This is a genomic window from Streptomyces sp. NPDC094143 (assembly GCF_040303825.1).
Classification (GTDB): Bacteria; Actinomycetota; Actinomycetes; order Streptomycetales; family Streptomycetaceae; genus Streptomyces.
The window spans coordinates 3607-48348 of record NZ_JBEOTZ010000017.1; the positions used below are offsets into that span (position 1 = coordinate 3607).

General features: G+C 72.6%; 37 protein-coding genes and 1 pseudogene. 17 read left to right on the forward strand and 21 right to left on the reverse strand.

The window, feature by feature from the left end; genetic code table 11:
- The 8 genes and pseudogenes from ahcY to ABTZ58_RS21840 form a co-directional block, all read right to left on the reverse strand.
- The coding region (gene ahcY, locus ABTZ58_RS21805; protein WP_351359054.1) for an adenosylhomocysteinase at positions 1-1407 on the reverse strand (1407 nt) is incomplete at its 3' end.
- 324 nt (positions 1408-1731) lie between these two features.
- Positions 1732-2706, reverse strand: a complete 975-nt coding sequence (locus ABTZ58_RS21810; RefSeq protein WP_351359057.1) for a cation diffusion facilitator family transporter — start codon at positions 2704-2706, stop codon at positions 1732-1734.
- 153 nt (positions 2707-2859) lie between these two features.
- Complete coding sequence (manA, locus tag ABTZ58_RS21815; protein WP_351359060.1) at positions 2860-4011, reverse strand: mannose-6-phosphate isomerase, class I; 1152 nt, start codon at positions 4009-4011, stop codon at positions 2860-2862.
- 55 nt (positions 4012-4066) lie between these two features.
- Positions 4067-5194 carry an SIS domain-containing protein gene (locus ABTZ58_RS21820; RefSeq protein WP_351359063.1) on the reverse strand — a complete coding sequence of 376 codons (1128 nt, stop codon included), beginning with the start codon at positions 5192-5194 and terminating at the stop codon, positions 4067-4069.
- Between the two features lie 104 nt (positions 5195-5298).
- The gene (locus ABTZ58_RS21825) at positions 5299-5469 is read right to left on the reverse strand and encodes a Trm112 family protein (RefSeq protein ID WP_309095601.1); all 171 of its coding nucleotides are present in this window, start codon (positions 5467-5469) and stop codon (positions 5299-5301) included.
- A gap of 69 nt (positions 5470-5538) precedes the next feature.
- Positions 5539-6903, reverse strand: coding sequence for a phosphomannomutase/phosphoglucomutase (locus ABTZ58_RS21830; RefSeq protein WP_351359067.1), 1365 nt, complete (start codon positions 6901-6903; stop codon positions 5539-5541).
- Positions 6904-7008: 105 nt separating this feature from the next.
- A pseudogene (locus tag ABTZ58_RS21835) lies at positions 7009-7290 on the reverse strand (L-lactate permease); the annotation flags it as partial.
- 186 nt (positions 7291-7476) lie between these two features.
- Positions 7477-7899 carry a DUF3499 domain-containing protein gene (locus tag ABTZ58_RS21840; RefSeq protein ID WP_351359070.1) on the reverse strand — a complete coding sequence of 141 codons (423 nt, stop codon included), beginning with the start codon at positions 7897-7899 and terminating at the stop codon, positions 7477-7479.
- A gap of 294 nt (positions 7900-8193) precedes the next feature.
- On the opposite strand from ABTZ58_RS21840, the gene ABTZ58_RS21845 reads away from it, so the two are divergent.
- Positions 8194-8649, forward strand: a complete 456-nt coding sequence (locus tag ABTZ58_RS21845) for a metallopeptidase family protein (RefSeq protein ID WP_094057962.1) — start codon at positions 8194-8196, stop codon at positions 8647-8649.
- Positions 8650-8699: 50 nt separating this feature from the next.
- On the opposite strand, the gene ABTZ58_RS21850 is transcribed toward ABTZ58_RS21845, so the two are convergent.
- The 3 genes from ABTZ58_RS21850 to ABTZ58_RS21860 form a co-directional block, all read right to left on the reverse strand.
- Positions 8700-10250 carry a DUF5719 family protein gene (locus tag ABTZ58_RS21850; protein WP_351359073.1) on the reverse strand — a complete coding sequence of 517 codons (1551 nt, stop codon included), beginning with the start codon at positions 10248-10250 and terminating at the stop codon, positions 8700-8702.
- Positions 10247-13945 carry a glycosyltransferase gene (locus ABTZ58_RS21855; RefSeq protein ID WP_351359076.1) on the reverse strand — a complete coding sequence of 1233 codons (3699 nt, stop codon included), beginning with the start codon at positions 13943-13945 and terminating at the stop codon, positions 10247-10249. The genes ABTZ58_RS21850 and ABTZ58_RS21855 overlap by 4 nt, the downstream gene beginning before the upstream one ends.
- Positions 13946-14106: 161 nt before the next feature.
- Positions 14107-14370 carry a WhiB family transcriptional regulator gene (locus ABTZ58_RS21860; RefSeq protein ID WP_010034659.1) on the reverse strand — a complete coding sequence of 88 codons (264 nt, stop codon included), beginning with the start codon at positions 14368-14370 and terminating at the stop codon, positions 14107-14109.
- A gap of 659 nt (positions 14371-15029) precedes the next feature.
- On the opposite strand from ABTZ58_RS21860, the gene ABTZ58_RS21865 reads away from it, so the two are divergent.
- From ABTZ58_RS21865 to ABTZ58_RS21880, 4 genes are all read left to right on the forward strand, one after another.
- The gene (locus tag ABTZ58_RS21865; RefSeq protein WP_351359079.1) at positions 15030-15536 is read left to right on the forward strand and encodes a cysteine dioxygenase; all 507 of its coding nucleotides are present in this window, start codon (positions 15030-15032) and stop codon (positions 15534-15536) included.
- 126 nt (positions 15537-15662) lie between these two features.
- Complete coding sequence (cofD, locus tag ABTZ58_RS21870) at positions 15663-16622, forward strand: 2-phospho-L-lactate transferase (protein WP_351359082.1); 960 nt, start codon at positions 15663-15665, stop codon at positions 16620-16622.
- The gene (locus ABTZ58_RS21875; RefSeq protein WP_351359085.1) at positions 16619-17935 is read left to right on the forward strand and encodes a coenzyme F420-0:L-glutamate ligase; all 1317 of its coding nucleotides are present in this window, start codon (positions 16619-16621) and stop codon (positions 17933-17935) included. The genes cofD and ABTZ58_RS21875 overlap by 4 nt, the downstream gene beginning before the upstream one ends.
- 83 nt (positions 17936-18018) lie before the next feature.
- The gene (locus ABTZ58_RS21880; RefSeq protein ID WP_351359088.1) at positions 18019-19020 is read left to right on the forward strand and encodes a DNA-3-methyladenine glycosylase family protein; all 1002 of its coding nucleotides are present in this window, start codon (positions 18019-18021) and stop codon (positions 19018-19020) included.
- Between the two features lie 82 nt (positions 19021-19102).
- Here the strand turns inward: ABTZ58_RS21880 and manB are convergent, their stop codons facing one another.
- Complete coding sequence (manB, locus tag ABTZ58_RS21885) at positions 19103-20185, reverse strand: mannose-1-phosphate guanylyltransferase (protein ID WP_351359091.1); 1083 nt, start codon at positions 20183-20185, stop codon at positions 19103-19105.
- A 145-nt stretch (positions 20186-20330) separates the two neighbouring features.
- Entirely contained in the window at positions 20331-21797 is a 1467-nt protein-coding gene (locus ABTZ58_RS21890; RefSeq protein WP_351359094.1) for a peptidoglycan recognition protein family protein, read from the reverse strand.
- Positions 21798-21946: 149 nt separating this feature from the next.
- On the opposite strand from ABTZ58_RS21890, the gene ABTZ58_RS21895 reads away from it, so the two are divergent.
- The 5 genes from ABTZ58_RS21895 (at position 21947) to ABTZ58_RS21915 (ending at position 29983) form a co-directional block, all read left to right on the forward strand.
- On the forward strand, positions 21947-22702 hold the full coding sequence (locus ABTZ58_RS21895; protein WP_351359097.1) for a TIGR03089 family protein: 756 nt from the start codon (positions 21947-21949) through the stop codon (positions 22700-22702).
- Between the two features lie 169 nt (positions 22703-22871).
- Positions 22872-24086 (forward strand): LCP family protein, encoded by a 1215-nt coding sequence (locus ABTZ58_RS21900; RefSeq protein WP_351359100.1) that lies wholly within the window; start codon positions 22872-22874, stop codon positions 24084-24086.
- Between the two features lie 240 nt (positions 24087-24326).
- The gene (locus ABTZ58_RS21905) at positions 24327-26114 is read left to right on the forward strand and encodes an LCP family protein (RefSeq protein WP_351359103.1); all 1788 of its coding nucleotides are present in this window, start codon (positions 24327-24329) and stop codon (positions 26112-26114) included.
- 233 nt (positions 26115-26347) lie between these two features.
- Positions 26348-28105, forward strand: a complete 1758-nt coding sequence (locus tag ABTZ58_RS21910; protein WP_351359106.1) for an LCP family protein — start codon at positions 26348-26350, stop codon at positions 28103-28105.
- Between the two features lie 222 nt (positions 28106-28327).
- A complete protein-coding gene (locus ABTZ58_RS21915; RefSeq protein WP_351359109.1) occupies positions 28328-29983 on the forward strand; it encodes an LCP family protein in 1656 nt (551 codons plus the stop codon).
- A 491-nt stretch (positions 29984-30474) separates the two neighbouring features.
- Here the strand turns inward: ABTZ58_RS21915 and ABTZ58_RS21920 are convergent, their stop codons facing one another.
- On the reverse strand, positions 30475-31524 hold the full coding sequence (locus ABTZ58_RS21920) for a glycosyltransferase family 2 protein (RefSeq protein WP_309098030.1): 1050 nt from the start codon (positions 31522-31524) through the stop codon (positions 30475-30477).
- Between the two features lie 127 nt (positions 31525-31651).
- Between ABTZ58_RS21920 and ABTZ58_RS21925 the strand changes: the two genes are divergently transcribed.
- Positions 31652-33136 (forward strand): LCP family protein, encoded by a 1485-nt coding sequence (locus ABTZ58_RS21925; RefSeq protein ID WP_351359113.1) that lies wholly within the window; start codon positions 31652-31654, stop codon positions 33134-33136.
- Between the two features lie 132 nt (positions 33137-33268).
- On the opposite strand, the gene ABTZ58_RS21930 is transcribed toward ABTZ58_RS21925, so the two are convergent.
- A complete protein-coding gene (locus ABTZ58_RS21930; RefSeq protein ID WP_351359116.1) occupies positions 33269-33826 on the reverse strand; it encodes an acyl-CoA thioesterase in 558 nt (185 codons plus the stop codon).
- Between the two features lie 118 nt (positions 33827-33944).
- Between ABTZ58_RS21930 and ABTZ58_RS21935 the strand changes: the two genes are divergently transcribed.
- Positions 33945-35225: an LCP family protein gene (locus ABTZ58_RS21935; protein ID WP_351359119.1), complete on the forward strand. Its 1281-nt coding sequence runs from the start codon at positions 33945-33947 to the stop codon at positions 35223-35225.
- Positions 35226-35289: 64 nt separating this feature from the next.
- Here the strand turns inward: ABTZ58_RS21935 and ABTZ58_RS21940 are convergent, their stop codons facing one another.
- Entirely contained in the window at positions 35290-35655 is a 366-nt protein-coding gene (locus ABTZ58_RS21940) for a four-helix bundle copper-binding protein (protein ID WP_351359122.1), read from the reverse strand.
- A 222-nt stretch (positions 35656-35877) separates the two neighbouring features.
- Between ABTZ58_RS21940 and ABTZ58_RS21945 the strand changes: the two genes are divergently transcribed.
- Positions 35878-37083, forward strand: a complete 1206-nt coding sequence (locus ABTZ58_RS21945; RefSeq protein ID WP_351359125.1) for a phospholipase D-like domain-containing protein — start codon at positions 35878-35880, stop codon at positions 37081-37083.
- A 73-nt stretch (positions 37084-37156) separates the two neighbouring features.
- Here ABTZ58_RS21945 and ABTZ58_RS21950 read toward each other — a convergent pair whose 3' ends face one another.
- Positions 37157-38314, reverse strand: a complete 1158-nt coding sequence (locus ABTZ58_RS21950; RefSeq protein WP_351359128.1) for an acyl-CoA dehydrogenase — start codon at positions 38312-38314, stop codon at positions 37157-37159.
- 189 nt (positions 38315-38503) lie between these two features.
- Here ABTZ58_RS21950 and ABTZ58_RS21955 point away from each other — a divergent pair, with 189 nt between their 5' ends.
- A complete protein-coding gene (locus ABTZ58_RS21955) occupies positions 38504-39847 on the forward strand; it encodes a UDP-glucose dehydrogenase family protein (RefSeq protein WP_351359131.1) in 1344 nt (447 codons plus the stop codon).
- A 251-nt stretch (positions 39848-40098) separates the two neighbouring features.
- Here ABTZ58_RS21955 and ABTZ58_RS21960 read toward each other — a convergent pair whose 3' ends face one another.
- On the reverse strand, positions 40099-40605 hold the full coding sequence (locus tag ABTZ58_RS21960) for a CGNR zinc finger domain-containing protein (RefSeq protein WP_351359133.1): 507 nt from the start codon (positions 40603-40605) through the stop codon (positions 40099-40101).
- Between the two features lie 117 nt (positions 40606-40722).
- Between ABTZ58_RS21960 and ABTZ58_RS21965 the strand changes: the two genes are divergently transcribed.
- Both ABTZ58_RS21965 and ABTZ58_RS21970 read left to right on the forward strand, forming a co-directional pair.
- Entirely contained in the window at positions 40723-41094 is a 372-nt protein-coding gene (locus tag ABTZ58_RS21965; RefSeq protein WP_351359135.1) for a VOC family protein, read from the forward strand.
- A gap of 14 nt (positions 41095-41108) precedes the next feature.
- Entirely contained in the window at positions 41109-41501 is a 393-nt protein-coding gene (locus tag ABTZ58_RS21970; protein ID WP_351359138.1) for a VOC family protein, read from the forward strand.
- A gap of 50 nt (positions 41502-41551) precedes the next feature.
- Here ABTZ58_RS21970 and ABTZ58_RS21975 read toward each other — a convergent pair whose 3' ends face one another.
- Positions 41552-42685 carry a dipeptidase gene (locus ABTZ58_RS21975; protein ID WP_351359140.1) on the reverse strand — a complete coding sequence of 378 codons (1134 nt, stop codon included), beginning with the start codon at positions 42683-42685 and terminating at the stop codon, positions 41552-41554.
- Positions 42686-42792: 107 nt separating this feature from the next.
- Complete coding sequence (locus ABTZ58_RS21980; protein ID WP_351359473.1) at positions 42793-43152, reverse strand: MerR family transcriptional regulator; 360 nt, start codon at positions 43150-43152, stop codon at positions 42793-42795.
- Positions 43153-43204: 52 nt separating this feature from the next.
- Here ABTZ58_RS21980 and ABTZ58_RS21985 point away from each other — a divergent pair, with 52 nt between their 5' ends.
- Positions 43205-44347 (forward strand): alkene reductase, encoded by a 1143-nt coding sequence (locus ABTZ58_RS21985; protein WP_351359143.1) that lies wholly within the window; start codon positions 43205-43207, stop codon positions 44345-44347.
- Here ABTZ58_RS21985 and ABTZ58_RS21990 read toward each other — a convergent pair.
- Positions 44287-44742: membrane dipeptidase (locus ABTZ58_RS21990; RefSeq protein ID WP_351359146.1), on the reverse strand; the 456-nt coding region annotated here is incomplete at its 5' end. The two genes, ABTZ58_RS21985 and ABTZ58_RS21990, sit on opposite strands and share 61 nt — an antisense overlap.

Sequence of the window (44742 nt, forward strand, 5' to 3'; positions counted from 1 at the left end):
GTACTCGGCCTGCTCGGGGCGGAGCTTCGTCAGCTTCACTCCGAGCGCGTCGAGGTGGAGGCGGGCGACCTTCTCGTCGAGGTGCTTGGGCAGCACGTAGACGCCGGTCGGGTACTCGTCGGGCTTGGTGAACAGCTCGATCTGGGCCAGGGTCTGGTCCGCGAAGGAGTTGGACATCACGAACGACGGGTGGCCGGTGGCGTTGCCCAGGTTCAGCAGGCGGCCCTCGGACAGGACGATGATCACCTTGCCGTCGGGGAAGGTCCAGGTGTGGACCTGCGGCTTGACCTCGTCCTTGACGATGCCGGGGATCTTGGCGAGGCCGGCCATGTCGATCTCGTTGTCGAAGTGGCCGATGTTGCCGACGATGGCCTGGTGCTTCATCTTGGCCATGTCCGAGGCCATGATGATGTCCTTGTTGCCGGTCGTGGTGATGAAGATGTCGGCCTTGTCGACGACCTCGTCGAGGGTCGTGACCTGGTAGCCGTCCATCGCGGCCTGGAGGGCGCAGATCGGGTCGATCTCGGTGACGATCACGCGGGCGCCCTGTCCGCGCAGGGACTCCGCGCAGCCCTTGCCCACGTCGCCGTAGCCGCAGACGACCGCGGTCTTGCCGCCGATGAGGACGTCGGTGGCGCGGTTGATGCCATCGATGAGCGAGTGGCGGCAGCCGTACTTGTTGTCGAACTTCGACTTGGTGACGGCGTCGTTCACGTTGATCGCCGGGAAGAGGAGGACGCCGTCGCGCTGCATCTCGTACAGGCGGTGGACGCCGGTCGTGGTCTCCTCGGTGACACCGCGGATCTCGGAGGCGAGCTGGGTCCACTTCTGGGGGTTCTCGCCCAGGGTGCGGGTCAGCAGCTCCAGGATGACGCGGTGCTCGTCGGACTCGGCGGTGTCGGGCGAGGGGACCTTGCCGTCCTTCTCGTACTCGACGCCCTTGTGGACGAGGAGGGTGGCGTCACCGCCGTCGTCCAGGATCATGTTGGGGCCGCCGGTGGGGCTGTCCGGCCAGGTCAGCGCCTGCTCGGTGCACCACCAGTACTCCTCCAGCGTCTCGCCCTTCCAGGCGAAGACGGGGACGCCCTGCGGGTTGTCCGGGGTGCCGTTCGGGCCGACGGCGATGGCGGCGGCCGCGTGGTCCTGGGTGGAGAAGATGTTGCAGGAGGCCCAGCGGACCTGTGCGCCGAGGGCGACCAGGGTCTCGATGAGGACGGCGGTCTGCACGGTCATGTGCAGGGAGCCGGTGACGCGGGCGCCGGCGAGGGGCTGCGCCTCGGCGTACTCCTTGCGGATCGCCATCAGGCCGGGCATCTCGTGCTCGGCGAGGGTGATCTCCTTGCGGCCGAACTCGGCCAGGGAGAGGTCGGCGACCTTGAAGTCCTGTCGGTTCTCGACAGTCGTCATTGCGAGCTGCTCCTCGGGGGTTGGGTCGAGGTGGGTACGGCTGGTCTGCGCGGCGGCGGACACAGGGGTGCCCGGAAGAGGACACAGGCATGCCCGCGTACGCGCAGCGCAGTCCGTCGGAGGCCCTCTCTCCCTCGGCCGGTCCCCGGTGGGACCGCCCGACCGCCATCAGCAGCGACGTCTGGCTCCGTCCCAAGCTACACCGGGGGCGGGGGCGAACCCCAGTCCGTCCGCGAACACATCGAGCCGATCATGTGGCGGAGCCGGGACGGCGACGGGGCCCGCCGGGTGGTCCGGCGGGCCCCGTGGGCGCGAGGTGAGGGGTCAGTGGGCCGCGGGGGCCGGGCCTCCGGGGGAGGCCTCGGGGTCGGGGCCCTTGGCGGCTTCGGTCTCGCTGTAGATGTCCGGTTCGAGGTAGATCACGCGGGCGATGGGGACGGCCGCTCGGATGCGGGCCTCGGCGGCGTCGATGGCGGAGGCGATCTCGGTGGCCGTGTCGTCGTGCCGGACGGCGATCTTCGCGGCGACGAGGAGCTCCTCGGGGCCGAGGTGGAGCGTGCGCATGTGGATGACGCGGGTGACGGTGTCGCCGTCGACGAGGGAGGCCTCGATCTTCTGGGCCTCCTCGACGCCGGCGGACTCGCCGAGCAGGAGCGACTTGGTCTCGGCCGCGAGGACCAGGGCGATCAGGATGAGCAGGATGCCGATGCAGAGGGTGCCGATGCCGTCCCAGACGGCGTCGCCGGTGAGCAGGGCGAGGCCGACGCCGCCGAGGGCGAGGATCAGGCCGACGAGGGCGCCGAGGTCCTCCAGCAGGACGACCGGGAGCTCGGGGGCCTTGGCGTGGCGGACGAACTCCTTCCAGGAGCGCTTGCCGCGCAGGAGGTTGGACTCCTTGATGGCCGTGCGGAAGGAGAAGGTCTCGGCGATGATCGCGAAGACCAGGACGCCGACCGGCCAGTACCAGTGCGTCAGCTCGTGCGGGTGCTTGATCTTCTCGTAGCCCTCGTAGAGGGCGAACATGCCGCCGACCGAGAAGAGGACGATGGAGACGAGGAAGGCGTAGATGTAGCGCTCGCGGCCGTAGCCGAAGGGGTGTTGCGGGGTGGCCTCGCGCTTGGCCTTCTTGCCGCCGACCAGGAGCAGTGCCTGGTTGCCGGAGTCGGCGAGCGAGTGGACGGACTCCGCGAGCATCGACGACGAGCTGCTGAAGAGGAACGCCACGAACTTCGCTACCGCGATCGCGAGGTTGGCGACCAGTGCCGCCACGATCGCCTTGGTGCCGCCTGACGCGCTCATGTGTTCGCGTTGTCCCTTCGTACGCCGTTTTCGGGGCCCGGACGCCGCCGTGTGCGGCGTCCGTGGCTTTGCCCGTGCTTGACGGTGGGCCATTGTTGCAGCCCGTTGCGGCCGCGGTGTCTCAGGTCACCAGCCCGGGGGGTGTCGAAACGGTCAGGCGATGACCGTGGCCCGGAAAAGCGTTCCCGTTCCGGACACTTCGGCCTTTTCGCCGGCCGGGACGAAGACGGACGCGCCGGGGGTCAGGGCGTGCTCGCCGACTCGGACCGTGCCGGCCGTGCAGAGCAGGATCTGCGGGGTCGGGCGGGTGAGGTCGTGGGTGGTGCCGGCCTCGGGCAGGACGTAGCGGGAGAGGCGGAACTCGTCGATGGGTGTCTCGTAGACCTCCTCGCCGTCGGGAGCGGCCTCGGGGCGCAGGACGCCCGGGTCGGCGGCGTGGAAGCGGACGATGCGCAGGAGTTCGGGGACGTCGACGTGCTTGGGGGTCAGGCCGCAGCGCAGGACGTTGTCGGAGTTGGCCATGATCTCCACGCCGAGGCCGTTCAGGTAGGCGTGTGGGACGCCGGCGCCGAGGTAGAGGGCCTCGCCGGGCTGCAACCGGACGTGGTTGAGCAGCATCGCGGCGATGACGCCGGGGTCGCCCGGGTAGTGGTGGGCGATGTCGGCGTAGGGGGCGTAGACCCCGCCGATGCGGGTGCAGGCGGCGGCCGCCTCCTCGACCGTGCGGGACATCTCCTCGCGGTCGGCGGTGAGGATCGCCGTGAGGACCTCGCGCAGGGCGGCGTCCTCGGGGTGGGCGTGGAGCAGGTCGACGTAGGGCTTGAGGGAGTCGACGCCGAGGTTGTCGAGCAGGCCCGCGGCCTCCAGCGGGGCGCGGAAGCCGCACAGGCCGTCGAACGCGGTGAGGGCACAGATGAGTTCGGGCTTGTGGTTGGCGTCCTTGTAGTTGCGGTGCGGGGCGTCCACGGGGATGCCGCGGCGCTCCTCGTCCGCGTAGCCCTGCTGGGCCTGGGCGAGGTCGGGGTGGACCTGGAGGGAGAGCGGGGCCCCGGCGGCGAGGATCTTGAGGAGGAAGGGCAGGCGGGGGCCGAAGCGGGCGACCGCGGCCGGTCCGAGTTCCTTCTCCGGGTCGGCGTCGATGACCTCGACGAGCGTGCCCCGCTCGGTGCGCGAGGGTGCGCCGGGGTGGGCGCCCATCCACATCTCCGCCTGCGGCTCGCCGGTCGGTTCGACCCCGAGCAGCTGCGGGATGGCGGTCGGGGAACCCCAGGCGTAGGGGCGGATGGTGTTGTCGAGGCGGTCCATGGGGTTCTCTCTGCGTGTGCGGGTGGGCGGGCGCGTCAGGGTGTCCCGGGCAAGATCAGGCCCTCGAGGCGAGCGCCAGGTAAACCGCGGCGAAATCCGTCATGGCGATCAGTTCCGCGAGGGTCTCGAGCTCGCCGCCCTCCTCCGGTTCCAGTTCGCTGATCGGTGTGTCGTGGCTGAGGGCGAGGTCGCGGGCGCCGGGGGCGGCGGTGAGGCCGCCGATGGGGCGGTCGCGCAGGAGCACCACGCGCGCGTGCAGGGCGGGCGGTTCGTCGACCCGGTCGCGGAAGAAGTCCTCGGGGTCGGCGCTGGCGGCCAGGGGTCCGGCGAGCAGGGCGCTGTGCGCGGCGAGGGCCTCGGGCAGCTCGGCGACGACCGCGGGGGTGCCGGACAGTTCGGCGAGCGCGGCCGCGAACCGGCGGCCCGCCGGGCCGGCCGACACGCCCTCGGTCCACACGAGCGGGAGCGCGTCGGCGAGTTCGGCGGCCAGGGTCTTGGCGGGGTTGCTGTAGGTGGCGATGGCGGGGCCGCAGCGTTCGGCGACGCGGTCGAGGCGGTCGGCGACCTTGCCGAGGGCGTCCGGCGGGGCGGCGAGCACGCCGGTGCGGTCCAGCAGCGCGAGGAGCGGGGTGAGCAGGGCCCACAGCACGCCGGGCGCGGACGCGGCGAAGGGCTCCTCCTGGTCGTACGGGGCGGTCGCCATGGGGACGAACAGGCCGTGGGAGCCGTTGACGGCGTCGGCGAGCGGCGAGCGGCTGGGAGCCACGGCGACGACGCTGCAGCCGCGGCGGTAGGCCTGTTCGGCGAGGAGGGACAGGCCCGGTTCGGTGCCGTCGGGGGTGGTGATCAGAAGGAGGTCGACCGAGCCGACCCAGCCGGGCAGTTCCCAGCGCAGGGCCCCCGCGGCGGGGGCGACGCCGGTGGGGGCGAGGCGGGTGACGGGGCTGCCCGCGCCGGCCAGCGTGCCGATGAGGTCGGCCGCGTGGGTGGCGGCGGCGCCGGGGCCGGCGATGAGGACGGCGCGGGGGCGGCCGTCGGGCTTGAGGTCGTTGATGCCGGCCTCGGCCGAGTGGCGGGCGGCCGTGCGGACGCGGGCACCGGCTTCCGCGGCGCCGCGGAGCAGACCGCGCTGGTCGGCCTCGGCGAGGCCCTCCGGGGAGTCGAGCAGCGATTCGTCGAGCATGAGCGGCAGCCTCCGGTGGCCGGGGTCCGTTGTGCGGATGTCGTGCTACGCCGGTGCCCGTAGGGCCCGGGAGGTATGTCCGCCCGGGCGGTGCGACGTGCCGGCTACGCGGGGCGGCGGGCCTCGTCGACGAGAAGCACGGGGATGCCGTCGCGCACCGGGTAGGCCAGGCCGCACTGGGTGTCGGTGCAGATCAGCTCGGCTTCCTGCTCCTTGAGGGGGGCGTGGCAGGCCGGGCAGGCGAGGATCTCCAGGAGGCCGGATTCCAGGGGCATGAGGGGTTCCTTCGAGGTGCGGGCGCTTGGGTCGTGCCTGGTCAGGTTACCGCCGGTGGGGCCGGGGCCTCAGCCCCTGATGATCGCCAGCACCTCGTCCCGCACGCGGGCCATGGTCACCGCGTCCCTCGCCTCCGCGTTCAGGCGCAGCAAGGGTTCGGTGTTCGACGGGCGGACGTTGAACCACCAGTCGGCGGCGGAGACGGTGAGGCCGTCGAGACCGTCGAGGGTGATGCCGTCGCGGCCCTCGTACGCCGTGCGGATCGCGGCGAGGCTGGCCTGCTGGTCGGCGACCGTGGAGTTGATCTCGCCGGAGCCGGTGTAGCGGTCGTAGGAGGCGACGAGGGCGGACAGGGTGCCCTGCTGGCCGCCGAGGGCCGCGAGGACGTGCAGGGCGGCCAGCATGCCCGTGTCGGCGTTCCAGAAGTCGCGGAAGTAGTAGTGGGCGGAGTGCTCGCCGCCGAAGATCGCGCCGCTGCGGGCCATCTCGGCCTTGATGAAGGAGTGACCGACTCGGGTGCGGACCGGGGTGCCCCCCTGTTCCTTCACGACCTCGGGCACCGACCAGGACGTGATCAGGTTGTGGATGATCGTGCCCTTGCCGCCGTGCCGGGCCAGTTCGCGGGAGGCGACCAGGGCGGTGATCGCCGACGGGGAGATGGGCTCGCCGCGCTCGTCCACGACGAAGCAGCGGTCGGCGTCGCCGTCGAAGGCCAGGCCCAGGTCGGCGCCCTCCTCGCGGACCCGCTTCTGCAGGTCGACGAGGTTGGCCGGGTCGAGGGGGTTGGCCTCGTGGTTGGGGAAGGTGCCGTCCAGCTCGAAGTACATCGGCACCAGGGTCAGGGGCAGGCCGGCGAAGACCTCGGGGACGGTGTGGCCGCCCATGCCGTTGCCCGCGTCGACGACGACCTTCAGGGGGCGGATGGAGGTCAGGTCGACCAGCGAGCGCAGGTGGGCCGCGTAGTCCGGCAACGTGTCGCGGGCGCTGATCGTGCCCGTCGTCGCGGCGGGCTCCGGGGCGCCCGACTCGCTCCAGCGCTCGACCAGTTCACGGATCTCCGCGAGGCCGGTGTCCTGACCGACGGGGGCGGCGCCCGCGCGGCACATCTTGATGCCGTTGTACTGCGCCGGGTTGTGGGAGGCGGTGAACATGGCGCCCGGCAGGTCCAGCGCGCCGGAGGCGTAGTACAGCTGGTCCGTCGAGCACAGGCCGATCTCCGTCACGTCGGCGCCCTGTGCGGCGGCGCCGCGCGCGAAGGCCCGGGACAGGCCGGGTGAGGAGGGGCGCATGTCGTGCCCGGTGGTGATCGCGCTCGCGCCGGTGATCCGCACGAAGGCCGCCCCGAAGAGCTCGGCCAGGGACTCGTCCCACTGGTCGGGGACGACCCCGCGTACGTCGTACGCCTTGACGACCTGCGACAGATCAGCAGCCACGCCCCGCCTCTTCCTGGAAAGTCCTATCGGTCGGTCCAAACTACCCGCACCCCGCCGGTGGCCCGCCGGGCGGTCGCCGAGTGGACCCACAGCCGTAACCTCAGGTCAGGGCAGCATCCAGCCCAGGGCCGGGGTGCTCTGGCCGACCACGATCAGGCACATCACCAGCAGCAGGCCCAGGCTCCAGGGCAGCACCTTGCGCAGCAGGTCGCCCTCGCGGCCCGCCAGGCCGACGGCCGCGCGGGCGATGGTGAGGTTCTGCGGGGAGACCATCTTGCCGAGGACGCCGCCGGAGCTGTTGGCGGCGGCCAGCAGCTCGGGGGAGAGTCCGGACTCGCGGGCGGCGGTGACCTGGAGGGCGCCGAAGAGGGCGTTGGCGGAGGTGTCCACAGGGCGAGCGAGCCGGCGACGGGTTCCAGTTCCTGGACGTGCACGGGCGCCTCCCCGGTTTCCGCCATGCGAAAGCGTTTTCTCGCGACCTCAGAACGGGATGGTCATGTCCGCGCCAACGTGGCGTCAATGGGCGCGCGTGGGGAGAACGGGGGAGCCGGGTCGGGAGGGACGGGAGCCCGGTCAGCTGTCGGGCGACCGCAGGACCCGCAGGTGCCCGCGCCGCGCGACCTCCATCGGGTCGGCCGCACGGCCGCCGCCACCGGCTCCGGCCGCCCGCTCCTGGGGGCGGGCCGCCTCCCGCACGGCGTTCGCAAGCGCCTCCAGGTCGTCCCCGCTCGGGCGGGCCGGGGCCGAGCCGTCGAGCAGCCGGACGACCTCCCAGCCGCGCGGGGCGGTGAGGCGCTCGGAGTGCTCGGCGCACAGGTCGTAGCAGTGGGGTTCGGCGTAGGTGGCGAGCGGGCCGAGGACCGCGGTCGAGTCGGCGTAGACGTACGTCAGCGTCGCGACGGCGGGACGGCCGCAGGCGGTGCGCGAACAGCGACGTACAGGGCTCACGACGTTGGACGGTACCGCACTCTTGAGCGGGCCGCGACGACTCTCCATCAGGTCACTCCACCGTGTCGTGCTGTGAGACGTCCCACACCCCCTTTCGGGGGTACCTTCCTGACCTGCCCGGACATGGTCGCGAGTGATGCCGAACCGTCCCGTAAGCGGTCAAGAGTCGTCACAAAACCCTCAATTGCCATGAGGTCGCCGGTCTCGGCGGGATACGGAATCGAGCCCAACCTTGGCTTGAATGGTCATGTAACGACATGCCGAAGGGGTCGGCCGGAAGCCGTCCGTGCCGCCGTGCGGTGCCGGGCGCGGGGGCGCGGCGGGGACTACCCTTCACCAGTGATGGACAAGCCCGTAACGCCCCGTGCCGCCGCCCCCGGGCCCCGCCGCCGTGATCGCCACGGCCGGGGCATGCGCGGCCCGATCGCACCCCCGCAGGTGCCGCTCGCCGCGAGCCGCGCGGAGGCGTTCGCGGACCTGGTGCAGGACTCCGTGGAACGCCTGGAGCGGCGGTGGCCGCAGCTCGCCGACATCGATTTCCTGGTACTGGAGGTGCCGCGGCTCGACGGGCCCGGCCAGGCCTGGAACGACGAGGCGGTCCCGCTGGGCGGCACGATCAGCGCGCGCGAGGGCCGGCCCGCGCGCGTGGTGATCTACCGGCGGCCGGTCGAGATCCGCACCAAGGGCCGCGACGAGCGCGCCGCGCTGGTGCACGAGGTCGTCGTCGAGCAGGTCGCCGAGCTGCTGGGGCTCACCCCGGAGACCGTCGACCCGCGGTACGGCGAGGACCAGGGCTGAACCGGCCCCTGGTCGCTTCTGAGGACCAGGGCTGAGCCGGTCCCCCGGCGTTACTTCTGCAGCACCGACAGGTCCTCGTCCGCCTCCGGTACGGCAACCGTCCCCCGGTCGTCGGGGAGCGTCTGCACGGTGAACGCCGGGACGCCGCCCTCCGTCGCCGCGAGCGTGCGGGCGCCGTAGACCGGGCCGCCGGAGACCGGCTCGACCGTCAGCGCGAACGTGCCCTTCAGGCCGGCGGGGACCGGGGGCTCGATGTCCTGGGTCGTGCCGGCCCTGATCGTGTACGTCTTCGACACCGGCGTGCCGCCCTCGCTGCCCGCCGAGGCGGTGACCTTGACGGTGGCCGCGCGGCCGGGGGCGGTCAGGGACAGGGTGCTGTCCTCGGCGCTGTTGTCCGCGGACGTCGCGCGCGTGCCGACGGGGCGGGTGGCCGCGATGAACGCCGACTCCTGCTTGCCGTCCTTGCCGCGCACCACCTGTACGGCCGCCACCACCGGCACCGACCGGTCCGTCGGCGTCAGCACCAGGGAGCCGGCCTCGCCGCGGGTCACGTCACCGAGGTCGACGGCGGTCGTCATGCCCCCCTTGACGTGCACCGTCTCGTGACCGGCCGGGGTGATCAGGCCGGAGGGAGAGGCCAGGCGCACCTTGAGGTCCGCGTCGGCGTCGCCGGGGGCGAAGGCGACCAGGCGCACGGAGGTGGCGTCCTTGGGGATGCCGGGCAGCACCAGACTGCCCGCGGGGTCGGCGGACGCGGCCAGCCAGTCGCCGCCGATCCTGTCGTCCAGGGCCTGCACGGCGGCGCCGACCCGCCCGCTGCGCACGTTGACGTGCACGGTGAGGCCGGACTGCTCCTCGTCGGTCAGGGTGGACAGCAGGACCGGGTCGGTGGAGTGCGGCTGGACCGTCAGGCCCTCCCCCACCACCGACTTCAGGGCGCCGTCCTTGCCGTACAGCTCGATGTCGACCACGGCCGCCGAGTCGTCGGGGTTGGTCAGGTGGACGTAGTCGGTGCGGTCGGCCGCGGTGCTGACGCCCGGGAACCAGAAGTCCGTGTCGGGAGCGGTGCAGTTGACGCCCTGCAGACCGCGGCCGGTCCCGGCGGCGACCTCGGTGGTCTCCTGGACCGTCCAGCCCGGCGCGAAGCGGCCGTCGGCGGTGCCGACCAGGGCGGGTGCCTCGGCGCCGGAGCTGTCGGCGGTGACGGGCTTGCCGGGCTCCTTGGGGGTCAGCACGGGCTTCCCGGGCTGCTTCCCGGTCTGTTCCCCGGTCGGTGTCCCGGTCGGTTTTCCGCCTGACTCGCCGTCGTCCTCGCCCGCGGCCGGTCCGTCCGCCGACTGCTGGGCCGCCGCGCGGAGTTCGGCCTTGCCGCCGCTGCCCGTGCCCTTCGTGACGGGTGTGAAGGAGGTGTAGGACGTCTCCGCGATGTCGGACGTGCTGGGCGCGGGGCACAGCAGGCTCGTGCGCTCCACGGGCAGTTGGGCGGCCGCCTTGGCGGTGGTCTCCGCGCCGGGCGCGTCCGGCTGGGACAGCGCGGCGAAGCCGGTGACGGCGGCGAGCGCGGTCGTGCCGGCGATCAGGGACAGGGTCGTGCGGTTCACTGCTGGCTCCCGTCGGGACGCTCACTGCCCGTGCCGTGGGGGTGATGCTGCTGCGCCGGGTCGTACGGCGTGCCGTAGCCCTGGGTGTAGGCCTGGTCGTAGCCCTGCTGGTCGTAGCCCTGCTGGTCGTAGCCCTGTGGGTCGTGGGACGGGGTCTGGGGACCACCGCCGTACGCGTACGGGTCGTACTGGCCGCCCTGGTACGGATCCGCCTGGTACTGCTGCTGCCCGTAGGCGTCGGCGGGGTACGGGGCGTTCTGGTACGGATCGGCGTAGCCGGGGTGATCGCCGCCCGGGTAGCCGGTGGTGTCCCACTGGCCGTGGTTCTGCTGGGGGACGCTCACCGGGGGCTGCTCGGCCGCCGGGGGCGGGAACTGCGGGAACTCCTCGGGCTCCGGTGCGCCTTCCGTCTCGGCCTCCGCCTGGGCGCGCAGGCGGCGGGCACGGCGGCCCTCGCCGGCGACGGCCTGAGCGGGGACGGCGGGCTCCTCGGGCAGGTCGTCGTCCATGTCGCGGCGCCGACCGGGCAGGGCGAGCACCACCAGGACCAGGGCGAGCGCGCCCTGGGTCCACAGCCAGGCGGTGTGGCCGATCGGCTCGTCGTAGGTGACGTCCAGCCGGCCGCCGCCGGCGGGGAGTTCGAAGCCCTGGGCCCAGCCGTCGACCGTGGTGGGGGTGAGCGGCTTGCCGTCGAGGGTGGCGGTCCAGGCGTCGGAGGCGGTGTCGGCCAGGCGCAGCACGCGCCCGTCGGCGCCGGCCGGGAGCGTGGTGTGGACCTCGACGGGGCCCGCCGCGACCGGCTGGGGCGTGCCGGAACCGGAGGCGGGGACGATCGTGGCGCGGGCGACCTCGCGGTCGATCCGCCACAGCGCGCCGCCGCTCTGCTGGCTGAGCCGGGTCAGACCGGGTGTGGCGTCCAGGACGCGGGTGATCTCGCGGGGCGTGCCCTGCTGGACGAGGACGTAGCGCACGGCGAAGCCGCCGAGCTGGTCGGCCTGGTCGGCGCCGGAGCCCGCCACCAGGTTGGCGACGACCTTGTCGAGCCGGCTGTTCTCGCCATCGGCCGCGGCGATCTCGCCGTCCCCGAGGCGGGCGCCGGAGCCGCGCACCAGCATGTAGCCGACGTGGGTGCCCGCGTCGCTGTCGAGGACGAGGGTGCGGGCCTGGTCGCGGGTGCCGCTCTCCTCGGCCACGAACGCGGGGACCTGCGTGGGGTCGCGCCGCTCCAGCGGTCCGTCGGCGCCGCGGATCATCCAGCCGGCGGCGATCAGCAGCGGGCCCGCGGCCGAGGCGAAGGCGATCAGGGCGGCGACCGGCTGGCGCCAGCCGAAGCTCTGCTCGGCCACGCGCGCGCGTGCCCCGTCGGCGCCGAGCACGGCGGCCGCGAGGAGGGCGATGCCGTAGACGAGGGTGGCGGGGCCGGCCCAGGTGGAGCCGTTGGACAGCACCGCGAAGACGTAGCCGATCAGGGCGGCCGTCCAGGCCGTGCGGATGCCCGCCTGGCGTTCCGAGCGCAGCAGGGCGGCGAGCGCGGCCAGCACGATGCCGATGAGCATCAGGCCGCTGACGGTGCCGGGGCCGCCCGGGCTGGCGCCGAGCAGGTCGAGGGCGGAGGCCGCCGAGGGGCCGTACTCCAGGCCGGCCTCCCGGAAGAAGCCGAACGGGAGCAGCGTCAGCGACCAGGGCGCGAGGAGCAGCAGGGGTGTGCCGAGCTGGGCGAGGAAGCGCAGGCCGTAGGCCGGGAGGTCGGACCGGCGCAGGGCCAGCAGACCGAGGCCGAGCAGCAGCGCGACCGGCCACACCACGGGCGTGAACGCCGTGGTGATGGTCAGCAGCAGCGCGTACGCCCAGGTGGCACGCCAGCTGCCGCGCGTACCGGCGGGGTTGGCCAGGCCGCTCGCGGCGATGCCCGCGCGGGCGACGAGCGGCAGCAGCACCGCCAGCACGGCCGTGCCGATCCGGCCACCGGCGAGGGCGCCGGTGGCGGCGGGCAGGAAGGCGTAGACCACGGCCGCCCAGGCGCGCAGCAGCCGGGACTCGACCAGGGGGCGGGAGGCGAAGTACGCGGTGAGGCCGGCCAGGGGCACCGAGCCGACGAGCAGGAGCGTGACGGCGAGGCCGGCCGAGCCGAACAGCAGGGACGCCAGCATCGCCACGATCGCCACGTACGGGGGCGCGGCGGAGGTCCCGCCGGCGCCGACCGGATGCCAGGCGTCCAGGTAACGCGCCCACAGCTCGGCGGAGTCGGCCGGGGCGGGCAGCAGCGCGCCGCCCGCGAGGGCACCGCCGCCCAGCAGCGCGCGGCAGGCGGCCAGGGAGACGAGCAGGAGCACCAGGAAGAGCACCGGGCCGGGCTTGCGCGCGATGCGCTTGAGCCGGGCGAACTGCTCGATCTCCAGGAAGTCGGCGTCGTCGCCGCCCGGGCCCGACTCGACGGCTCCGCCGTGCCGTCCGGCGCCGGAGGTGATCTCCGGGTCGGAGCGGCCCACGAGGTCGCCTGCGACCTGCTCGACGGTGGCCCGGATGGTCGCGCCGGGCGGCGGGAACAGCTGCCGCAGCTCGCCCTTGTCGATCTGAGGAGCGCCTCTGCCGCGCCGCCCGGCGAGGATCCGCTCGGGCCGCAGCAGCGTGCCCATCAGTCCGCGGATCTCGTCGACGGCCTGTCCGGGGACCTTGCCGACGAGGTAGGCGAGGGTGCGCAGCAGGGTGCCGAGCACGATCCGCAGCAGCACCCAGGGGAGCACGGACGTACGGGAGTTGACGAGCAGGGTGTAGACGGCGCCCGCCTTGTCGACCTTGTGCGGGGAGGCGGCCGTGCGGCCGACGCAGTCGACCGTGCGGCGCTCGCGGGAGGCCGCCTCGGCGTGCCGGACGACCGCCTCGGGGGCGACGAGGACGCGGTAGCCGGCCGCGTGGGCGCGCCAGCACAGGTCGACGTCGTCGCGCATGAGGGGCAGGTGCCGGTCGAAGCCGCCGAGCTGCTCGAAGACGTCGCGGCGGATCAGCATGCCGGCGGTGGACACCGACAGCACGGGCCGGACGTGGTCGTGCTGGCCCTGGTCCTGCTCGCGGCGGTCCAGGCCGGTCCAGCGGCGGCCGGAGTTGGCGATGGTGACGCCGACCTCCAGCAGCTGACGCCGGTCGTACCAGCCGCGCAGCTTGGGGCCTACGACGGCGACGTCCTCGCGGCCCAGCTCGTACTCGTTGTCCACGACCCGCAGCAGCTGGGCCAGGGCGTCGGGCTCGGGGGCGCAGTCGTCGTGCAGCAGCCACAGCCACTGGACCGGCTCGCCGTGCGGGAGCTCGGGCAGGTCGTAGGCGTCGTCACGCCACGAGCGCGTGACGGGGTCCCAGCCGCTGGGCCGCTTCAGGTACGGCAGTTCTTCCGGGGTGAGGTGCGGGGCCGTGCGGTCGCACTCCTCGACGGCCTGGCCGAAGCCCGTGCGGCGGGCCAGGTGCAGCACGCGGTCGGCGCCGAGGGCGTCGGTGACCAGCTGGGCGGAGTCGTCCGCGCTGCCGGTGTCGGCTCCCATCGCGTACTGGACGGGCCGCTCCTGGCCGAGCAGTCCGGCCAGCGCGTCGGGCAGCCAGCGGGCGCCGTCGTGGGAGACGAGGACCGCGGTCACCACATGACGCGGGAACTCAGGTGTGGCAGCGCTGTCGTGACGAGCTGCCGGGTGGCTGTGCACGGACATCGAGGTACGGGCCCCGGTTCGGTGGACTGCGGTGGACGCCCGCGACCGGTGGGGGCAGCGTGGCGTCTCGGACGAGCGACCACACTATCGGCTGCGCAACAAGGGGGCCCGCCGCCTGTGGACAACCCGCCCGCGACGGGCCGTTCGCACCGGGGGCCGGGTCAGACGGCCGCCTTCTTCAGCCGGCGGCGCTCCCGCTCGGACAGGCCGCCCCAGATGCCGAAGCGCTCGTCGTTGGCGAGGGCGTATTCGAGGCATTCGGAGCGGACCTCGCAGGCGAGGCAGACCTTCTTGGCCTCCCGGGTCGAGCCGCCCTTCTCGGGGAAGAAGGACTCGGGGTCGGTCTGGGCGCACAGTGCGCGCTCCTGCCAGCCGAGCTCCTCGTCCGCGTCGTCGACCAGCAGTTGCTGCACCGTCTCGGTCATGTGCGCCCCTCGTCTGTCTTTCGCGTCCCCGTGATCTAGCCGTTACCGATTCCGGCTGAACGACACGAGTGAAATTACAAGTGTGCGGCTCCGGGCGAGTCAAGCCGAGATCTGCTATTGAGCCCCTTATTCACTCTGCGGAACCAAGCCCATGCGGAAAGTGTTCAAATCACCATAAAACCTGACACACCGACGGAGCCCCGAAGGGCTCGCGCTGTCCGCCGGACCCCTCGCAGACCTCTGTGGAGAAGGACGCCCAGGAGTTCGCTCCCGTTCCGACACGTCCCTCGAAGCGAACCGGATCACAGTCGGATCACGAGTGCGCAACGAGGTTTGTCCGTCCGGATGGACGCCATGTGTCCCGGCAAGGCCATGAACAAACCTTTCATCTGAGGGATCGACCGGATGAGGTGAACCTCATCCCACATACCGGGTGCCGAGTTGACAGTGCGGGTGTGAACCGGTGTCCTTGTGGGCATGCTCGCGAACTTGGCACTCACCACGACCCGCACCGCCGGGTCCGTCGGTGCTGCCCGCGCTCGCTGTAGCTGTTGCTGTTCCAGCTGTTGAGCCCCACCCGCTCCAGCTGAAGGCCGGGCCACCCGTCTCCCGGCCGCCGTTCCCTCTGACCTTCTTTTCACTGAGGAACCACCACACCCATGAACAGCGACAGCGACCTCCAGATCGCCGGCGACATCCTCGAGGTCACGCACCTGCTCCAGACCCCGCGGGAGCACCCGTCCACCGTCGCCGAGTTCGTCGGACTCGCCCGCACCCTCGCCGAGGACCGCTCCCAGTGGGAGCACCTCGTCCGCTACGACGCGACCAGCCGCTGGTACCACCGGCTGCGCAGCGGCCCGGGCTACGAGGTGTGGCTGCTGTCCTGGGTGCCCGGGCAGGGCAGCGGGCTGCACGACCACGGCCGTTCCTCCGGGGTGCTGACCGTGCTGGAGGGCACGCTGACCGAGCGCATGGAGCGGGGCACGCGCGCGTTGCGAGCGGGCGCGCAGCGCGTGTTCGCGCCGGGGTACGTGCACGAGGTGGTGAACGACGCACTGGAACCGGCGGTGAGTCTGCACGTGTACCACCCGGGGCTGACGGAGATGCCGATGCACACCGCCCCGCACTGCGAGGCCCGCACCGAGCCGGGCGCCGTCACGGCCTGAGCGGTGCGCGTCGCCGGTTGTGGACTCGACCGGTCCGCGTCGCGGTTGTGGACCTGACCGGTCCCGCGTCGCCGGTTGTCCACAGCCGCGCACCGGTTGTCACAGGCGCCTGCGAGACTGGCTCCCATGCGCATTGTGGTTCTGGCAGGCGGCATCGGTGGTGCCCGGTTCCTGCGTGGTCTGAAGCGGGCCGTGCCGGACGCGGACATCACGGTCATCGGCAACACCGGCGACGACATCCACCTCTTCGGGCTGAAGGTCTGCCCGGACCTCGACACGGTGATGTACACGCTCGGCGGCGGCATCAACGAGGAGCAGGGCTGGGGCCGGGCCGACGAGACCTTCCACCTGAAGGAGGAGCTCGGGGCGTACGGCGTCGGGCCCGAGTGGTTCGGCCTCGGCGACCGGGACTTCGCCACGCACATCGTGCGGACGCAGATGATCGGCGCCGGGTACCCGCTGAGCGCCGTGACACAGGCCCTGTGCGACCGGTGGCAGCCGGGCGTGCGGCTGATCCCCATGACCGACGACCGGGTCGAGACCCATGTGGCGGTCGAGATCGACGGCGAGCGCAAGGCGATCCACTTCCAGGAGTACTGGGTGCGGCTGCGCGCCTCGGTGCCCGCGCAGGCGGTCGTGCCGGTCGGTGCCGACCAGGCGAAGCCCGCGCCGGGCGTCCTGGAGGCCATCGCCGAGGCGGACGTGATCCTGTTCCCGCCGTCCAACCCGGTGGTGTCGATCGGCACGATCCTCGCGGTGCCCGGCATCCGGGAGGCGATCGCCGAGGCCGGGGTGCCGGTGGTCGGCCTCTCCCCCATCGTCGGCGACGCGCCCGTGCGGGGCATGGCCGACAAGGTGCTGGCCGCGGTGGGCGTGGAGTCGACGGCGACGGCGGTGGCCGAGCACTACGGGTCGGGCCTGCTGGACGGCTGGCTCGTCGACACGGTCGACGCGGGCGCGGTGGAGCGGGTCGAGACGGCCGGGATCCGCTGCCGGGCCGTGCCGCTGATGATGACCGACGCCGACGCGACCGCGCGGATGGCCCGGGAGGCGCTGGCCCTGGCGGAGGAGGTGCGCGGCGCGTGAGCGGTGCGGAGCAGCGCGCCGGCGGATACCGGGTGTGGGCCGTGAGCGGGCTCCCCGAGGTCGTCGCCGGGGACGATCTGGCCAAGCTGATAGCCGCCGCCGAGCCCGGGCTGGCCGACGGGGACGTCCTGCTGGTCACGTCGAAGATCGTGTCCAAGGCGGAGGGCCGGATCGTCCGGGCGGCGGACCGGGAGGCCGCGATCGACGCCGAGACGGTCCGGGTGGTCGCCCGCCGGGGCAGCCTGCGGATCGTCGAGAACCGGCAGGGCCTGGTCATGGCCGCGGCCGGGGTCGACGCCTCCAACACCCCTGCCGGCACGGTGCTGTTGCTGCCCGAGGACCCGGACGCGTCGGCCCGTGCCCTGCGCGAGGGGCTGCGCGACGCCCTCGGCGTCGACGTCGGGGTCGTCGTGACCGACACCTTCGGGCGGCCCTGGCGGGCGGGGCTGACGGACGTGGCGATCGGCGCCGCCGGGGTGCGTGTGCTCGACGACCTGCGTGGCGGCACGGACGCCCACGGCAACCCGCTCAGCGCCACCGTCGTCGCCACGGCCGACGAACTCGCCGCGGCGGGCGACCTCGTCAAGGGCAAGGCCGCCGGGCTGCCCGTCGCGGTGGTGCGCGGGCTGCCCCACGTCGTGGCGGAGGACGGCGGAGAGGGGGCGCGGGCCCTGGTGCGCGGCGCCCGCGACGACATGTTCCGCCTCGGCACGTCGGAGGCGGTCCGGCTGGCGGTGACCCAGCGGCGCACGGTCCGGGCCTTCACGGACGAGCCCGTCGACCCCGGTGCCGTACGGCGGGCGGTGGCCGCGGCCGTGACGGCGCCCGCGCCGCACCACACGACGCCGTGGCGGTTCGTGCTGCTGGAGTCGCAGGAGTCGCGGACGCGGCTGCTGGACGCCATGCGGGAGGCGTGGATCGCCGATCTGCGGCGGGACGGAAAGTCGCAGGAGTCGATCGCCAGGCGGGTGCGGCGCGGGGACGTCCTGCGCAACGCGCCCTACCTCGTCGTCCCCTGCCTGGTCATGGACGGCTCGCACACCTACGGGGACGCGCGGCGGGACGGCGCCGAGCGGGAGATGTTCGTCGTCGCCGCCGGTGCCGGCGTGCAGAACCTCCTGGTCGCGCTGGCCGGGGAGCGGCTGGGGTCGGCGTGGGTGTCCTCGACGATGTTCTGCCGGGACGTGGTGCGCGAGGTGCTGGAGCTGCCGGCGGACTGGGACCCCATGGGCGCGGTGGCGGTGGGACATCCGGCGGAGGAACCCCGGCCGCGGACGGAGCGGGACCCGGGGGCGTTCATCGAGGTGCGGTGAGGGAGGTGGGGTGAGAAGGACCGGCCGGGGCCTACCCTCGTAGGGCCCTCTAGGTCTTCGTCTCCTCACCCAGGGACTCATCCATGGCAGGACGGTTCGCTCCCCGGCCACCGCGCACGACGGTGCGCGGGGGGCATGTCGCCGTGGGCTCGGGCGTGCCGCGGCAGGCGGCGGGGCCCGGGCGGGTGCGGGAGTGGGTGCCGGACGGGCCGCTGGACCTGGGGCTGGTGCTCGGGCCGTTGCGGCGCGGGCCGGGGGATCCGACGTTCCGGGCGATGCCGGACGGGTCGGTGTGGCGTGCCGCCCTGACGCCGGCCGGGCCGGGGACGCTCCGGGTGTCCGCGGCCGGTGGCCGGGTCCGCGGGGAGGCCTGGGGGCCCGGGGCCGAGTGGCTGCTGGAGCGGTTGCCGGAGCTGCTCGGGGCGGCCGATGATCCGTCGGCGTTCGTGCCGCGGCACCGGCTGCTGGCGATGACGCGGCATCGGCGGCCGGGGCTGCGGCTGACGCGGACCGGGCTGGTGCTGGAGTCGCTGATCCCGTCGATCCTGGAGCAGAAGGTCACGACCGACGAGGCGTACCGGGCGTGGCGGCTGCTGGTGCGCAAGTACGGGGAACCGGCGCCGGGGCCCGCGCCCGGGCGGATGTACGTGATGCCGGCGCCGCGGACCTGGGCGCTGATCCCGTCCTGGGAGTGGCATCGGGCCGGGGTCGACGACAAGCGGGCGTCGACGATCCTGCGTTGCGTCCGGGTCGCCGCGCGGCTGGAGGAGGCCGTGCGGATGGAGCCGGTGGCGGCCCGGGCGCGGCTGGAGGTCGTGCCGGGGGTGGGTCCGTGGACGTCGGCGGAGACGGTGCAGCGCAGTCACGGCGCGGCGGACGAGGTGACGGTGGGGGATCTGCATCTGCCGGGCATCGTCGGGTGGGCGCTGGCCGGGGACCGGGACGCGGACGACTCCGTGATGCTGGAGCTGCTGGAGCCCTACGCGGGGCAGCGGCACCGGGCGGCCCGGCTGATTCTGCTGAGCGGGCGGGTGCCGGGGCGCAGGGCGCCGAAGATGCCGCGGTGGGACATCGGGCAGATCTGAGCAACTGCCCGATGCCCTGGGCTCGGCGTCGGTGCTGAGGCGGAGGTCGTGGCCCGGCCCGGCGAAGCGGGCCGGCGGCCCCCTACTGGTCCGGCGAGAAGCGGACCGCTCCCGCCGGGATCCGGGCGTCGCACCATATGCGGGCGCCGTCCCGGAGTTCGTTGTCGGCGCCGATCACCGCGCCGTCGCCGATGACCGTGCCGGTGAGGACCGAGCGTTCGCCGACGCGGGCCCGGCTGCCGATGAGGGAGTCGGTGATGACCGCGCCGGGTTCGATGACCGCGCCCGGCAGGATCGTGCTGCCGAAGACGCGGGCGCCCTCGGCGACGAACGCGCCCTCGCCCACCACCGTGCCGCCCGACAGCTTCGCGTCCGCCGCGACCGTCGCCGTCGGCAGCACCAGGCGGTCGCCGCAGCGGCCGGGTACCGCGGGGGACGGGGCCCGGCCCAGGACCAGGTCCGCCGAGCCCCGGACGAAGGCCGCCGGGGTGCCGAGGTCCAGCCAGTACGTCGAGTCGACCATGCCCTGCAGGTGGGCCCCGGCCGACAGCAGGTCGGGGAACGTCTCCCGCTCCACCGACACCGGCCTGCCGGGCTGGATCGTGTCGATGACCGAGCGACGGAAGACGTAGGCCCCCGCGTTGATCTGGTCGGTGACGATCTCCTCGGGCGTCTGCGGCTTCTCCAGGAACGCCAGCACCCGGCCCGTGTCGTCGGTGGGGACCAGGCCGTACGCCCGCGGGTCGGTCACCTTCGTCAGGTGCAGGGAGACGTCCGCGCCCGTCGACTCGTGGGTGTCGACCAGGGCCCGGATGTCCAGGCCCGTCAGGATGTCGCCGTTGAAGATCAGGACCGGGTCGTCGGGGCCGGAGTGCAGCCGGGAGGCGACGTTGCGGATGGCGCCGCCCGTGCCGAGCGGCTCCTCCTCCGTCACGTACTCCAGGTGCAGGCCCAGCGCGGAGCCGTCCCCGAAGTACGGCTCGAAGACCTCGGCGAGGTAGGACGTGGCCAGGACGATGTGCTCGACGCCCGCCGCTCTCGCTCTCGCCAGCTGGTGCGTGAGGAAGGGCACCCCGGCCGCCGGGACCATGGGCTTGGGCGTGTGCACCGTGAGCGGGCGCAGCCGGGTGCCCTTGCCGCCGACCAGGAGGATCGCTTCTGTCACGTGTCGTCTCTGCTTCCTGCCGGGACCGGCCGAACTGTCTTTCGGCCGGTCAGTGTATGCAGACCGTTCCGTGGCGCCTTCGCTGGCCGTGCGGCAGTTCCGTCCCATGTCCCCGCATGCCCCCCGACGGCGGTCGAACGTGTGCTCAGCGGCCCTGGTACCGGGCCGCCTTGGAGCGGGCCGAGCCGAGCTTGCCGTAGAGCTTCCGTCCCGGGCACTCGGTGATGAAGCCGTCCCGGTGCCCGGAGATCACGTTCAGTCGTACTTTCTTGCCTTTGCGGTGCAGATTGCTGCCGGCCGACTTCAGGTAGGTCTTTCCCTTCGGATTCACCCGGTACAGGCCCAGCTTCCACGCGGCCAGCCGGGCGACGGCCTTGACGGCGGCCTTCGACGGCTTCTTCGTGTCGTACGACCCGAGGACGGCGATCCCCATGCTGTTGCTGTTGAAACCGAGGGTGTGCGCGCCGAGGACCGGTCGCGCCACGCCCCCGGCGCGGCCCTCGTAGATCTTTCCGCACTTGTCGATGAGGAAGTTGTAGCCGATGTCCCGCCACCCCATGCTCCTGACGTGGTAGCGGTGGATACTGCGGATGAGTGACGGGACCTGCGAGCAGCGGTAGTTGTTGCCGCTGGCGGTGTGGTGCACGAAGGCGGCCCGGATCTTCTTGGTGTACCGGAAGCCGCTCTCCCGCAACCCCTCGTCCGCCCCCCAGCCGCGTCGCGTGACGATACCCGGGCGCGGTCCGACGTACGGCTTGGCGCGCAGTTGCTGCTCCGTCAGCTCGCCGGCGTTGAGGGCGAGGAACTCCCGCTCGGTCTCCGCCCGGTTCAGGGCCGCGATCTCGGTGGCGCCCAGGGGGGCGAGGTCGGCGTTGACGGCGGAGGCCTCGGCGGCGGAGTTCTCGCCGGCGAGGGCGGCGGTGCGGGGACCGTCCGCCGGGGCGCCGGGCGGCCGGGCGTCGTCGCCAGGGTCGACGAGTTCGAGCCGGAGACCGGACGGGAGCGGGGGCGCGGCGGGCAGGTCGCGGGCGCCCGTGCCGTGCTGCGCGGAGCCGTGTTCCGCGCTGCCGGTCTCGGAGCGGACCCGGAGTTCCACACCGTCGGAGTCGCCCACCCACAGCGGGGCGGTGGCGCCGCGGACGCGGCCCGATGCGCTCTCGGCGGTGTTCCGGTCGGCGCCGTGGTCGGCGTTGTGCGTCCGCACGTCCTGCCAGCCGGACCAGGTGCCGGTGTCCGCGGCACGGGTGCGGACCTGGACGCGGCCGTGCAGTTCGGCCTCCGGGTCGTCCCAGACCACGCCGACGAGGGAGAAGTGGCGTACGGCGCGGCGGTGCAGGCCCTGCTCGGTGGCGGGGGCGGAGGGGGTGGCGCGGTCGCGGGTGAGGGGTTCGAGGGGGAGCGACTGGGTGCTGCCGGGGGTGGCCGCTTCGGCCGCGCGCCGGGTGGTCGTGGCGGTGGCCGGGGTCCCCGCGTGGAGCGCGGGTCTCGCCACCGTCGCCGCCTCCGTGGTCGGCACCGGTCTCGCGGTCGCCGCGACGGCGGGCGGGGTGAGGGGAAGGGCCAGAGCGGCCGCACAGGTGACACCGATCGAGGAAGCAAGGAATCCACGCATGCCCCTGATCTTGGACATAGTCGTATAAGTCTGTCCATTTGGGATTTGACGGTCCGTCGGTCGCGTTCGGCCGAACCGGTGGCCGATCCGGGGCGGGGCGAGCGCCGGGCCGTTGGGGCGCGGGGGGTGCGGCGCGTACGCTTGCGCGGGTGAACGCCACCGATCGCACCCCCGCCGACCTGCTGGGTTCCTCGCTCGCCGCGGATCCGGGACGCCCGCTGGTGACCTTCTACGACGACGCCACCGGCGAACGGGTCGAACTGTCCGTGGCCACCTTCGCCAATTGGGTGGCCAAGACCTCGAATCTGCTCCAGGACGAGCTGTCCGTCGAGCCCGGCGACCGGGTGGCACTGCTGCTGCCGGCGCACTGGCAGACGGCGGTGTGGCTGCTGGCGTGTTCGTCGGTGGGCGTCGTCGCCGACGTGACGGGCGATGTGCGCGCCGCCGACGTGGTGGTGAGCGGGCCGGACCGGCTGGAGGCGGCGCGGGCCTGTTCCGGGGCCCGGGTCGCGCTGGCGCTGCGGCCGCTCGGCGGGCGGTTCCCGCAGACGCCCGAGGGCTTCGTCGACTACGCGGTGGAGGTGCCGGGGCAGGGGGACCGCTTCGTGCCGTACGCGCCCGTGGACCCGGAGGGGCCCGCGCTGATCGTGGCCGGGCGGGAGTTCAGCGGGGCCGAGGTCGTGGAGCGGGCGCGGGCCGAGGCGACGGGGCTGGGGCTGACCGGGCCCGGGTCCCGGATCCTGTCGGGGCTCCCGTACGACACGTGGGAAGGGCTCAACGCGGGGCTGTACGCGCCCCTGGCGACGGGCGGTTCCGTGGTGCTGTGCCGGAATCTGCAGCAGGCGGGCGACGGGGTGCTGGACCAGCGGGTGGAGAGCGAGCGGGTGACGGCCATCACCCGGTAGGCCTGCGGGGCGCCGGGCAGGGCGGGTCTTTCGCGGACACCTCCCCCGGACGCCCACGGCCCCTCCCCCGTCCGGCCCATCCCGACCCCGCCCCGGCCGTCCATCCACGCCATCGTCGTAGGAGCACTGCGCGTGGGACGTGCCGGCGTCAGGAGGGGTGGTTGCTGCCGTGGGCTACAGGGTCGGGCCGGGCGTGGGGGCGTCCGCCAGCGGGCGGGGGCTGCTGCGGCGGCGCCGGGCGCGGCGGGTGCGGATCGCGGCGCTCGCGGCCGTCGGCCTCCTCGTCGCGGGCGTGGCGGCCGGCTGGGCCGTGTACGCGAAGCTCAGCGGCAACATCACCCCCGACGAGGCGGCCGCAGCCGAGCTCAGACGGTACGAGAAGGAGCGGCCCACCTCGCTGGTCAAGGACGCGCGGAACATCCTGCTGATCGGCTCGGACTCGCGCCGCGGCGACGACAACGCCCGCTACGGGCGCGACTCGGGCACCGAACGGTCGGACACCGCGATCCTGCTGCACCTGTCGGCGGGGCGGCGCAGCGCCACCGCCGTCTCGCTGCCCCGGGACCTGATGGTGGACCTGCCGGCCTGCCGGCGCCGGGACGGGTCGCGCAGCGCGCCGCGGTTCGCCATGTTCAACCAGGCGTTCCAGGTGGGCGGCTCGGCCTGCACCATCCGCACCGTCGAGAGGCTCACCGGCATCCGCGTCGACCATCATGTCGTCGTCGACTTCCACGGCTTCAAGGAGATGGTCGACGCCGTCGACGGCGTCGAGGTGTGCCTGCGGGAGCCGATCGACGACCGGGCCGCCAGGCTGCGGCTGCCCGCGGGGCGGGTGACGCTCGACGGCGAGCAGGCCCTCGGTTACGTCCGGGCCCGCAAATCCCTGGGCGACGGCAGCGACACGGAGCGCATGGAACGGCAGCAACGATTCCTCGGAGCGCTCGTCAACAAGGTACGCAGCAACGACGTCCTGCTGAATCCGGCGAAGCTGTATCCCGTCCTGGACGCGGCCACGTCCTCCCTCACCACCGACCCGGATCTGGCGAGCCTGCGCGGTTTGTACGAACTCGTGCGCGGTCTGCGCGACATCCCCATGGAACAAGTCCAATTCCTGACCGTTCCCCGGGAGTCGTATGCCTACGACGCCAATCGCGACCAACTGGTGGAGCCCGAGGCGGACCGGCTGTTCGAGCGGCTGCGAACGGACACGCCGGTGGTGATCGCGCGGGACGCGCCGCGTGGTTCCGCCCCCTTGCGGCCCACCCGTGCCCGTGACGGGTCGTACGGGTATTCGTACGCGGGGCCGTTCTCCGCGCCGCTCGTCACCGTTTCTCCGCCGCCGACGTTCGAGGGGAACACCGCGGCCGAGGACACCTGCGAGTAAAGCGGGCGCCAAGGCACCTTCAACGTAACGAACTCTTCATCTGGGAAATGGGCGAATTGCCCAGGTGTAGGGACGTGGAATTTGTCACCGCCGTCGCTCTGCACTGAAGTGGGCGGTTAATGTGAGCGATCCGGTGCGCCCGGCCCTGAGGACGGTCCTGAGGTCGCGCACTGTGTGACCGAGACCCGGGCGCCTTGGTGGGGGAGGCGCCGCGTGCCCCGACGGAGGAAACAGGCAACCGTGGACGCGCAAGGCCGTGGGCGGGCGGGCGACATCGACCCCGCAGACCAGTGGGTACTCAACCCGGACACCGGCGAATACGAACTGCGACTGCCCGCTTCCCCACCGCAGTCGGGCGTGCCCTCGCCCCGCAGGCCGCCCGCGTCCGGCGCGGGCCCTCGCGCACGCTCCCGCGCGCAGGCACCGGGCCGTTCCCGCACGGACGCCCCCGGCCGCTCCGGAGCGCCGGCGTCCGGCCGCTCGCGGCCCGAGACGCCCGGCCGTGCGGTGCCGTCGCCGCGCAGACGGCGCGGGGCACCGGAGGAGCCGCCGCCGGGACGGCGCGGGCGGCGGCCGGCCAAGGCCTCGAAGGGCAGGAAGGCCCTGCTGTGGACCGGCGGCACGATGGCGTTCGTGCTGCTCACCGGCGCGGGTGCGGCGTACTTCTACATCGAGCACCTGAACGACAACATCGCCTCGGTCTCCGACGACGGCGCCAGCACCGGCGGCTTCCAGAAGGACAAGGCGATCAACATCCTGCTGATCGGTACCGACAAGCGCACCGGCGCGGGCAACGACAAGTACGGCGACGCGGGCAGCCCCGGCCACGCGGACACCACGATCCTGCTGCACGTCTCCAAGGACCGTTCGAACGCGACCGCGCTGAGCATCCCGCGTGACCTCGTCACCGACATCCCGGACTGCCCGACCACGCAGGAGGACGGCAGCCGGAAGATCATCCCCGGCACGCCGAACGCCCGCTTCAACACCAGCCTCGGCCAGGACGGCCGCACGCCGAGCTGCACCATGCGGACCGTGACCGAGCTGACCGGGATCAAGCCGGACAACTTCATGGTCGCCGACTTCAACGCCGTCAAGACGCTGACCAGCGCGGTCGGCGGGGTCGAGGTCTGTCTGGCCAAGGACATCGACGACCCGGACTCCAAGCTGAAGCTGTCCAAGGGCACGCACACCATCGAGGGCGAGCAGGCGCTGGCCTTCGTGCGCACCCGGCACTCCGTGGGCTTCGGCGGCGACCTGAGCCGGATCGGACTGCAGCAGCAGTTCCTCAGCGCGCTGATGCGCAAGCTGAAGTCCAACGACACCCTCACCAGTCCCTCCAAGATGCTCGACCTGGCGGAGGCGGGCACCAAGGCGCTGACCGTCGACTCGCAGCTGGACAGCATCGGCAAGCTGAAGGACCTCGGTCTGGAGCTGGGCAAGCTCAACGTCAAGAACCTGACCTTCACCACGGTCCCGGTGGTCGACAACCCGGCGGAGCAGGTCAAGAGCACGGTCGTCCTCAACGAGTCGACCGCTCCGCAGGTCTTCGACATGATCAGGAACGACGTGTCCTTCACGGCCGTCAAGGAGCAGAAGAAGAAGGAAGCCGCCGCGGTGGCCGCCCGGCTGAAGGGCAGCAAGGCCCCGGCCTCCGAGGTGCGGGTGCGCATCCTCAACGGCGGTGCCGTCGCCGGCAGCGCCCAGGAGACCCTCAGCTGGCTGCAGAACGAGGAGGGCGTCACCAAGTCGGAGAACGCCGGCAACGCCCCCGCGCAGCTGGCGAAGACGACCCTGGAGTACGCCCCCGACCAGGCCGCCCAGGCCCGTCGCCTCGCCGATCTGATGGGCCTGTCCGGGTCCGCGATGAAGCCGGGCGAGAGCGTGGACAACTCACAGGGGCTGCCCGCGATGACACTGACCCTCGGCAAGGACTTCAAGGGTGCGGGCATCTCCCTGACGACGCCCGCGAAGGCGCCCGAAGGGGTGCAGAAATCCACGGCCGACAAGGTCGAGTGCGCCAAGTGACGTCATTCCAGCGGGTGTTCACCGAACTCCCGGCAAACGAATGGGCGGTATTGCCCAGTTGTAAGAACGTGGAGTTTGTCACCCACGTCGCTTGACGCCGAAGTGTGCGGATAGTGTGTGCGATCCAGTGCTCTCACCCACGAGGTCCGTCCCGGGGACGGGCACTGCTTGACCAACACCGTGCGCCTTCCGGGGGAGGGCGCCGCGTGGCCCGACGGAGGAATCAGGCAACCGTGGACGCGCAAGGCCGTGGGCGGGCGGACGACGTCGACCCCGCAGACCAGTGGGTACTCAACCCGGAGAGCGGCGAATACGAACTGCGACTGCCCTCTTCCGCACCGCAGTCGTCCGTTCCCGGCCCCCGCGCCTCCGGCTCCCGCGGCGCCGGAGCGGCGGGCGGCGCGGCGCGTGCCCGCCGGACCACCGCCCCCGCCCGGCGGCCCGGGGCCTCGGCCCCGGGCGGCGAGCCGGCGTCCCCGCGCAGACGCGCCGGTGCCCCGGCCGAGCCGGCCGCGGGACGGCGCGGGCGCCGCCCCGCGCCGCAGAAGTCGAAGGGCAGGAAGGCCCTGATGTGGACCGGCGGCTCGCTGGCCTTCGTGCTGGTCGGCGTGAGCGCGGCCGCCTACCTCTACTACGAGCACCTCAACGACAACATCACGTCCGTCTCCGACGACGGCGCCGGCACCGGCGGGTTCAGCAAGGACCGCGCGATCAACATCCTGCTGATCGGCACCGACAAGCGCACCGGCGAGGGCAACGAGGGCTACGGCGACCAGGGCAGCTCCGGGCACGCGGACACCACGCTGGTGCTGCACGTCTCCAAGGACCGCTCGAACGCGACGGTGCTGAGCATCCCGCGTGACCTGATCACCGACATCCCGGACTGTCCGACGACCCAGGAGGACGGCACGGAGAAGGTCATCCCGGGCAAGCAGCGCACGCGCTTCAACGAGAGCCTCGGGCAGGAGGACCGGACGCCGAGCTGCACCATGCGTACGATCACCGAGCTCACGGGTCTGAAGATGGACCATTTCATGGTGGCCGACTTCAACGCGGTCAAGACGCTGACCAGCGCGGTCGGCGGGGTCGACGTGTGCCTGGCCAAGGACATCAAGGACAAGGACTCCAAGCTCGACCTGCCCAAGGGCGAGCACACGATCGAGGGCGAGGAGGCGCTGGCCTTCGTCCGGACGCGGCACTCCGTGGGCTTCGGCGGCGACCTGAGCCGGATCGAGCTGCAGCAGCAGTTCCTGGGCTCGTTGATGCGCAAGCTGAAGTCCAACGACACGCTCACCAGCCCCGGCAAGATGATCAAACTGGCGGAGGCGGGCACCAAGGCGCTGACCGTCGACTCCCAGATCAGCACGATCAAGAAACTGGCCGATCTCGGGGCGGAACTGGGCAAGTTCGACACGAAGAACCTCACGTTCGCGACCGTGCCCGTCGTCGACAACCCTTCGGAGACGGTCAAGGCGACGGTGGTCCTGAAGCAGCCGCAGGCCCAGCAGCTCTTCGCGATGGTCCGGGACGACGTGTCGCTGACCGAGGTCAAGCAGCAGAAGAAGAAGGAGAAGGACGCCGAGGCCGCCCGGCTGAAGGGCAGCAAGGCCCCGGCCTCCGAGGTGCGGGTGCGCATCCTCAACGGCGGTGCCGTCGCCGGGAGCGCGCAGGAGACCCTCAGCTGGCTCCAGGTCAGGGAGGGCGTCACCAAGTCGGAGAACGCGGGCAACGCGCCCGCGGGGCTGGCGAGGACGACCCTGGAGTACGCCCCCGACCAGGCCGCCCAGGCGCGCAGGCTGGCCGAGATCCTGGGCCTGTCCGGGTCCGCGATGAAGCCGGGCGAGAGCGTGGACAACTCCCAGGGGCTGCCCGCGATGACGCTGACCCTCGGCAAGGACTTCAAGGGCGCGGGCGTGCCGCTGACCACTCCGTCGAAGGTCCCGGACGACGTGCGGAAGTCCACGGCCGACAAGGTCCAGTGCGCGAAGTGACCTGACCGTCCTTTCCCGCGTCTCACAGGTGGGCGGGACATGCCCGGACATACGAGCCGGGTGTACATCCGAGCGGGCATGTCAGATGTCCAACCAGGAGCGGGAACCGCCGTGTCCGGCGGAGACCGGGAGATCCCCGGTCCGGACGGACGCGGTTCGCCCGTGATCCGAACACGACGCGGGACGGGCCCGCGGGTCGGCCGTAGGGGTGGGAGGCAGGGTATGGCGCAGAGTGACGTGCGCGGAGGCGGCACCCGGCGCGACGCGGGGGGCCTGGTCCAGGACGAGCGTCCGGGAGCCGCGGCGGCCGCCGCGGGCGGGGACGACTCGGACAAGGGCGGCCCGGGCCGGCGGCTCGGCCGGCCCCGGGGCGGCGGACGCCGGATACTGCGCTGGTCCGCGTTGGTGCTGTCGGTCCTGATACTCGGGACGGCCGGCGCCGGATACCTGTACTACCGCCATCTCAACGCCAACATCGACAAGGGCGAGCGCAACGCCGGCGACTCCGACGTCCGGCGGTCCGAGCCCAACGCGGCCGGCCAGACCCCGCTGAACATCCTGCTGATCGGCTCCGACAGCCGGAACTCCGCGGAGAACGTCAAGCTCGGCGGCAGCAGGGACAACGTCGGCAGCAAGCCGCTGGCCGACGTGCAGATGCTGCTGCACGTCTCGGCTGACCGGGAGAGCGCGTCCGTGGTGAGCATCCCGCGGGACACCCGGGTGGACATCCCCAAGTGCACCGACCCCGACACCGGTGAGACCTACCCGGCGAAGAACACGATCATCAACGAGTCGCTCCAGCGCGGCGGGCCGGGCTGCACCCTGGCCACCTGGCAGGAACTGACCGGCGTGTACATCGACCACTGGATGATGGTCGACTTCGCCGGCGTGGTGGACATGGCGGACGCGATCGGCGGCGTCCCGGTCTGCGTCAACCAGAACGTGTGGGACCGGCCGCTGCCCGGCCAGCGCGGCGGCTCCGGTCTGAAGCTCGAGGCCGGCACGCACAACGTGCAGGGCAAGCAGGCGCTGCAGTGGCTGCGCACCCGGCACGCCTGGGGCAGTGACCCGCTGCGGGCCAAGGCGCAGCACATGTACATGAACGCGATGATCCGCACGCTGAAGAAGCAGAACGTCTTCACCGACACGGGCCGGCTGATGGGCCTGGCCGAGGCGGGCACCAAGGCGCTGAAGGTGTCCGAGGAGATCGGCACGGTCAAGGAGCTGTACGACCTGGGCATGCAGCTGAAGTCGGTGCCGACCAGCCGGATCACGATGACGACGATGCCGTGGATCGAGGACCCGCTGAACCGCAACCACCTGCTGCCCAAGCCGGTCGACGCGGACAAGATGTGGGCGATGCTGCGCGACGACGTCTCCTTCGACAAGGGCGGCAAGGCCGGCAAGGCCGGCGCGGGTCCGTCCCCGGCCTCGGCCCGGGCCACCGGGCCCGCCGCCGCGCCCGCGGAGGGGCTGTCGGTCACGGTGGTCAACGGCACGGCGGGCGAGCAGGGTGCGGCGGTGCCGAACCGGGCCGCCGCGATCGTGGCCGCCCTGCAGCAGGAGGGGTTCGTCCGGGCGGTCGCCTCGGGGGAACAGGACCCGCAGGCCCGGACGCGGGTGACCTATCCGGAGAGCACGGGGGCGCAGGGCAGGGCCAACGCGCTGTCGGTGGCCGAGGCGGTCGGCATCCCGAGCGGCCAGGTGCGTGCCACCGACGACGTCACGACCACGCTGGTCATCGGCGCCGACTGGCGGGAGGGCACCAGCTATCCGAAGCAGGAGCCGGTGAAGGCGGGCGATCTACCCGACAGCGCGGACGCACTCACGGCGGACAAGAAGGAGTGCATGGACGTCTACCGCCCCTACCGGTGGTGAGCCCGGCCTCGGCATGACCACGGGGCCCGCCGTCCGGACGGGAGGACGGCGGCCCCGGTGCGTCACCGAAGGCCGGCGGCGCGACGCCCGCACGGGACGCCGCCGACGACGGGCCCCGGCGCGCCGCCCGTCGGCAGCGCGCGCAGTCGGCGCACACCCGGCACCGGAACCACCGAACGGACACACGCCCAACGACAGCGCACGCAGTCGGGCACACAGCCGGCGGACCGGAGCCGCCGACGGGCACACGCCCGACGACAGCGCACCCACTCAGACACACACCCAGCACCGGAACCACCGAACGGACACACGCCCAGCGATGGGCGTGCGCGGTCGGGCGCAGGGCCGGAGTCGCCGGGCGGGTACCGGACCCCGGTGGGCGGGCCTAGCGATCCGGTGGCGTCGGGGGAGCGCCGGCCTTCCCGTCGGCGGGCGTCCGCACGCGCCACGGGCCCCTCCCCCGGTCGGGGAGGGGCCCGTGCTCGCGTCGGTCAGCCGGCCGCCGCGTCCGCGCGGCCGTCCGCGCGGACCGCCGGGCGCCGGGACGCGATGACCTTCTTCGCCAGCGACCGCGGGCTGGTCAGGAAGCCCCAGCCCCACGACATGTGCATCGTCGCCAGCGCCACGGGGATCTGCAGCCGCGCCTTCAGCGGCAGGCCCTTGCCCGCGGGCACGGAGCCCAGCAGGATCGCCGCGAGGTAGCCGCCGGGCACCACGAAGCCCCACGGGGTCAGCGCCGCGCCCACCAGGATCCCGGCCGCGATCGCGCACACGGCGGTCGGCGGGGCGAGGTAGCGCAGGTTGATCGAGCCCTCGTGGTAGCGGGCGACCACGTGCCGCCAGCGGCCGTAGTCCTTGTACTGCTTGGCGAGCGCCTTCACGCTCGGCCGGGGCCGGTACGACACCTTCAGCTCGGGCGAGAACCAGATCAGCCCGCCGGCCTCACGGATGCGGAAGTTCAGCTCCCAGTCCTGGGCGCGGATGAACTCCACGTTGTAGCCGCCCTGCTGCTCCAGCGCCTCGCGCCGGAACACCCCCAGGTAGACGGTCTCGGCCGGGCCCGCCTGGCCGCCCGTGTGGAACGCGGCGTTGCCGACCCCGATCTTCGAGGTCATCGCGGCGGCGACCGCGTGCTCCCAGTCGTTCTCGCCCTCGGCGTGCATGATCCCGCCGACGTTCTGCGCGCCGGTCTCCTCCAGGAGCCGTACGGCGGTGGCGATGTAGTTCGGCGAGAGCATGCCGTGGCCGTCGACGCGGACCACGATCGGGTGCCGGGAGGCGTTGATCGCCGCGTTCAGCGCCGCGGGCGTACGGCCGGTGGGGTTGGGGACGGTGTGCACACGCGGGTCTTCGGCCACGAGCTCGGCGGCGATCTCGTCCGTGCGGTCCGTGGACGGACCGAGGGCGATCACGACCTCCATCTCGCCGGCGTACTCCTGCGCGAGGATGGCTTGGACTGCTCCCCGCAGATGCCGCTCCTCGTTGAGGACGGGCATGATCACGGAAACGGCGGGGAGCCGCACGTCGGGATTGGCGTTCATAGGGGGCTCACGTTACCGCGAACGGGGGACACCGGTGCGCGCCGCGGGGGCGGTGGCGCGGGCCGCAGATCGTATCGGCCTACGGTTTCACGGATCCCACGTACGGCCGTCGTCCGGAGGTGTCCCCATGCCCACGCCGCCGCGGTCTCCTCGGTCCACCGCCGCTCCCGCGCGCCGTCCGCAGCCCGCCCCCCGCCGCGCCCCGCGCCGGCCCGCGCCGTCCGCCCGGCGCCGCAGGCCGCGCTGGGGCATGCGGGCCGTCACCACGCTGTCCGTGGTGGTGCTCGCCTCGGCCGGGATCGGGCACGCGGTGGTGACCAGCCTGGACGCGGACATCGCCCGGGTCGACGCCTTCAAGGACATGAAGAACCGGCCCCGGGCGGGCCACGGCATGAACGTGCTGCTGGTGGGCACCGACGGCCGCGAGAAGATCAGCAGGGCGGAGCGGCACAAGTACCGGCTCGGCGGCGCACCCTGCCACTGCACCGACACGATGATGATCGTGCACATCTCGGCGGACCGGGAGCGCGCGAGCGTGGTGAGCCTGCCGCGCGACTCGTACGCCGTGACGCCCCCGCACGTGGACCGCACCTCCGGCAAGCGGCACGGCGGTCACCCGCTGAAGCTGAACGCGGCGTACGCGGAGGGCGGGCCGCAGCTGACCGTGCGGACGGTCGAGAGCATGACCAAGGTGAAGATCGACCACTACGTGGAGGTCGACTTCACCAGCTTCATGAAGACGGTCGACGTGGTCGGCGGCGTGCGGATCTGCACCGCCGACCCGCTGAAGGACAGCTACACCGGCCTGGACCTCCCGGCCGGCCGGCACACCCTGGCCGGCGGGCAGGCGCTGCAGTACGTGCGCGCCCGCCATGTCGACGGCGCCTCCGACCTGGGCCGGATGAAGCGGCAGCAGCGCTTCCTGGCCGCGCTCGTGGAGCGGGTCACCTCCTCCGGCATCCTCCTCAACCCCATGAAGTTCCGGGACGTCACCCGGGCGGTGCTCGGCTCGGTGCGGGCCGACAAGGGCTTCGGCACGGACGAGATGCTCGACCTGGGCCGGGCCATGCGGAACTTCTCCCCCTCCTCCTCGGAGTTCACCACCGTCCCGATCGTGCGCACGGGGTACGCCGTGAAGGGCGTCGGCTCGACGCTGAAGTGGGACCCGGTGAAGTCGGAGCGGCTGTTCCACGCCCTGCGCCAGGACCAGCCGCTGTCCGCGCACCGCTCGCGCGGGGTGGCCCGGATCGTCTCGGTGGCCCCGCAGCAGATCCGGGTCCAGGTGGAGAACGGCACGGGCACGCCCGGGCTGGGCCGCCGGGTGGACGCGGCGCTCGCCTCGACCGGCTTCCGCACGACGAAGGCCCCGCGGAACGCGGCGGTCCGTGACGTCAAGCGCACGATCGTCGCCTACGACCCCCGCTGGGACCGGTCGGCCAAGTCCCTCGCGACGGCCCTGCCGGGCAGCGAGCTGCGTCCGGTCAAGGGCCTGGGCGCGACCCTGAAGGTGATCGCGGGCGCGGACTTCGAGCGGGTGCGCAAGGTCCGGGCCGAGGACCCGGGCCAGGGCGAGTTCGGGGTGGTACGCGGCGACGAGGTGGCGTGCTCGTAGGAGGCGCGGGCTCGTAGAGGCTGCGGGCTCGCAGGAGGAGCGGGCTCGTAGAGGCTGCGGGCTCGCAGGAGGAGCGGGCTCGTAGAGGCTGCGGGCTCGCAGGAGGCGCGGGCCCGCAGGAGGCCGCTCGCCTCAGTCCTCGAAGCCCTCCGCCGCCCGCTTCTCGCGCAGTTCCATGATCGCTCGGCGGCGGGCCAGGCGGTGGGTGCGGCGGATCTGGGCCTCCTGGTAGCGGCGCTTGTCGCGCTCGGTCTCCGGGAGGACCGGCGGGACGCGGCGGGGCTTGCCGTCGGCGTCGACCGCCGCGAAGACGAGGTAGGCGGAGCCGACCTGGGTGGGCGGCGCGGACTCGTTCCAGCGTTCGGCCAGGACCCGGACGCCGACCTCCATGGAGGTGCGGCCGGTCCAGTTGACCTGCGCCTTGACGTGGACGAGGTCGCCGACGCGGACCGGCTCCAGGAACGCCATCTCGTCCATGGAGGCGGTGACGGCCGGCCCGCCGGAGTGCCGCCCGGCCACGGCCCCGGCCGCGTCGTCGACCAGCTTCATGATCACTCCGCCGTGCACGGTTCCCAGCAGGTTCGTGTCGTTGTGGGTCATGATGTGGCTGAGGGTGGTGCGGGAGGCCGAGGTCGGCTTGCCCGGGATATCCGTGGTGCCGGAATCCGCAGCTGGGGCCTGGTCTGTCATGGCCCCTACCTTATGCCGAGGCGTGGTGAGGGGGATTTGTGTCAGCTTCGCCACAGCCGTGCTCTGATTTTCCGACGACTCTTGTATGGCACACCACCGGGACCTGCACACTGTCGGCATGAATGATTGGCCCGAGGGGTTCTCCGGCGACAACCGCGGCAGCCGGTACGGACGGGGCAGCTCCAGCGCACAGCCGGAGAGCGCCCGTGTCATGCGGCAGGTCCGCCGCGGTCCGGCGGCACCGCCCGGGCAGGGCGCCTACGGCGGGGTACCGCAGCAGCCGTCGTACGTCGACGGCGGCTACGCCGAGCCGCCCAGCGGGTTCGACAGCGGCTACAACACCGGCCAGGTCTACGGCTCCCCGGGTGGCCGCGGCCCCGGCGGCCCGGGCGGCGGCGGGTACGACCCGCGTCCCGCGCCGAACTGGCGCCGCCGGATCAAGCTGACGGCGATCACGCTGGTGACCGTGCTGGTCGTGACGAGCGTCGCCACGTACTTCTGGGCCGACTCCAAGCTCAACCGCGACGTCGACCTGTCGAAGGTCATCGACCGGCCGGAGGCGGGCGAGGGCACCAACTACCTGATCGTCGGCTCCGACAGCCGTGCGGGCATGTCGGCCGAGGAGAAGAAGAAGCTGCACACCGGGTCCGCCGAGGGCAAGCGCACGGACTCGATGATGATCCTGCACACGGGCGGCAACGGTCCCACGCTCATCTCGCTGCCGCGCGACTCGAACGTCACGATCCCGTCGTACAAGGGCTCCGACTCCGGCAAGCTCTACCCGGCCACGGGCCGTCAGACGAAGCTGAACGCGGCGTACGCGGAGGACGGCCCCGAGCTGCTGGTGCGCACCGTCGAGGCCAACACGGGCCTGCACATCGACCACTACGTGGAGATCGGCTTCGGCGGCTTCGCGAACATCGTGGACGCGGTCGGCGGGGTCGAGATGGACATCCCGCAGGACATCAAGGACACCAAGTCCGGCGCGGACCTGAAGAAGGGCAGGCAGACCCTCGACGGTGAGCAGGCGCTGGCCTTCGTCCGCACCCGCTACGCCCTGAAGGGCTCCGACCTGGACCGCACGAAGAACCAGCAGAAGTTCCTCTCGGCCCTGGCCAACCAGGTCGCCACCCCGAGCACGATCCTGAACCCGTTCAAGCTCTACCCGACCATGGGCGCCGGCCTGGACTCCCTGGTCGTCGACAAGGACATGGGCCTGTTCGACCTGGCCTCCATGTTCTGGGCGATGAAGGGCGTCAGCGGCGGCGAGGGCAAGTCGATGAACATGCCCATCTCGGGCAGCGCCCCGAACGGCAACCTCCAGTGGGACACGGCGAAGGTGAAGACCCTGGTGAGCCAGTTGAAGAACGACGAGACGGTCACCGTCTCGGGCAACTGAGCACGCGGCGCGCAGAGGAAGGGGGGCACCCGGGCGGGTGCCCCCCTTCGTCGTGAGGCGGTGCTCACATCGTGGTGGCCGACATCGCGCGGCACGTCTCGGCGCACGCGCGACAGGACTCGGCGCAGCGCATCATCTGGGCGTCGTCCGGCATGGACATACACGCCTCGGCGCACATGTCACAGGCCCGGGCGCACATCGCGCACATGTCGGCCGCGAGGGGCGAGCGGCGCATCATCATGTCGGCGCACATGCGCGTCATCTCGGCGCAGTCCATCACGGCGCGCATGATCTGCATCTGGGCCGGACCGCCCATCTGCAGGCAGGAGCTCATGGTCTCCTCGCACACGCCGTGGCAGGTCATGCACGCCTGGACGCAGTCCTGCATCTCCTTGCTGAGCGGGGCGGTGGTGGCGGGCTGCTGGGTCATGTCTTCCTCCCGTGGGGACGGCGAGGGCCGGGGGCCGGCCCCCGTTCCTTCCGTCCTACGCCTTCGGCCCCATGAGCACCACAGGGCGGACGGCCCGTGTGCGGCTCGCCACGGCCCTGCGTGAAACCGCCGGCAGCGGCAAAGAGGACCAGCAGGCGCGTCCCGGGGCTGGCGGCGCGCGGGCAGGGGGCGGTGAGCAGCCCGTGGCAGGGGAGACCACACGTGACACAGCAGACGTACGAGGAACGGCGGGCACCGGAGCCGAGAGCGCCCGAGGAGCGCAAGCAGCGGCTGCGCAGGCGGCTGGAGCGGCTGATCGGCATCGCGGCGACCGAGGGCAACGACCTGATGCCGTTGCGCAACGGGGACGAGATCTTCCCCGCGATGCTGGAGGCGATCCGGGCCGCCGAGCACACCGTCGACATGATGACGTTCGTGTACTGGCGGGGGGAGATCGCCCACGAGTTCGCCGACGCCCTGGCCGATCGGGCCCGGGCGGGTGTGCGGGTGCGGCTGCTGCTGGACGGCTTCGGGGCCAAGGAGATCGAGCCGGACCTGCTGAGCGCCATGGACGAGGCCGGGGTCCACGTGGCCTGGTTCCGGCCGCCCACACGGCTGTCCCCGATGCGGCAGAACCACCGCTGCCACCGCAAGGTGCTGGTCACCGACGAGCACACCGCGTTCACCGGGGGCGTCGGCATAGCGCAGGAGTGGTGCGGCGACGCCCGCAATCCCGACGAGTGGCGCGACACCCACGTGCGGGTCCGCGGTCCCGCCGTGGACGGCATCGCCGCGGCCTTCGCGCAGAACTGGGCCGAGTGCCACGACGACCTCTACGACGAGCACGACCGCTTCACCGCGCAGGAGCAGCCGGGGCGCTCCACGGTGCAGGTGGTGCGGGGCTCGGCCTCCTTCGGCTGGCAGGACATGCAGACGGTGCTGCGGGTGCTGATCACCTCGGCGCAGGAGCGGCTGCGGCTGGCCACGGCCTACTTCGCGCCCGACGCCTACTTCATCGACCTCCTGGCCGGCGCGGCCCGGCGCGGGGTCCAGGTGGAGATCCTGCTGCCCGGACCGCACACCGACCAGCGCGCGTGCCTGCTGGCCGGGCGGCAGCACTACCAGACCCTCGTCGACGCCGGGGTGGACGTGCGGGAGTACCAGCCGACCATGCTGCACACGAAGATCGTCACGGTGGACGGGGTGTGTGCGCTCATCGGCTCGACCAACTTCAACCGCCGCTCCATGGAGCACGACGAGGAGGTCGTCCTGGCCGTCCTGGACGAGGACTTCACCGCCGCGCTCGACGCCGACTTCGACGCCGACCGGAAGCTGAGCGAGCCGATCGATCCCGCCCGCTGGCGGCGGCGGCCGCTGCCGGAGCGCCTCACCGAGGCCGTGGTCACTCCGATCCGCCGCTTCCTGTGAGGGCGCGCGCACGGACAGATCGGTCCCCGGCGGAGGCCGGGGACCGATCTGTCCGTGCGTGCGTGCCCGCGGGCTACGGCAGGTTGCGCGCCATCACGATGCGCTGGACCTGGTTGGTGCCCTCGTAGATCTGCGTGATCTTGGCGTCGCGCATCATGCGCTCCACCGGGTAGTCGCGGGTGTAGCCGTAGCCGCCGAGGAGCTGGACGGCGTCCGTGGTGACCTCCATCGCCACGTCCGAGGCGAAGCACTTGGCGGCGGCGCCCTGGTAGGTGAGGTCGGCGTCGACGCGCTGGGAGGCGGCGGCGGCCTGGTAGGTCAGGGCGCGGGCGGCCGAGATCTTCATGGCCATGTCGGCGAGCATGAACTGGATGCCCTGGAAGTCGGCGATCGGCTTGCCGAACTGCTTGCGCTCCTTGACGTAGCCCTTGGCGTAGTCGAGGGCGCCCTGGGCGATGCCGAGGGCCTGGGCGGCGATGGTGATGCGGGTGTGGTCGAGGGTCTTCATCGCCGTGGCGAAGCCGGTGCCCTCCTCGCCGATCATGCGGTCGGCGGGGACGCGGACGTTGTCGAGGTAGACCTCGCGGGTCGGGGAGCCCTTGATGCCGAGCTTCTTCTCCGGGGCGCCGAAGGAGACGCCCTCGTCGGACTTCTCCACGACGAAGGCGGAGATGCCCTTGGAGCGCTTCTCCGGGTCGGTGACGGCCATCACCGTGTAGTACTCCGACTCGCCCGCGTTGGTGATCCAGCGCTTCACGCCGTTGAGGATCCAGTGGTCGCCGTCGCGGACGGCCCTGGTCTTCATGCCGGCGGCGTCGGAGCCGGCGTCCGGCTCGGAGAGGCAGTAGGAGAACATGCCCTCGCCCTTGGCCAGCGGGGTCATGTACTTCTTCTTCAGCTCCTCGGAGCCGGAGAGGATCACGGGCAGCGAGCCGAGCTTGTTCACGGCCGGGATGAGGGAGGACGAGGCGCACACGCGGGCGACCTCCTCGATCACGATGACGGTCGCCAGGGCGTCGGCGCCCGAGCCGCCGTACTCCTCGGGCACGTGCACCGCGTGCAGGTCGTTGGCGACCAGCGCCTGGAGGGCCTCGCGCGGGAAGCGGGCCTCTTCGTCCACCGCGGCGGCGTACGGCGCGATCTTCGCCTCGGCCAGCGAGCGGACGGCGTCACGGAGCATGTCGTGCTCCTCGGACGGGCGGTACAGGTCGAAGTCAGCCGATCCGGCCAAGGTCTCTCACGCTCCAAAACGCTGCGATGGTGGCGCTAACTACCGTTAAGTAATCAAAAGTTTATGGGGTCGCCCCCGGGAGGGATACGTGAGCTAGGCGACAGCTGAGAAGTTGCCCGGTGAAGCGCGCTCCCATGCCCCGGCTATGCTCGGGCGCGCACCACATGCCGTAGACCCACTGGAGCACCCATGGCCCTGAAGATCACCGTGATCGGCACCGGTTATCTCGGCGCGACACACGCCGCGGCCATGGCCGAACTGGGCTTCGAGGTGCTCGCTCTCGACGTCGTCCCCGAGAAGATCGAGAAGCTGGAGCGGGGCGAGGCCCCGATGTACGAGCCGGGTCTGGACGAGCTGCTGCGCCGGCACGTGCCGGGGTTCGAGGGCTCCAGCGGCCGGCTGCGCTTCACGCAGGACTGGGCCGAGATCGGCGCGTTCGGCGATGTGCACTTCGTCTGTGTGAACACCCCCCAGCGGCACGGCGAATACGCCTGCGACATGTCGTACGTCGACTCCGCGTTCGCCTCGCTCGCGCCGCATCTGCACGGGCCCGCGCTGGTGGTCGGCAAGTCGACGGTGCCGGTGGGCTCCGCGGACCGTCTCGCGGCGTACCTGGCCGCGCACGCGCCCGCCGGGGAGGACGCCGAGCTGGCCTGGAACCCGGAGTTCCTGCGCGAGGGCTTCGCCGTCGACGACACGCTGCACCCGGACCGGATCGTGGTGGGCGTGCGCAGCGAGCGGGCCGAGAAGCTGCTGCGCGAGGTGTACGCGACGCCGATCGCGGAGGGCTCGCCCTTCGTGGTGACGGACTTCCCGACCTCCGAGCTGGTGAAGACGTCCGCCAACTCCTTCCTCGCGACGAAGATCTCCTTCATCAACGCCATGGCTGAGGTGTGCGAGGCCGCCGGCGGCGACGTGGTGAAGCTGGCGGAGGCGATCGGCTACGACGACCGGATCGGCAAGAAGTTCCTGCGGGCCGGGATCGGCTTCGGCGGCGGCTGTCTGCCCAAGGACATCCGGGCCTTCATGGCGCGCGCCGGTGAGCTGGGCGCGGACCAGGCGCTGACGTTCCTGCGGGAGATCGACTCGATCAACATGCGCCAGCGCGGGCAGATGGTGGAGCTGGCCCGGCAGGCGCTGGGCGGCGGGCCGTTCCTCGGCAAGCGGGTGGCGGTGCTGGGCGCGACCTTCAAGCCCGACTCGGACGACGTGCGCGACTCCCCCGCGCTGAACGTGGCCGGGCAGATCCACCTCCAGGGCGGCCAGGTCACGGTGTACGACCCGAAGGGCATGGACAACGCCCGCCGGGTCTTCCCCACCCTCGGTTACGCGGACTCGGCGCTGGAGGCCGTGCGGGGTGCCGACATCGTGCTGCACCTGACGGAGTGGCGGGAGTTCCGCGAGCTGGACGAGGAGGCCCTCGGCGAGGTCGCGGCGGCCCGGGTCGTCCTGGACGGCCGCAACGCCCTGGACCCGGAGCGCTGGCGCAAGGCCGGCTGGACGTACCGGGCGATGGGACGCCCCAAGGCGTAGGCGCCAAGAGGCACGAGAACAGGCGACGCCGGTTCGGCCGAGGCTCAGTCGGCCGAACCGGCGTCTTGTTGCATTCTGCCCCACCGGGCCCGGACACGGGGCGTCTCGGTCCCCCTCGGCCGGGGCGCGCGCCCCACGCCGTCCGGCTCAGCCCGGCAGGACGTGTCCCGGGCGCGGCTGAGCCCGGAGCCGGGAGCGCCTCGACCCGGTAGCGCGTGGCTCAGGCCTCCTCGACCTGGTAGCGGCGTGGCTCAGGCCCCCTTGGACCGGTAGCGGCGCATCTTGGCCCGGGCTCCGCAGACCTGCATGGAGCACCAGCGGCCGCGGCCGGCCGGGCTGCGGTCGTAGTAGGCCCAGTGGCAGTCGGGGGCCTCGCAGGCCTTCAGGCGGGTCCAGGTGCCGGCGACGAGGGCCTCGGCGACGGCGGCCGCGACGCGGGCGCGCAGGGAGGTGCCGTCGGCGGGGGCGAGGGCGGCCGAGCCGTCGGCCGGGTCGACCGTGACGACGAGGGGGGCGGCGGCCAGCAGCTCGCCGAGCGGGGGCACCTCACGGTGCGGCGGGTGGCCGGCGTGGGCCAGGAGCACGGCCCGCAGCGACTCGCGCAGGGCGCGGGCGCCCTCGGCCTCGCCCTCGGTGATCCCGACGCGCGCCCGGCCTTCCGGCGTGTCCAGCGCATCCGCGCCCGACTCTATGTCCAGCGTGTTCACCAGGGCCTCGACCAGGGCCAGGCCGCCGGGTGCGGGCGATCTCTCCGTCATGGCTGGACCGTACCTCTCGCATTTTTCCTTGCGAGGTTACCTCCGATAGGGGAGCATGCAGTAACGGTTACCGGTTACCCGCTCTGTATAGGTAACAGCGACTTCGAGGAGGAAGTCATGGCTCTCGCCAAACTGGGTGTCGTCGTCCTGGACTGTCCCGACCCGCGCGCCCTGGCGGGCTTCTACGCGCAGGTGCTCGGCGGCACGCCGGCGGTGCAGACGGACGGCCAGGACGAGTGGGTGGACCTGGAGGTGCCGGGCGGACCGGCGCTGGCGTTCCAGGCCGCCCCCGACCACGTGCCGCCGCGGTGGCCCTCGCCCGAGCACTCGCAGCAGTTCCACCTCGACCTGGTGGTGGAGGACCTGGACACGGCCGAGAAGGGCGTGCTGGCGCTCGGCGCGAAGCCGCTGGACGCCGAGGACCGGGAGCGCACCTTCCGGGTTTACGCCGACCCGGCCGGGCACCCGTTCTGCCTCTGCGCCACTTGAGACCGGGAGGCTCCATGTCCGCTGTGGCACGTTTCCGTTCCGTGGTCCTCGACTGCCCCGACCCGCGCGCCCTGGCTCGCTTCTACGCGCAAGTGGGCGGCGGTACGCCGGAGGACGACGACCCCGACTGGGTGGTGCTGCGCGTCCCGGACGGGCCCCGGCTCGCCTTCCAGCGCTCCCCCGGCTACACACCGCCGGAGTGGCCGCGGGCCGACCGCAACGCCCAGCAGTTCCACCTGGACTTCGACGCCGGGTCGACCTGGGAGGAGATGGACGCGGCCGAGGAGCGGGTGCTGGCACTGGGCGCGCGGGTGCTGGACCGGGAGGACGACGAGAAGAAGGACTTCCGGGTGTACGCCGATCCGGTGGGGCATCCGTTCTGCCTGTGCCGGATCGAGCACGACTGACGCCACGTCGGCAGGACCGGCCCGCGGGTCCGTCCGCGAGGACGGGCCCGTCAGCCGTCCAGGTCCGAGATCGTCGCCGTGGACGGGGCGCGGCGCTGCTGGGCGGCACGGGCCGTGAAGTCGGCGCCGCGCAGCACGCGCTGGACGTTGCCCCAGGTCAGCAGGGCCACATCGACCTCCTCCCAGCCGCGGCGCAGCAGTTCGCCGATCAGCCGCGGGTAGCAGGAAATGTCACCGAGCTCCTGGGGGTGGGCGGAGCCGGTGTCGTAGGTGCCGGACAGGCCGACACTGTGGGCTCCGGCCACCGCCCGGATGTGGTCGAGGTGGTCGGCCACGTCGCGGACGGTCGGCCCGGTCTGCTCGGCGGTCAGCGGCACCAGGCACAGCCCCTTGGCCGCGCCCAGCTCCGCGAGCAGGTCGTCGGGGAGGTTCGCCGGGTGGGGGCGGACGGCCCGGGCGGCGGAGCGGCTGCACAGCACGGGGGCCCGGGAGAGGCTGAGGGCGCGGCGCAGGGTCTGCGGCGAGGCGCCGGAGAGGTCCGCGATCACACCCAGCCGGTTCATCTCGCGCACGACCTCCTCGCCGAACCGGGTCAGCCCCGCCTCGCTCGCCCAGGACACCCCGCTCAGGGTGAGCACGCGCAGTCCGAGCAGGTGCAGCTGGCGCAGGGTGCCCAGGGAGTCGCCGAGGGCGGAGGCCCCGGCGGGGCCGAAGAGCACGGCGACCCGGCCGCAGCTGCGGGCGTCCGCAACCTCCCCGGCCGTGATGGCGGGACGCAGGCCCTCGTCGCAGGTGCGGACGACCGTCTTGGCCAGGTCCAGGTGCTCCAGGGTGGCGCCGACGGCCCGGTCCCCGTCCAGCCCCTCGGGCAGATGCAACGACCAGAACAGGGCGCCCACATGGCCGTCGCGCAGCCGGGGCACGTCCGTGTCGACGGTGCTCTCGCCGAGCTCCAGGTCGTAGTACGACAGGCGCTTGAGGGCCCAGGGCAGTCCGTTGTAGCCGTCGGCGACCGGGTGCGCGGCGAGGACGGCGTGGGCGCGGCTCAGCGGCGCGTCGCCGGGGTCGGAGACGGGCTCGTACGATTCCGCCGTGACGACTGACTCCTCGGGGTACGGGTCGGCCAGGTCGTCGAGGTCGCCGGCCGCGGCGGTGGGGCGCAGGTCGTCCTGGAGATCTGCCATGGCGGCTCCCGTACGGTCGTTCGTGAGGTACGGTCACCGTCGCACGGCGCGGGGGGCGGTTCCTGGTGGGAGCGGCGTTCGGGGTACGACCCGGTGACGCCGCGCGCTCAGGGCAGCCGGGCCGCCTCGATCACCTCGTCCAGGGTCTCGCGGGAGCGGACCAGGTCGCCGATCATCCGGTCGATGCGCTCCCGTTCGGCGGTGAGGTCGGCGACGAGCTTCGGCGTGGCGACCACCGAGGGCCCGCCGTCGATGTCCCGCATGCAGGGCAGCAGCTCCGCGATCTTCGCGCTGCGCAGGCCCGCCGCGTACAGCTCCTGGATCCGGATGACCCGGTCCACGGCCTTCTCCGGGTACTCCCGGTGCCCGCCCGGGGTCCGCTCGGCGGTGAGCAGTCCCTGCTGCTCGTAGTAGCGCAGCGACCGCTCGCTCACGCCGGTGCGCCGGGCCAGTTCGCCGATCCGCACGTGGCCTCCCGGACTTGATTCTGACATCAGTGTCAGGTTCTAGCGTACGGGCATGACGCAGCAGACGACAGCGCTCCTCGCCCCGTTCCGGCTCCCCGCCCTCAAGCTGCCGAACCGCCTGGTGATGGCCCCGCTGACCAGGAACCGGGCCACGGCCGACGGCACGCCGACCACGCTCATGGCCACCTACTACGCCCAGCGCGCCTCGGCCGGGCTGATCATCGCCGAGGCCTCGACGCCCAACGCGGCCGGGCAGACGTACCCGAACATCACCGCCGTCCACCGGCCGGAGCATGTGGCCGGCTGGCGGCGGGTCACAAAGGCCGTGCGGGAGGCGGGCGGGCGGATGTTCCTGCAGCTGCAGCACGGCGGCCGGGTCGGCCACCCCGCGACCAGCGGGCTCACCCCGGTGGCGCCCTCCGCCGTCCCGCTGCCCGGGACGATCTTCACGCCGCAGGGGCACCGGCCGGCCGTGGTACCCCGGGAGATGACCGCCGAGGACATCCGCACCACGATCGCCGACTTCGCCCGGGCCGCCCGCAACGCCCTGGACGCCGGGTTCGAGGGCGTGGAGGTGCACTCGGCCAACGGCCATCTGCTCCACCAGTTCCTCGCCCGCAACACCAACCTCCGCACCGACGGCTACGGCGGCACGGTCGCCCGGCGCATCCGGTTCACGGCCGAGGTGACCGAGGCCGTGGCCGCCGGGATCGGTGCGCAGCGCGTGGGGCTGCGGGTCTCCCCCGGCAACACCGTCAACGGCATCGCGGAGGGCGAGACCGAGGAGCTCTACCCGGCGCTCGCCGAGCGGCTGGGCGGGCTGGGGCTCGCGTATCTGCACCTGGGGTACGCCGATCCGCGGACCCCGGTGTACCGGACGGTGCGCGCCGCATGGCCCGGGGTGATCGTCGCCAACCCGGTGCTGGGGGAGGTCTCCACGGACGGTGTGCTCCGGGCGTCGAAGGAGCTGCTGAGCGCCGGGGCCGACCTGATCGCGCTCGGCCGGCCCTTCCTCGCCAACCCCGACCTGGTGGAGCGGCTGCGGCTCGGGGCGCCGCTGAACCCGATGCGCGACCGGTACTTCATGTACGTGGGCGGGGCGACCGGCTACACCGACTACCCCGCCCTCGGCGCTCAGGAGACGGGCGCGTCCAGCGACTCGATCGTGGCGTTGGACGGCGGCCGGGTCTGCTGAAGCGCCCGGGCCACGTCCTCGGCCGCGTCCAGCACCCGCACCGCGTTCTTCCAGGTCAGCTTGGCCAGGTCGGCCTTGGACCAGCCGCGGTCGAGCAGTTCGCTGATCAGGTTCGGGTAGCCGGAGACGTCGTCCAGGCCGTCCGGGGTGAAGGCCGTGCCGTCGTAGTCGCCGCCGATGCCGAGGTGGTCGACGCCGGCCACCTCGCGCATGTGGTCCAGGTGGTCGGCGACCGTGGCGACCGTGGCGACCGGGCGCGGGTGCCGCTCCTCGAAGGCGCGGTGGACCTTCATGGCCTCGGCGGTGGTGTCGAGGTGGTGGAAGCCGTGGGCGCGCATGTTCTCGTCGGCCGCGGCCGTCCAGTCCACGGCCGCCTGGAGCACGAACTTCGGCGC

What these genes read in the sequence shown, in the direction of transcription:
- ABTZ58_RS21810 (WP_351359057.1), bottom strand. Translation starts at nt 2,706, where the DNA reads ATGAGCGCGTCAGGCGGCACCAAGGCGATCGTGGCGGCACTGGTCGCC.
- manA (WP_351359060.1), bottom strand. Translation starts at nt 4,011, where the DNA reads ATGGACCGCCTCGACAACACCATCCGCCCCTACGCCTGGGGTTCCCCG.
- ABTZ58_RS21820 (WP_351359063.1), bottom strand. Translation starts at nt 5,194, where the DNA reads ATGCTCGACGAATCGCTGCTCGACTCCCCGGAGGGCCTCGCCGAGGCC.
- ABTZ58_RS21825 (WP_309095601.1), bottom strand. Translation starts at nt 5,469, where the DNA reads ATGCCCCTGGAATCCGGCCTCCTGGAGATCCTCGCCTGCCCGGCCTGC.
- ABTZ58_RS21840 (WP_351359070.1), bottom strand. Translation starts at nt 7,899, where the DNA reads ATGGAGAGTCGTCGCGGCCCGCTCAAGAGTGCGGTACCGTCCAACGTC.
- ABTZ58_RS21845 (WP_094057962.1), top strand. Translation starts at nt 8,194, where the DNA reads ATGGACAAGCCCGTAACGCCCCGTGCCGCCGCCCCCGGGCCCCGCCGC.
- ABTZ58_RS21855 (WP_351359076.1), bottom strand. Translation starts at nt 13,945, where the DNA reads ATGTCCGTGCACAGCCACCCGGCAGCTCGTCACGACAGCGCTGCCACA.
- ABTZ58_RS21860 (WP_010034659.1), bottom strand. Translation starts at nt 14,370, where the DNA reads ATGACCGAGACGGTGCAGCAACTGCTGGTCGACGACGCGGACGAGGAG.
- ABTZ58_RS21865 (WP_351359079.1), top strand. Translation starts at nt 15,030, where the DNA reads ATGAACAGCGACAGCGACCTCCAGATCGCCGGCGACATCCTCGAGGTC.
- cofD (WP_351359082.1), top strand. Translation starts at nt 15,663, where the DNA reads ATGCGCATTGTGGTTCTGGCAGGCGGCATCGGTGGTGCCCGGTTCCTG.
- ABTZ58_RS21880 (WP_351359088.1), top strand. Translation starts at nt 18,019, where the DNA reads ATGGCAGGACGGTTCGCTCCCCGGCCACCGCGCACGACGGTGCGCGGG.
- ABTZ58_RS21890 (WP_351359094.1), bottom strand. Translation starts at nt 21,797, where the DNA reads ATGCGTGGATTCCTTGCTTCCTCGATCGGTGTCACCTGTGCGGCCGCT.
- ABTZ58_RS21915 (WP_351359109.1), top strand. Translation starts at nt 28,328, where the DNA reads ATGGCGCAGAGTGACGTGCGCGGAGGCGGCACCCGGCGCGACGCGGGG.
- ABTZ58_RS21920 (WP_309098030.1), bottom strand. Translation starts at nt 31,524, where the DNA reads ATGAACGCCAATCCCGACGTGCGGCTCCCCGCCGTTTCCGTGATCATG.
- ABTZ58_RS21925 (WP_351359113.1), top strand. Translation starts at nt 31,652, where the DNA reads ATGCCCACGCCGCCGCGGTCTCCTCGGTCCACCGCCGCTCCCGCGCGC.
- ABTZ58_RS21930 (WP_351359116.1), bottom strand. Translation starts at nt 33,826, where the DNA reads ATGACAGACCAGGCCCCAGCTGCGGATTCCGGCACCACGGATATCCCG.
- ABTZ58_RS21935 (WP_351359119.1), top strand. Translation starts at nt 33,945, where the DNA reads ATGAATGATTGGCCCGAGGGGTTCTCCGGCGACAACCGCGGCAGCCGG.
- ABTZ58_RS21940 (WP_351359122.1), bottom strand. Translation starts at nt 35,655, where the DNA reads ATGACCCAGCAGCCCGCCACCACCGCCCCGCTCAGCAAGGAGATGCAG.
- ABTZ58_RS21955 (WP_351359131.1), top strand. Translation starts at nt 38,504, where the DNA reads ATGGCCCTGAAGATCACCGTGATCGGCACCGGTTATCTCGGCGCGACA.
- ABTZ58_RS21960 (WP_351359133.1), bottom strand. Translation starts at nt 40,605, where the DNA reads ATGACGGAGAGATCGCCCGCACCCGGCGGCCTGGCCCTGGTCGAGGCC.
- ABTZ58_RS21965 (WP_351359135.1), top strand. Translation starts at nt 40,723, where the DNA reads ATGGCTCTCGCCAAACTGGGTGTCGTCGTCCTGGACTGTCCCGACCCG.
- ABTZ58_RS21970 (WP_351359138.1), top strand. Translation starts at nt 41,109, where the DNA reads ATGTCCGCTGTGGCACGTTTCCGTTCCGTGGTCCTCGACTGCCCCGAC.
- ABTZ58_RS21975 (WP_351359140.1), bottom strand. Translation starts at nt 42,685, where the DNA reads ATGGCAGATCTCCAGGACGACCTGCGCCCCACCGCCGCGGCCGGCGAC.
- ABTZ58_RS21985 (WP_351359143.1), top strand. Translation starts at nt 43,205, where the DNA reads ATGACGCAGCAGACGACAGCGCTCCTCGCCCCGTTCCGGCTCCCCGCC.